The following is a 55,464-nucleotide window of genomic DNA, read 5'->3' as shown; positions in this document are numbered from 1 at the left end:
GACGGGCGCAGGGTGGGCGGACCGCCGGCGGCGGTGACGAGGCGGTCGCTGGCCGCCTCCAGCCGCTCCTCCAGGTCGCGCATCGCCTCGGCGCGCGGCTGTCCGGGCAGGATCGGCGGCAGGAACTCCACCACCACCGTGCCGGGACGCTTCAGGAAGCTGTGGCGCGGCCAGTAGAGGCCGGCATTCAGCGCCATCGGCACGATCGGAATGCCGAGGCTTTCATAGAGCACGCCGACGCCGATCCGGTAGGGCCGGTAGGTGCCCGGAGCCACGCGGGTGCCCTGGGGGAAGATCACGATGGGCCGGCCTTCGTCCCGCACCGGGCGGGAGTTGCGGATCAGCGACTTGATCGCCGCCCCGCCGGCTCCGCGGTCGACCGGGATCATCTTCGCCTTGGCGGCGTACCAGCCCCAGATCGGGATCCACATCAGCTCGCGCTTCAGGATGATCGCGGGGTCCTTCACCAGCAGGTGGAGCTTCATCGTCTCCCAAGCCGACTGGTGCTTGGCCGCCAGCAGGAAGGGACCGTCGGGCAGGTTCTCGCGTCCGCGCACCTCGTAGCGGATGCCGACGAGCGTGCGCTCCAGCCAGCCGACGCTGCGCAGATACCATTTCACCACCCCGACCATCTGCGGACGCGGCAGCAGCAGCATCCACAGCAGGGCGAAGCACATCAGCGCGGTCCAGAGGTGGAACGCGATGTTGAAGGCAAGGGACCGGATCCAGATCATGGCCGGCAACTTGTCAGGTCTTCGCCGACTTCTCAAGTATTCCGCGCGGCCGGAGAGAGGACAGGAGGGAGAGGGTGCCGTTTGCGGGGCAGGGTGGACTCCGCCCCCGGCCGGGTGCATTGTCCCCGGCGTGGAGGGGTGGGGTGCTAAGGGTTGGCCAGCCGTGGTGGAACCGTGATCCGTTTCGAGAATGTCGGCCTGCGCTACGGCACCGAGGCGGAGGTGCTGCGGGACATCAGCTTTACCCTTCAGCCGGGCTCCTTCCACTTCCTGACCGGCGCCAGCGGGGCGGGCAAATCGTCGCTGCTGAAGCTGATGTATCTGGCCCACCGGCCCTCGCGCGGGCTGGTCACCCTGTTCGGCCGCGACATGGCGCTGGTGACCCGCCGCGAATTGCCGGAGCTGCGCCGCCAGATCGGCGTGGTGTTCCAGGACTTCGCGCTGCTCGACCATCTGTCGGCGCTGGACAATGTGGCGCTGCCGCTGCGCATGGCCGGCACGCCGGAGACCGACGTGGTCGCCCATTGCAGCGAGATCCTGCGCTGGGTCGGGCTGGGCAACCACCTGCATGCCACGCCCTCGACCCTGTCGGGCGGGCAGAAGCAGCGGGTTGCCATCGCGCGGTCGGTGATCAACCGGCCGCGGCTGCTGCTGGCCGACGAGCCGACCGGCAACGTCGACGACGGCATCGGCATGCGGCTGCTTTACCTGTTCGAGGAACTCTACAAGCTGGGGACCACCGTGGTGATCGCCACCCACAACGAGGCGCTGATCCGCCGTTTCGACCATCCGCGCCTGCATCTCGACAATGGCCGGCTGATGGTGCTGCCGGCGCGCGGCCGCGTTCATGAAGCCCGTGCGAAGGACGCGCGGGCCAATGACCCCGGCCCCATCGACTCACGGGGGGAGTAGCGGCATGGCGCTTCGTCCCATGCGGCCCCGTTCCGACCTGCCGCTGGCGGTCGATCCTTCCTCGCGCTTTCTCGGCTGGATCACCGCGCTGATGGCATTCCTGGCGGCGCTGGCGCTGGCCGGCGCCATGCTGGTGTCGGACATGGCGCAACGCTGGGACAGCGGGCTGGCCGGCGGGCTGACCGTGCAGGTGGCGCCGATGCCGGGCGCCCCCGTCGCGCCGCTGGACGAGCGGGCGGAGGCGGCGCTGACCGTCCTGCGTTCCTTCCCCGGAATCCGTTCGGCCACCCTGCTGGGCGGCGGCGAGATCGCCCGGCTGCTGGAGCCCTGGCTGGGAGCCGGCGCGACGGACCCGCTGCTGCCGATGCCGCGGCTGATCGATGTCGTCGCTGGCGGTCCGGTCGATGTCGCCGCCCTGCGCCTGCGCCTGACCTCCGCCGCACCGGGGGCGACGCTGGACGACCACGCGGTGTGGCTGGCCGATCTGCGCTCCTTCGCTGGGGCGATCCGGCTGGCGGCGCTGGGCGTGGTGGTGTTGATCGGGGCGGCGGCGGTGATGACCGTGGTCTTCGCCGTGCGTACCGGCCTTGCCATCCACCGGCCGGTGGTGGAACTGCTGCACCTGATGGGCGCCACCGACCGCTATGTCTCCCGCCAGTTCGAACGGCATGTGGTGGGCCGGAGCCTGCGCGGCGGCGGGATCGGGCTGCTGCTGGCCGGCGGCACGATGTATGGACTGCACCGTGCCTCCCAGGGACTGCGGGCCAGCCTGCTGCCCGATCTGGCTCTTCAGCCCTGGCAATGGGCGGTCCTGCTGCTGGTGCCGGGAGCGCTGGCCCTGCTGGCGCTGGTCACCGCGCGCTGGACCGTGCTGCGCACGCTGGAGTCCATGCCGTGAGGTCAACTGCGACATGAGCCGGCGGCGGAGCAGCGGAGTGATGGCGCGGGCGATCGCGCATGTGATGACCGGCGTGCTGGTGCTGGCGGCGGTCTGGCTGGCCGGGCTGTTCTGGTATGCGGCCGATGTGCCGCGCTCCTCTCCCGGCGGCGCCGATGCCGAACGGCCGACCGACGCCATCGTCGTGCTGACCGGCGGCAGCCACCGGCTGGGCACCGGGCTGGAACTGCTGGCCGCCGGACGGGCGAAGAAACTGTTCGTCTCCGGCGTCTATGACGGGGTGGATGTGCAGGAACTGCTGAAGCTGTCCCGCCGCTCCCCGACCGAAATGGAATGCTGCATCACGCTGGGCTATTCCGCCGACAGCACCATCGGCAACGCCTATGAGACGGCGGACTGGATGCGCGACCAGGGATTCCGGTCGCTGCGGCTGGTGACCGCCAACTACCACATGCGCCGCAGCCTGCTGGAGCTGTCGATGGCGATGCCGGACGTGGAACTGGTTCCCTATCCCGTCGTCGCCCCCACCGTCCACCTCGACGACTGGTGGATGTGGCCCGGCACCGCCAACCTGCTGATCAACGAGTACAACAAGCTGCTGGTGGTGGGCCTGCGCTGGACGGTCCGCCGCGTGATTCGGGATTGATCCCCGCAGGTAGGGCGGCAACCCAAAAAGCGAATGAGAATGACTTGCAATTAGCCGCGAGCTAGAGTAGGGTCCTGCTCAGGGTTCACGCCCGGACATCGCCGACCGCAACGTCCGTTCAGCAAGAAAGACACGCCATGCACGACAGCGCCGTCTCCGCTCCCGCCTCCTTCGCCGCATCCCTGCCGGTGGTCGAATCCGGCCGCCTGATGTCGGGCAGCCGCGAGATCGTGATCCAGCACGCCGGGCAGAGCTACCGCCTGCGTGTGACCCGCGCCAACAAGCTGATTTTGACCAAATAAAAGACCTTTAAAGAACCTTCCGGGAAAAACGCCGCCGAGAATGGGCGCCGGCCACTCTGGTCCGGTGCCCATTTTCTTTTTTGTGATGACGTTTTACGCCCGGCCTTGTACCTCATAGCCGGCATCCTCGATGGCTTGGCGGATGACGGATTCGTCGGCGCTGCCTTCGATGGCGACCTGACCGGCCTTCAAGTCGACCAGGGCGCGTTCCACGGCGGGAAGCGCCTCCACGGCCTTGGTCACGGTCTGGGCACAATGGCCGCAGGTCATCCCAGAAACCTTCAACGTCAGCATGGGTCTTCTCCTCTGGCGGTGCGGTTGTGGACGTGATTGCGAAAGGCTGCGCCTTCCAGCCGCTGGAAGGTCAAGCGGGTTTCCGATGATCCGCTCAACCTCCCGCCTGTGGGATCGTTTCACGTCAGCCCGGCTGTCCACAAATCGAGATTAAGTCTCTTATTTGAGACTCGCGTTTCGGGGTTTGTCTTGAAGAGGAGACAAGCCTTCAGTCAGCATTTTTGTGTGCAGTGCAAAAAGTCAGAGGCATCAAAGGTTTCGCCTGCGACGATCGGGCTCCGTTCCCGGTGGCATGACCTTTGCTGATATTGACGCATGTACCCGTAGCCGGGTTCATCACGACAGGCAACGGCGGCTGAACCAGCCGTCCCGCCCGGAACCGACGTCCGTTAAGTCGGTCTTCCGACAAGAATAACCGAGGGAGCACCGTCCAAATGAGTTTCCTGATCTGCCTGGGAGCGCTCGCGTTCCTCATGCTGGTCGCCTACCGGGGCTTCAGCGTCATCCTCTTCGCGCCGGTGGCGGCGTTGGGAGCTGTGCTGTTGACCGATCCATCCGCCGTGCCGCCGATCTTCACCGGCCTGTTCATGGACAAGATGGTCGGCTTCGTGAAGCTGTACTTCCCGGTCTTCCTGCTGGGCGCTGTATTCGGCAAGGTGATCGAACTGTCCGGCTTCTCCAAGTCGATCGTCTCGGCCGTGATCAGGCTGGTCGGGCGCGAGCGTGCGGTGACCTCCATCGTCCTGGTCTGCCTGCTGCTGACCTACGGCGGCGTGTCGCTGTTCGTCGTGGTCTTCGCCGTCTATCCCTTCGCGGCGGAGATGTTCAGGCAGGGCGACATCCCCAAGCGCCTGATCCCCGGCGTGATCGCGCTCGGCGCCTTCACCGTCACCATGGACGCGCTGCCGGGCACGCCGCAGATCCAGAACATCATCCCCACCACCTTCTTCAAGACCGACGCCTATGCCGCCCCCTGGCTGGGCCTGATCGGCTCGGTCTTCATTCTGGTGCTGGGCCTGCTGTATCTGGAATGGCGGGTGCGTTCGGCCATCGCGCGCGGCGAAGGCTATGGCAGCGGTCACACCAACGAGCCGGAGCCGGTGGCGTCGGAGAAGCTGCCCAACCCGATCCTGGCGCTGTCACCGCTGGTCGCCGTCGGCGTGCTGAACAAGCTGTTCACCATGGCGATTCCCAGCGTGTACGGTGCCACCAGCGAAGTGGCGCTGACCCCCGGCGCCAAGCCGCTGGTGACGCAGGTCTCGTCCGTCGCCGGTATCTGGGCGGTGGAAGGGGCCCTGCTCTGCGGCATTCTGATGGTGCTGGCCTTCGCCTGGAAGCCGGTGTCCCAACGCTTCGCCGAGGGCACCAAGGCTGCCATCGGCGGGTCGCTGCTGGCCTCGATGAACACGGCGTCGGAATACGGCTTCGGTGCGGTCATTGCGGCGCTGCCGGGCTTCCTGGTGATCCGTGACGCCCTGGCCGCCATCCCGAACCCGCTGGTGAACGAGGCGGTGACCGTCACGGCGCTCGCCGGCATCACCGGATCGGCGTCGGGCGGCATGAGCATCGCGTTGGCGGCCATGGCCGACCAGTTCATCACCGCCGCCAACGCCGCCGGCATCCCCATGGAGGTTCTGCACCGCGTCGCCTCCATGGCCAGCGGCGGCATGGACACCTTGCCGCACAACGGCGCCGTCATCACCTTGCTGGGCGTCACTGGGCTGACGCACCGGCAGTCCTACGGCGACATCTTTGCCGTCACCTGCATCAAGACGCTGGCGGTCTTCTTCGTGATCGCCGTCTATTACCTGACCGGGATCGTCTGATCATGAAGAACAAGCTCATTTCCCTGGAGGACGCCGTCGCGCGTATTCCCGATGGCGCTTCCCTGCTGATCGGCGGCTTCATGGCTGTCGGCGGCCCCAACCGGCTGGTGGACGAACTGATCCGCCAGGGCAAGCACGACCTGACCATCATCGCCAACGACACCGCCCGGCCCAACAACGGCCTGGGCAAGCTGGTGGTGGAAAAGCTGGTGCGCCGCGTCGTCACCAGCCACATCGGGCTGAACCCAGAAACGCAGAAGCAGATGATCGCCGGCGACATCGAGGTGGAACTGGTGCCGCAGGGCACGCTGGCCGAGCGCATCCGCGCCGGCGGCGTCGGGCTGGGTGGCGTCCTGACCCCCACCGGTGTCGGCACTACGGTGGAGGAGGGCAAGCGCAAGGTCGAGATCGACGGCGTCACCTATCTGCTGGAAATGCCGATCAAGGCCGATTTCGCGCTGGTCGCCGCCAAGCAGGCCGATCTGTACGGCAACCTGACCTACGCGCTGACCGCTCGCAACTTCAACCCGCTGATGGCGATGGCCGGCGCCACCGTGATCGCCGAGGCCGAGGACATCCTGCCTGTCGGCTGCATCCCGCCCGACGCGGTGATGACGCCGTCGGTGCTGGTCGATTACATCGTCGCCGCAACGCCGCGCTGATCGGGGAGTAGAGAGCCATGGATGAAAAGACCCTGATCGCCAAGCGCGTCGCGCTGGAGTTGATGGACGGCGACCTCGTCAATCTGGGGATCGGCCTGCCGACCCTGGTCGCCCGCTACGTCCCTGCCGGACGCCATGTGTTCTTCCAGTCGGAGAACGGCATCGTCGGCATGTCCGGCCCGATCACCGGAGCGGAGAACCATGACCTTACCGATGCCGGCGGCTCGCCCATCTCGGCCCTGCCAGGGGCGGCGTCCTTCGACAGCGCCTTCTCCTTCGGCCTGATCCGCGGCGGCCATCTGGACGTCACCGTGCTGGGCGGCCTGCAGATCGACCGCGAGGGGCGTCTCGCCAACTGGATGGTGCCGGGCAAGATGGTGCCGGGCATGGGCGGAGCGATGGACCTCGTCACCGGTGCCCGCCGGGTGATCGTCGCCATGCAGCACAGCGCCAAGGGCGAGGCGAAGATCGTCGAGCGCTGCGCCCTGCCGCTGACTTCGGTCCGCCGCGTCGATCTGGTGGTGACCGACCTCGCCGTCATCGAGCCGACCGATGCCGGGCTCGTCTTGAAGGAAACCGCCCCCGGTGTCACGGTGGAGCAGGTGATCGCCAACACCGGGTGCGAACTGATCATTGCCCCGGGCCTCCGTTCCATGCCGATCGAAGGATAAAGAAGAATGACCAATCTGAAGGGGAAGGCTGCGCTCGTCACCGGGTCCACCAGCGGGATCGGCCTTGGGGTCGCACGGCAGTTGGCAGGACAGGGCGCCGACCTGATGCTGAATGGCTTCGGCGATGCCGGCTACATCGCCGAGCTGTGTCAGTCGCTGTCCAAGGAGTTCGGCGTGCGCGTCGCTCATAACGGCGCCGACATGTCGAAGCCCGAGGAAATCGAGGCGATGGTCGCCGCCACCGAGACGGCTTATGGCCGGTTGGACGTGCTGGTCAACAATGCCGGCATCCAGCATGTGGCGCCGGTTGACGCCTTCCCGGTTGAACGCTGGGACGCAGTGATTGCCATCAATCTGTCGGCCGTCTTCCACGGCACCCGCGCCGCCCTGCCGGGCATGAAGGCGCGCGGCTGGGGCCGGGTCATCAACATCGCCTCGGTCCATGGTCTGGTGGCGTCGGTCAACAAGTCGGCCTATGTCGCCGCCAAGCACGGCGTGATCGGCCTGACCAAGGTGACGGCGCTGGAACTGGCGGAGACCAATATCACCTGCAACGCCATCTGCCCGGGCTGGGTGCTCACTCCGCTGGTGCAGAAGCAGATCGATGCACTGGCCGCCGCGCGCAATCTGTCGGTGGAAGAGGCCGGACGCGAGCTGCTGAGCGAGAAGCAGCCGTCCAAGTCCTTCGTCACGCCGGAACAACTGGGCGAACTGGCGGTGTTCCTGTGCTCCGAAGCCGCCGGCAATATGCGCGGCGCGGCTCTGACCATGGATGGCGGCTGGACCGCCCAGTAAGGCGGTCTTGCCAGGATGGGGGTAGCCGCATTTCGGAGGCGGATCGAAAGGTCGGTCCCCGGGGCGGCTTCCCAGGTCTCAGGTGTCGCTGGTGACTGGAATCGTGTCGAAGGGGGTAGCGATGAAGGGACGCCCCTGGCCATGGCCGGCGCGCGCATGACCGCGTTCGGTCGCGGCCTGCCGGAAATAGCCGACCACGAACACGCGCAGGGCATTCGCCAGCGAGACGCCGGACCGGGATGACCAGCGGGCCTGCTGTTCCATGCGGTCACGGACGTCGTCGCACAACTCGTCCACCGTCAGGTCTTCGCGCCGACAGATCTCCTCCAGCCCTTCCCAATAGGATGGCTCCAGCCGGATCGAAACATCACGCCCAGACAATCTCAGCGTGCGGGAGGCTAGGGAGGCGACACCTAAAGATTGATCGATGCGAGATTTCCTGTTCCCATCGCTCGACATGTTCTTAAGCCCTCGTGCTGGCCGTGCGATTGCCCCCAACGCATGAACACTATAACGCGACCACAACCGGTTTTGGGAACAAAACTTTAGGCAGGTAAGGATTCCCCCTAGGGGGCCCGCTCGGGGTCCCCGGCCATGTCCTTGAGTAAAGCCAGGTCGTTAATGACGATAAAACCTTTGGCATATGTCACTGTGCCGGTGCGGCGCAGCGCACCAAGACACTTGTTCACCATTTCGCGGGTGACGCCTAGCATGTTTGCCAGTGCTTCCTGCGACAGGGGCAGGGTCAGCCGTCGGCCGGCAGGAGTATCCTGCCCGTAACTGTCCGACAGCAGCAGCAGCCGGCGGGCGAGCCGACGTGGAACATCGTGGAACACAGCGTCCTCAATGTTCTCCGACACCCAGCGCAGGCGGTCGCACAGGACGATCATCATGCGGGTGCACAGTCGCGGATGGCGCTCCAGGAAGGGGATGAAGTCGGAGCGGTCAATCCGGAACAGCTCGACCGACCGCAGGGCGACCGCAGCAGCCGTCCGCTCCCGGCCGTCGATCAGGCCGATCTCGCCCAGCACATCGCCGGCTTCCAGGATGTTCAGCAGCATGGTTTTGCCATCCGCCGAGGAGGTGCGGATGGCGATCTGTCCCTTCAATACGGCGAACAGGCTGTCGCCGGGATCACCCTTGTCGAAAATGATCTGGTCGGCATCGAAACGGGCCATGCGGCCCAGCGTCACCATCTCCGCCATCTGTCCGGCGTCGAGTTCTCCGAGCCGCCGGTTGCGCCTCAGCACCGCCGCGACATCCACAGGCGCGTTCATCCGTCCGTCCAGACACAGTTTCGCGCCGGGGTCGCGATGACCGCCACCCCGGCGCGACCAGTCTAGCCAAAACGCGCTTACATCGCGAGCGGTGCCGTATCGCGCATGGCGCGTTCCCACAGGATGGTGTGTTCGAAATGGAAACGGGCTTCGGTCGTCGCGTCGTCGCCCGTCGGACGGCCGAGCCGCCGCGCCATGGTGCGCAGCATCGCCTTGGCGTCCTCCCGTTTCTGGTCGAAGCGCCCCTGCGGCAGCCATCCGCGGAATGCAGCCAATTCGGAAGCTGACAGACCGATGTCGCCGCCCAGCCGCAGCATCCGGCCATAGCCGCGCTCGCGGTAGGGCAGCTCCTTGGCGATGGACTCCAAGCGCAGGGCGGTCCCGGCAGTCAGCACCCGGTCGGCGACCGCGTCAGACAGGGTTCGGCGGATGTTGACCATCGCCTCCGACAGGGAGGTGTAGCCCAATTCGGCCGGGCCGTGGATGACCGCCACCTCGTCGTCGTCCTCCAGTCGGCCATCGCGGAACGCCTCGAAGATGGCGCCGACGCCGATCATGCCGAAGGGATACAGCTCGGCTGCGCGCAGGGCCCCCATGCTGGAGGCGCCGAATACCGGTATGCCGGCGTGGATGGCGTAGAGGATTTCCTTGTGCCAGACCGACGGCACGCTTTCGAAAAAGCCGTCGACGATGCCGATGGCCGCCGGCTTTTCCGCGCATAGACGTAGAACATCACCTTGGGCGACCGGCGGCAAATAGGTGGCGTCCAACTCCAGGACCGCGTCCTCGCGCGGCAGGGTGGGGCCGAGAAAGACATAGACGCCGCTCATGCCGCCTTCTCCATGGCTTGGGCACCGAGCACACGCAGGCCGCGTTCGCCCAGCAGGTAATCGGGGGATTCGTCGGTACCCTCCAGCCCCGGCACGACAACGCGCACGACGGGGATGCCGAATTCCGGTTTGGTCAGGTCCACTGCCACCACCTCCTCGATGCCGACGGCGCGCAGCCGGTCGAGCTGCTGGGCGAGATCGGCCTCGATGGTGGGGGCGGCACTGGTCGGGCAGTCGCGGAAGGAGCGCCGGCCGCCACCCTCCACGATCATCGCCTTCCAGCGGGCATGGTGGGCTGGGTCGAGGTGACGCTCATACTCGGCACGGGGCATATCGTCGCGGGCGCCGGCGATGAAGGTCAGGCGGCTCTGCGCCGCCTCGGTCAGCGCACGGGACAGGGCGATCTCGCGCGCCACATGGCAGCCCATGCCGGTGGCCGGGCGAATGGAGTGCTGGGGCAACTCCTCGCGCTCGACGATGCGACAGAGGAAGGCGGGCAGCCCGATGTCGCTGGTGGTCTCCCAAACGCCGACGGTCACACCGGCCGCTTCGAAGCGGTCGATCAGTGAGCGGCAGACCGGATCGTCGATGCTGTGCAGGTCGATGCGGGTTGCCGCCTGGGCAACGGAGTCCTGAAGGCGCCACAGGGTGGTCGCGTCACGCTCAACGAGTTCGGTGACGGCGTGGCTGATCGCCTCGACTTTATGGTTGCCCGACGCCAAGCCATTGGAACCGGCCAGGAAGGCGCCATGGCCGGGGGCCATCGGCATGGTGAAATTCAGGTGGACCATCTCGAACGGCACCCATTTCGGGCTGCCGTTCAGCAGATCCTGACCTTCGATCCACAGGATGGGGCTGTGGGGATTGAAGCTTCCGGTCGACAGCCGGGGCAGGCGGTCGACGTCCACCACAGGGTGGATCCAGCGCAGCTCCTCGAAGCTGGCGAACTTCAGCGGCAGGGTGATGCGTTCGGCGTGGTAGCTCTCGATCGACTCCATGACCCCCGACGCCTTGGCGGAGGCGAGCGTCACCCCCTTGCCCTGCGAAACCGAGATGGAGCGCGAGTTGGGCCGCGTCACCATCACCACCGGAATGCCGACGGAATCCAGCCCGGTGACGTTGGCGACCCGCGTGATCCCCATGATCGGCAGAAACGGGGCGACCCGCGCCAGGGTCTGTTCGGGTGCCATGACCCGGTGGGTGCCGACCGTGTGGGCCTTCACCGCATCCAAACCCGTAGCTTTGACATCGAGCAGATCGAAGGGCATCGCACGTCACTGGCTTTGAGGTGAGCCGTCTTGGCGGAATGCTCGAATCTGAATTCGAGACACATCCTCGTTCCAAGGATCGGTGACGGCCAGTAATGATCTGCAACTGGCTGTCACGATCCGAATGGACTGTGCTTCAGAGGTTCGGGGTCACCATATTGCGAGCCGCTTCGTGATCGGCAACGTCGCGCCCCGAAAGCTCACCGGAACGAATGTGAGAACGGACACTGGCGGCGGTCGAGTCCGCAACCTCGGTAATGCCATTGGCAGAAATGGCATACAGGCGGCCATCGGCACCACGGATGATGGAGTTCTGAATGTTCTGGATCGTCATTGTGATGCTCCTGAGTGTTGCATGAACTTCGGTAGCGATTTGATGTGCAATACATCGCATTCGAAGCAAATTGGCGCTGTGAAAAACTTCACAGCGAAAGCCGGTCTCAAGGAATAGCCATAAACGGTCTTTTGCCGTCCGGTTGTTGGTGGTTGTTGGAGAGGCGATTATGCAACCCAAAAAGAGCTTATTGGTGCAGTCGTCGATGAATTCAAATCTGGAAGACTATATGCAGTGGCCGGTGATCGTTTCCCGGACCGTTCCCTTGAGCGATCGGCGTGCGAAGCTCCGGCTGGAGTCTATAATCTGGAATGGCCTCGAAGAAATCGCAGAGCAGCAGCGGCGACCACTTCGTGAGCTTTGTGATGAAGTTAACGGAAATCGCCCTTTCGGCGTTGCGCTAAACAGTGCGATACGGAGTTACGTACTCGATTATTTCCGCAGAGCAGAGCGTACCCCAAATAATATCTGATCAGTTTATCCTTTTGCACCGATCATGGTTCTAGATTTTCCAAATCTAGCCAGAACCACATTGCAGCGCTCGGTCACGCGAGCCAACCCCAGAGAACAGGCAAGAGCAGCGGCCTCTTGAAGCATCTGAAGTGCATCCCTGTTACCTGACACTAGCGCAGACTGGGCTTCCAGAGAGAGTGCGTCGGCAAAATAGCCAATGCGTCCGGACTGCTTTGCGGCAACGCGCACACGTTGCGCCTGCTGCTGCGCATTTTTGGCATAACCGAGTGCTAGCAGCGTTTCTGCGTGCCAGATATAAATTTGGCTCAGGGATGCCGGTACTTTATCACTTCCAGATGTTGCAAAACACCGCTCAAAAAATCCCATTCCCTCTTTTACATCACCAGTTTTTGCAATAGCATATCCTAGAGAGCCAAGGATAAACGGTTTGTGAAGGCGCACACTAACTACATTGCATAAATCCAATGCGTGAAGAAGGGGTGGGATGGCCTCTTCTATTCTATTGGAAAGAAGCAATATCCATCCTAAATACTCATGAGCATATATCTTTGAGAAGTTGTGATTTCCACTATCCGCTGCCTCAATGGCCAGCACGGCCAGAGCTTTTGCCTCTTCGGCCTGGCCGAGTTCAGCAAAATTTCGAGCCAAATTGGATAGAACCCCGACAGTGGCGATCACTGCAAGCCCAAACCGCTCTTGAGAGCGGAGGTTCGGTAACATTTCCTTGGCGGCCAGCAAAGCATCGCGGCTTTCAAAAAATTGCCCTTTGTCTGAAAGTATTCCACCTAAGCGGGCTAGTATTTGTAGGCGTGTTCTCCTGTCGTAAATATCCCTGCATGTGTTCAATCCTTCGTGACTGAAGGAGACAGCATTGTCGATGTCGCCATACGACCACTCAAATGCGGCCATAAGCGATGATGCGCGTGCATAACGGTTAGCATCGCAAAGGCGAAGCGCCAATTTCCTGGCTTCTTCAAGTCCTTCATCCATATATTTGACTGCGCGCGGTAAACGGGTGCGAGCGGTTGCTATGGACAGGTCAATGCGCCTTGTCTTATTGCGGACATCGTCTGTCATTCGATCAAGGGCGGCAAGAGCGCATTCATAATGACGGCTCGCATCCTCCAGGCGAGATCGCAGTTCCGCCCGCACGCCTGCTCGCCGGCCGAACAGGTGGGCGGCCGGCCAGTTCTCTGCCATGAAGGCGTGGTGGGCCAGCAGATCCAGGCGGTTGGGCAAGTCGTGGTCGCGGCGGTGGCGCAGCGCCTCCAAAACGCGGGCATGCAGCGCCCGGCGGTCAGACTTGGTCAGGGTGGCGTAGGCGACTTCCTGGATCAGCGCATGTTTGAAGGAATATTCCAGGTTGGGCAGCAGACGGGTGCGCAGCACGAAGCCGGCGCGTTCCAGATAGGCCAGAGAATCTGACAGGATCGGCGTGGACAGACTGGTCAGCGCCTGGAGCAGGCCGACATCGAAGGTCGTGCCGATCACCGCGGCATTCATCAGCAGCCGGCGCCGCTCCAGCGTCATCAGGTCCATGCGTTCGCCCAGCAGGGCGTGCAATGTGCGCGGCAGCTTGTGAACCACCAGCGGGTCGATCAGCCGATAGGCGCCCGGCATGCCCTCGATGGCATTCGACGCCTCAAGCGTGCGCAGCACCTCCTCCAGATAGAGCGGAACACCCTGACAGCGGCTGGCGACCTGGGCCTTTAATTCTACCAGCGACCAATCGTCGCCAAGCCAGTGCGCCAGGAAGCTCTGCACCTGATCCGGCGACAGCATTCCCAGATCGATGCGGCGCCCGCCCGGACGGCCACTCCAGCCCCGTTCCTCCGACTCCGGTCCCAGCGGGGGGGGCCGTCGGGTGGCGAGCAGCAGCAGGCGAGCCCCTGAACCCGGCAAGGCTTCCGCCAGCCGGTCCAGCAGCCGTACCATCACCGGGCGAGCCCAATGGGCATCCTCCACCAACACCAACAGCGGCCGGCCCACTGCGCCACTTGCGGTGCCGCTTGCCTCTCCGATCGCCGCCTCGTTCCTCGTGGCATTGCCGCCGGCGACACCAAGCGGCGCCGACAGTTCCAACGTTGCCCCCACCAGCCCCTCGATGCTCAGCGACAGGCGCTGCGCCGCGTCTAGGCCACTCCACAACGGATCCAGCCCTTGATGGCCAAACAACGTGCGCACGGCGTCGCCGGACAGTGAACCGGACCGGCGGTGTGCGGCCTCACAGACCCAACCGATGCCTTCCTCGCTGGCGCAGCCAGCCACTTGTTCGGCCAGGCTCAGCGCCACCGCCTCAAGATCGTCGGGATCCGCCAGTCGGCGGATCGGCATCTGTGGCCATTGCAGCAGGGTCCAGCGCCGGCTGCGCGGGTCGCGCAGGAACTCGCCGACGAGACGGGATTTGCCGATTCCGGCGTCCCCCTGCAGCAGAAGTTGGGCGGGCGCCCCAGCCTCCACCGAATCGGCTATGGCGAACAGGGTTGCCACCTCCTGCTCCCGTCCGACATAGGGGGCGTCGGTGGCGGACAGCAGGTCGGTTGCGGTGCGGCGGACGGCTCGCGCCCCGTCGAGCAGGAAGGCCGGCATCGGCTCCACCTCGTCGGACAGGCGCAGGCTTCCCATCGGGCGCACCGCCACACCGACCGGGATGAGGTCCAGCGTATCGCGGCTGAGCTGTGCTGTGTCGGAAGCCGCACGCTGTTGCAGCTTGGCGGCCATATGCACGCATTCGCCGACCGCGCGATAGTCGGTCCACAGGCCGTTGCTCATCACATGGGCGACGACGTCACCCGAACTGATGCCGATGCGGATGTGGAAGAGCGGGCGTCCCTGTTCGTCGCGGGTGGCACTCAGAATGTCCTGGGCGGCAAGACAGGCGCGCAGCGCATGGTCCTCCTTGGCGCCTGGGGCGCCGAAGGTCGCCAGAAAGCCGTCGCCCAGCATCTGGGTCACCGTGCCTTCAAAGCGCGGCACCGCCTCCGTCAAACGGTTCAGGATCGAAAGGAGCAGGTCGTCCGCGTCCTCCGGATCGCGGCCGGCCACCATGGCGGAGGAGCGGACGATGTCGACGAACATCGCCGTGACCACCTTGCGTTCGCGCGGCTTATCGCCCGGCAGGCGAGATGCCTCCTGCCAGGGACGGCCTTCGTCCGTCGCTGCGCCCAACATGGTGTCCGCCACGTCCGCCCCCCTCGCGGAATTCGCGTTGGCATATTAGAGCATGCATTTCGAATTTTGCGAACATCCGAGCGATGGGACACCCGAAGATTTTCGCGCAGGCGGAAGGCAACATATCTGTGTATGTAATTCTTGGCAAAAAGAAAGCGCCGCGACTTGCGCGGCGCCTTGATTGTTACTTGTGATGAACAGTTGTTGTGCCTGACTCGGGTTCCGTCGGCACTCCCCGGTTCAACAGCGCTCAGCGGCGGACGGCGATATTCTCCACCTGGGTCACGTCGCGCACGGCGCCGCGGTCGGCGCTGGTGGTCAGGGCGGCATAGGCGCGGAGCGCCGGGGAAACCACGCGGTCGCGGCTGACCGGCCTCCAGGCATTGATGCCCTTGGCGTTCATCGCGTCGCGGCGGCGCTGCATCTCCTGATCGTCGACGGCGAGGCGGATGATGCGGTTGGGGATGTCGATCTCGATGCGGTCGCCGTCCTCCACCAGACCGATGGCGCCGCCCTGTGCCGCCTCCGGCGAGACGTGGCCGATCGACAGGCCCGACGTGCCGCCGGAGAAGCGGCCGTCGGTGACCAGGGCGCAGGCCTTGCCCAGCCCCTTCGACTTCAGGTAGCTGGTCGGGTACAGCATTTCCTGCATGCCGGGGCCGCCGCGCGGACCCTCATAGCGGATCACGACCACCTCGCCCGCCTTGACCACGTCGCCCAGAATGCCGGCGACGGCGTCGTCCTGGCTCTCGAAGACACGGGCCGGGCCGGCGAAGACGAGATTGGAAGCGTCGACGCCCGCCGTCTTCACGATGCAGCCGTTCTCGGCGATGTTGCCGTACAGCACGGCGAGGCCGCCGTCCTGACTGAAGGCCTTTTCAGCCTTGCGGATCACGCCCCTCTCGCGGTCGAGGTCCAGTTCCGGCCAGCGGCGCTCCTGGCTGAAAGGCACGACGGTCGGGATGCCGCCGGGGGCGGCACGGTACAGGGTGTGGACGGACTGGTCCTGGGTGCGCATCACGTCCCAGCGGTCCAGCGCGTCGCCCAGCGTGGGAGCATGGACGGTCGGCGCCTCGCGGTTCAGCAGGCCGGCGCGGTCCAGCTCGCCCAGGATGCCAAAGATGCCGCCGGCGCGGTGCACGTCCTCGATATGGACGTCGGACACGGCGGGAGCGACCTTGCAGACGTTGGGGACGCGGCGCGACAACCGGTCGATGTCGGCCATGGTGAAATCGATGCCACCCTCCTGTGCCGCCGCCAGGATGTGCAGGACGGTGTTGGTGGAACCGCCCATGGCGATGTCCAGCGTCATCGCGTTCTCGAATGCTTCCTTGGTGGCGATGCCGCGCGGCAGGGCGGTGGCATCTTCCTCCTGGTACCAGCGGCGGCAGAGGTCGACCGCCATCCGGCCGGCTGCCAAGAACAGCTCCTTGCGGTCGGCGTGGGTCGCCAGGATGGTGCCGTTGCCGGGCAGCGACAGACCCAGCGCCTCGGTCAGGCAGTTCATCGAGTTGGCGGTGAACATGCCGGAGCAGGAGCCGCAGGTCGGGCAGGACCCGCGCTCCATCTCCGCCGCCTCCTCGTCGGAGACGGTCGGGTCGGCGGCGGCGACCATGGCGTCGATCAGGTCGACCGACTTCACCTTGCCGCGCCACTTGACCTTGCCGGCCTCCATCGGGCCGCCGGAGACGAAGACCGCCGGGATGTTCAGCCGCATTGCGGCCATCAGCATGCCGGGAGTGATCTTGTCGCAGTTGGAGATGCAGACCAGAGCATCGGCGCAATGGGCGTTTGCCATGTACTCCACCGCGTCGGCGATCAGCTCGCGCGAAGGCAGGCTGTACAGCATGCCGCCATGGCCCATGGCGATGCCGTCGTCCACTGCGATGGTGTTGAACTCCTTCGCCACGCCGCCAGCCTTCTCGATCTCGCGCGCCACCAACTGGCCCAGATCCTTCAGATGGACGTGGCCGGGGACGAACTGGGTGAAGGAGTTGGCGATGGCGATGATCGGCTTGCCGAAATCGCCATCCTTCATGCCGGTTGCCCGCCACAGGCCGCGCGCGCCCGCCATGTTGCGGCCGTGGGTGGAGGTGCGGGAACGGTAGTGCGGCATGGATCGGTCCTCAGCTGGTCGATTTGGGCGAGTTGGCGAAAGGAATGGAACGAAACGGGTGGGCACCTTAGCAATCTCCTGTCGCGCGCGCCAGAGGCGCGATCCTGTCTCGGACGTCGGAGGCGCGACGCCGGCGTGGCTCTGCCATGCACGCCGTGAGGATTGCCGATGATAAGCAGGCTTATTAGTTTCGAAGGACTGATAAGTAAGCTTATGATATGCCGATGTCCTCCACCGCCGATACCCGCTCCGTACCTCCCCATTCCATGAGCTTGGGCGTCGTCCTGGCCGACACGGCGCGCATGATACGCGTCCGTTTCGACCAGCGTGCCCGTCATCTCGGCCTGACCCGTGCGCAATGGTCGGTGATCGCCACGCTGGCAAGGAACGAGGGGATCAAGCAGGCGACGCTGGCCGACCTGCTGGAGATCGAGCCGATCACCCTCTGTCGGCAGATCGACCGGATGGAGGAGGGCGGCTGGATCGAACGCCATGCCGATCCGACCGACCGTCGCGCCCGGTTGCCGCACCTGACGCCGAAGGCGCATGCGGTGCTGGAGCAGGGCCGGGCTCTCGCCGCCGAAATCTATGCGGAGGCGTTGGCCGGCCTGCCGTCCGACGCCGAAGCCAAGCTGATCGAAATGTTGGCCCACATGCGCGCCAACCTGTCCGACCGCCGGACCGAGCCGCCCGAAAAGATCGTTGCCGAAAAGATCGCTGCCAAAGCCTGACGCACTCCGTCTTTTTCCTTCGGGACCCGATCGCAATGACCGCCGTGACCGACCGCGATACCGACACCCGTCCTGACGCCGTGAAGCCCGTCCGCCGGACGCGCTGGCGCCGCTGGCTGCTGATGGCCGCCCTGCCGCTGCTGGTGGCGGTCGGCGGCGGCTATGAGTATGTCGTGGGCGGACGCTATGTCTCGACCGACAACGCCTATGTCCAGCAGGACAAGGTGACGATCAGCCCGGACGTCTCCGGCCGCATCGTCGAGGTGGCGGTGCATGAGAACCAGCCGGTCCATCGTGGCGACCTGCTGTTCCGCATCGATGACGAGCCTTACCGGCTGGCCCTGCAACAGGCCGATGCCGCGCTGGCTTCGGCCCGGCTGAAGGTGGAGCAGCTGCGCGCCGACCTGGGCGAGGTGCAGGCCAAGCAGGCTGCGGCGGAAGAGAAGGTCTCCTTTGAGCAGCGCGAGTTCCAGCGCCAGCAGGATTTGCTGAAGACCGGCGTCGCTGCGCGCGCGACCTACGATTCCGTACGCCACGATTTGATGGCGGCGCAGCAGGATCTGAACACGGAAAAGCAGGCGGTGATCAGCGCCCGCGCTGCCCTTGGCGGCGATCCCGACATCCCGACCGACCGTCATCCGACGGTGCTGGAAGCGCTGGCGAAGAAAGCCTCTGCGCAGCGCGATCTCGACCACACGGTGGTGACCGCGCCGGCCGATGGCGTGGTCAGCCAGACCGACCGGCTGCTGGTCGGGCAGTATGCCTCGGTCGGGCTGTCGGCGGTCAGTCTAGTGATGAGCGGGTCGAGCTGGGTCGAGGCCAACTTCAAGGAAACCGACCTGACCCATATGGCGGTCGGCCAGACCGCGACCGTGGTGCTGGATGCCTATTCCGGCCGCACCCTGACCGCTCATGTCGAGAGCATCGGCGCCGGTACCGGATCGGAATTCTCGGTCCTGCCCGCCCAGAACGCCACCGGCAACTGGGTGAAGGTGGTGCAGCGCGTGCCGGTCCGCCTGCGCATCGACCAAGCAGGCGGCGACGCCGTGCCGCTACGCACCGGCCTCAGCGCCGAGGTGGAGGTCGACACCCACTACAGCCGCCCATTGCCGGGAGCCATCGGCAACGCGGTGGCGGCGATCCGGTAAGGCAACCACGCATCATATCATCCGCAGGCATTCCATGGCCGCCACCCAATCCTCCGCAGCCCCGCATGAGGTGAAGCATCGTGGCATGATCACCGTGTCGATCATGCTCGCCACCATCATGCAGGTGCTGGACACCACCATCGCCAACGTCGCCCTGCCCAGCATGCAGGGCAGCCTGGGGGCGGCGCAGGACACCATTACCTGGGTGCTGACCTCCTACATCGTCGCCGCTGCCATCGCCACGCCGGCCACCGGTTGGATGGCGGACCGGTTCGGGCGCAAGCGGTTGTTCCTGATCGCGGTGGCGGGATTCACCGCCGCGTCGGTACTCTGCGGGCTGGCCGGCAGCCTGACGCAGATGGTGGCCTTCCGGCTGGTGCAGGGCATCTTCGGCGCGGCGCTGGTGCCCTTGTCGCAGTCGGTGCTGCTGGATATAAACCCGAAGGAGCGGCACGGGCAGGCGATGGCGCTATGGGGGGCCGGCATCATGGTTGGTCCGATTGCCGGCCCGACGCTGGGCGGCTGGCTGACCGACAGCTTCAGCTGGCGCTGGGTCTTCTACATCAACCTGCCGGTCGGGCTGCTGGCCTTCGCCGGCATGGCGGTCTTCCTGCACGAGACCAAGGGCCGCCTCCGCAGCTTCGATTTCTTCGGCTTCGCCATGCTGGGGCTGGCGGTCGGTGCCTTCCAGATGCTGCTGGACCGCGGCGAGCAGCTGGACTGGTTCGGCGCGACCGAGATCTGGATCGAGACGGCGCTGGCCGCCTGCGCCTTCTGGGTCTTCGCCATCCACATCGCCACCGCCCGCGGCAATGCCAGGACCGAGCCCTTCATCGACCCGGCCCTGCTGCGCGACCGCAACTTCGTTACCGGGCTGATCCTGATCTTCGTGATCGGCGTGATCCTGCTGGCGACGATGGCGCTGCTGCCGCCGATGCTGCAGAACCTGCTGGGCTACCCGACGGTCACCACCGGGCTGGTGCTGGCGCCGCGCGGCGTCGGCACGATGATCTCGATGCTGGCGGTCGGCCGGCTGGTGCGCAGGGTGGACGCCCGGCTGCTGATCCTGGCCGGCGTGCTGCTGACCAGCTGGTCGCTGTGGTACATGACCGGCTTCACCATCGTGATGGACCGCGGACCGATCATCGTCAGCGGCGTGGTGCAGGGGCTGGGGTTGGGGCTGGTGTTCGTGCCGCTCAGCACCATCGCCTTCGCCACGCTGGAGCCCCGGCTGCGCACCGACGCCGCCAGCCTGTTCAGCCTCGTCCGCAACCTGGGCAGCAGTGTCGGCATCTCGGTGGTGATGACCCTGCTGTCGCAGAACACCCAGGTCAACCACGCCAGTCTGTCCGCACATCTGACACCCTTTTCCCAGGCGATGACGGAGCAGGTCACCGCGTCGCCGCAGGCGCTGGCGATGCTGAACGCCCAGGTCACCCAGCAGGCGGCGATGATCGCCTACATCGATGACTTCAAGCTGATGATGTATGTCGCCCTGCTGGTGATCCCGATGCTGCTGCTGCTCCGGCGGCCGAAGGCGGGAGCCCAGGCACCGGAGGAAGCGGCGGTGATGGAATAGGGATCTTTCAATAAGATAGGCCGATCAGGCGGCCATGCTCGACATTGCCCGGCAGCTTTCGGCGCAGCGGCGGCACATCTCGGCGCACTGCTTCATCATGGCGTCGTCGACCATGCGGTCGCACTGGTCGGCGCAGGCCGCACAGATCTCGGCACAGGCGCGGCAGGTCAGGTGATGGAAGCGGGAGCCGCGGATCATGAAATCCGCGCTGGTGCGGCAAATGTCGACGCAGTCCAGCATCAGGCGGATATGCCCGGCTTCCGCATGTGCACCGCCCTTGCCCAGGCAGTGTGCGACGGTTTCCAGACAGATCGTGTGGCAGTCGGTGCAGTTGCGGATGCAGTCGTCCATCGACGGCATGCTGGCCATGACGGTTCCTCCGGAGAAGATTGCAGGGATGACCTGACAACCGGCTCCGGGGCCGCCGGGTTCCAACAAGAAAGGCCGGGGATCAGCCGGCCGTGGCGCTCTTGCCGCCGTCCTTCTTGGAAGTGCGGGGAGATTTGGCGGGCGTCGTCTTGGCGGCGGTCTTTCCGGCCGCGGCCTTGGGGGTGGCTTTCGCAGGAGCCTTGACGGAGGCGGCCTCTTCAGCCGGAGCGGCGTCGGCCTTCGGGGCGGTGGCCGGCTTGGCCTTCGCAGGCTTGGCGGGGGCGGATTTGGCACTCTCCGCCGGGGCGCTCGCGACCTCCGACAGGGATTCGGCGGCGGCGCGGGTGCTCTTGCCGGCGGTCTTGGAGGTGGCCTTGGAGACAGGGGGCTTCTTGCGCGAGCCGGCGACCTTGCCGGTCGGCTCCAGCGCGCCGGCACCGCGGACTTCCGCTTCCGCCTGGGTCCAATGGTCGGAGTCGCGGCCGTGCGGACGGCCCTCGCTCTCCCACAACTCGTGGGCGCGGCGTCGGATACGCTCCTGGATATCGTCGGTATCGGCCATCGAGTTCCCCATTTGTCTGTCCGGCATTTGTCTGCCCAGCCGGCCTGCCATACCGTATTTTGTGGCAGCGGCCCGCCAGCGTTGCAAAGTCATTCGTGCGAGGCACCACGAAAGAGGCGGAGACTCCCGTCTCCGTCGTTCCATGAGGGCAACACCGCAGGATGGGACTGGTTCCCAACCACTGCATTCCGTGCCACAAGGCGCCCGTCGACCTGAACCGTGAGCCGTGCCAATCATGACGCCTGCACCCTCCGCCGCCCGTCCCTCCCTGCTCGACCGCGTCGCGGCGGCGCCCTGGTGGCTGCTGTGTGCGGGGCTTGCCGCGGCGATGGCTCTGTCGGTCCTGCTGGTCGGATTCCGGCTGCCTTACTGGGTGCATTCGGACCAGGATCTGGTGCTGGCCTATCACGGGCTGCTGTTCGGTGACGGCCTGCCGCAGGAGTATTTCGACCATCCCGGCTACGGCTATTTCCTGGTGATCGATGTCTGGTACCGGCTGCTGCATGCGGTCGGGTTGCTGCCGGTCGCCAGCCTGTCTGCTCTGCCGCCGGGCAGCGACGTGGCGGCGACCGAAGCCGTGTGGCAGTCGCTGGTCCAGGCCGGGCGGGCGTTGTCGATCCTGCTGACCGCCGCCTTCGCCGTCAGCTACGCCACGCTGCTGCGTGGGCTGGTGGGGGACCGGCGGGTGGCGCTGCTGGCTGGCATCCTGCTGGCCTTCGGCGTCGGGCTGACGGCGCAGGGGCGGCAGATGCGCACCGATCTGCTGTCGGCCGGCTTCGTCGTGCTGGGGCTGCTGCTGGTCCTGCGGGCGGTGCGGCCGGCATGGGGGCCAGGAGCGGGGCGTGGTTGCGGCGGCTGGTCGCTGCTGCAACTGGCGCTGGGCGGGCTGCTGGTCGGGCTGGCCATGGTAACCAAGGTGCAGGCGGTCTTCCTGGCGATGGGCCTGCCGGTGGCGGCGATCCTGTTCGGGCGGCGGGTGGAGCCGGATCGCGCGTCCGGCACCGGCTGGGGCCTGGCGGCGCTGGTCGGGCTGGCCGCCGCAGCGGCGGCGGTGCCGGCCTTCGGGCTGATCCAGGCCGGGCTGGCCGGCTGGGGGCGGGCGGTCTATCCCTATACTCCCGTCGGCAGTTGGCCGGGGGGCGGGCTGTCGGGCGGCGGCTATCAGAGCATCGTCGCCGGCTGGGTGCTGGTCGGCATCCTGGTCCATACGGTGGTGCACCGGGTGCCGGCGAGCCGCGCGGTGGCCGGGGCGGCGGCGGTGCTGCTGGGGCTGGCGGCCGGGCTGCTGGCGCTCGACCTCCGCTGGAACGAGCAGAACGCCATCGCCGTGGCGAACTTCGTCGAGCATATGTTCGTCTTCTCCTCCTGGCGGCATGGGGCGGCGCTGAACGGCCAGGGGAGCGTGGTGGGGCAGGGGACGCTTGGCCTGCTGCTGGCCGGCATCGGCCGCACCCTGGCGATCCGCACCATCGTCCTGCATCCCGACAACATCCCGCAGACCATCATCGTGGAGTGGTTCGCCATCGCCGGAGCGGTGGCGCTGTGGCGGCGGGGCGAGCGGCTGGCCGCGATGCAGGCGCTGTTCCTGCTGCTGGTCGCCTGGGGGCTGGAGGCGCTGTTCTCGCTGCGCGGCTTCCAGCGCGCCTATGCCGCCTACACCGACCCGCTGGCGATCCTGTCCGCCGCCTGGGTGCTGGCGCGGATGCCGGGGCTGCTGGACCGGACACGCCCAAGGCGCTGGATCCTGGGCGGCGTGGCGCTGGTGGTGGTCGCGGCCCATGCCTGGCCGATCATCGAGACCCGGAAGCTGCCGAACCCGGTCACCCATTGCGAGTGGATCCCGATCTACATGCCCAAGGTGGCGCCGTTTCCCTTCTGTCGTTAGGAGCCTCCCAGGGCGCGCGCCCGGTCCAGCGCCTCGACCACGCCGGCGCTGTCGATGTCGTTGAAGTCGGGGCGGTGGTGGATCAGCACGCGCGGGCCGGTGCTGTGGATCGGGTTGGAGGCGTCGGAGAACACCACCACGGTCGGGCAGCCGACGGCGGCAATCAGGTGGGTCGGGCCGGTGTCGTTGCCGACCGCCCCCCAGGCCCGGCGGGCCAGACCGCCCAGTTCCGGCACGCTGGTGCGGTCGGTCAGGTCGACCGCCTGCGGGCAGTAGTCGGCGATGCCGCGGGCGAGGTCGCTCTCGATGCCGGTGCCGATCACCGCCGGCACGATGCCGCGCTCGGCCAGCGCCGCCGCCACCTCGGCATAGCGGCGGACCGGCCAGCGCTTGTCCGGCCGCCCGGGGGAGGAGCCGGGGACCAGCAGGGCGAAGCGCTCCGGCAGGCCGAACCTGGAAATGTCGGCATCGAGCCAGGACAGGTCCGGCGTCTTGTCCGGCACGATGCCGAAGGGGGCGAGCTGGCGGACGTAGCGGTCGCGCACCGGCACCTTGCGCCGTCCCTCGTAGCGGTCGGGATGCGAGGCGCCGCGGGCGGTGCCCGACCATTCCGGCCAGGGGCCGGGGAACAGCAGCCGGTGGTACAGGTCGGTGCGGGTCTGCGCCTGGAGATCGTAGACCCGGTCGAAGCGGTGGGCGCGCAAGGCCCGGCGGATCGCCAGATAGGCCGACAGCGAGCGCTCGCGCGGGTCCTCCAGCACCTCGTCGAACAGGCCGCTCATCCGGGCGAGCGGGGCCAGCGAGGGCAGGGTCAGCAGGGTGATCCGGTCGCCGGCATGATGGCGGCGGATGGCGGCGAAGGTCGTCTGGGCCAGGAAGAAGTCGCCGAAGGCGCCCAGCTTGATGACCAGGATGCGGAGCGGACGCTTGCTCATCGTGCCTTGTCCCCGATGCGGGCCCCGATGCGGGCCCCGATACGGGTTGCCAGCCGCAGCATCAGCGCGGCGGACAGGAAGCCTGCCATCCACCAGGGTTGCCAGATGCCGTAGGCGGTGCTGCCCATCGCCATCGCCGTGGCGAACAGCGCCAGCGCGAAAGGCTGGTCGCGCCGCTCCAGCCGGGCGGTGGCGGCCAGCAGCATCAGCAGGACGGCCAGCGCCAGCGCGGCACCCACCGCGCCGGTCTCCAGCCAGACCTGGAGGAAGGCGTTGTGCGGGTGCAGCGGCAGCAGGCTGTCGCCGATCGGCGAGAACTCCGACACCGCTCCTTCCGGTGGCAGGGAGCGCGAGGCATCGATGCCCTGGCCGAACGCGGGGGTGCGCAGCGCGCGCTCCGCCGCATGGCCCCAGATCTCCACCCGGTGCTGGGCGGAACGGAAGAGCAGGCCGGAATGGTCGAGGTCGAGCGGGCCGGAGAACAGCAGGACGGCGGGCAGCACCAGCAGGAAGGCGGCGGTCACAGCGGCGGCGAACAGCCGGCGGGTCCACTGGGCGGATGCACGGGCGGCGGCCAGCGTGGCGAGCCCGGCGGCGATGCCGAGCATGGCCGACCGGCTGGTCAGCGGCAGGCAGGCCAGCGCATAGCCGACCGGCACCAGCAGGGCAAGGGCCTTGCGGCCGAAGCGGTCCACCGCCAGGGCGGCCGGCCAGACCAGCAGGCAGAGCAGCGCCGCCGTCCGCTTCGGCACATTGCCGTTCAGCAGGTTGGGCAGCTGGTCGTCGGGGACGGCGTTCCACCAGCGGTTCAGCGGGAAGTCCAGCGCCGCCTCCGCCGCGAACAGCAGCCCGCCGGCCAGCCCGCCGGCCAGGAACAGCCCGGCCAGCCGCCGCGCCTCCGCCGCCGGCAGCCCGGCGATCCAGGCACCGCCGGCCAAGGCGCCGAGGGCGATGTAGCCGATCTCCAGCACCGTCGCCAGCGCACGGTCCGACGGGCTCCACAGGCAGGAGGCCAGGGCCAGCAGCAGGAAGGCGCCCACCGCGGCGACCGGCGGGGTCAGGTGCAGGATGCGCCCGAAGGCACCTCGCCGGGCCAGACCCGCCAGCGACAGCAGTAGCACGAGGATGGCCCAGACCGGCAGCCCGCGCGGGGCCAGCGCGGCCAGCGGCCCCAGCACCAGGGCGGCGGCCCCGGCCACGCCCCGCAAAGCGGCATCGGCCCCACGGCCGGCGGGAGCCGGGGGGGCACCGGGAGCGGTGGGTGGGGAGGCGGGGCGCGACGCGGTGGCGTCCAGGGAGTCGACGGGCATGAACTCGACGCGGATCAGCGGAAACCGGCGGGGACTTAACCGCACTCCCGCCTCGAAAGCAACGGCGCGCGGGCGGAAGGCGGTGGGGGCTCCGCTGAACATTTGAAACGCCGTGGAACAGGGTTGCGGGGCCTGTTCCATTGTTTCATCCGGCGGCGGAGAGATGGCGGGGTGGGGCCGGACTGGACGTTTGAAACAGCGTGGAACAGGATTCCGGGTGGTGTTCCACTGTTTCATCGGGAGTTAAGCCATTGATGGGGAATGCGGATTGGGTGAACGGTATTGGGCAGTGCATGGCAGTTCTCTCCTGGCGATGGGCGGGATGATATTCCTATCACGACTGCGGGAGCTTGGGGAAAGGGTCGGTGAAAATCGCGGTCGACCCCCTCTCCCCAGGGAAAGGGGCGGGGTGAGGGGGATGCACCGGGTGGATTTGATGGGGAGTTGGGAGTGCGCGATGCTTGAAGATCCTAGCCACGCGTCCCCCTCACCCTAACCCTCTCCCCGGGGGGGAGAGGGGACTTTGGCCGTGTCGTTGGATAATCTCTGGCGCGCCGCGGATTGCCTTGTGGCGACGCCGACGGTTACGCTTTCTATCAGGACATCGCTGAAGGGGGGCGGAGATGGAGCGCAGCGAGGCACAGGGGACCGACGGCTATCGGGTCCGCGTGATGAGCCGGGCCGAACTGGATCTGGCCGTGGACTGGGCGCGGTTGGAGGGATGGAACCCCGGCCTGCATGATGCCGGCGCCTTCCATGCCGTCGATCCGGCGGGCTTCCTGGTCGGGCTGCTGGACGGGCAGCCGGTGGCCTCGCTGTCGGTCGTGCGTTATCCGGAAAATTTCGGTTTCCTCGGCTTCTACATCGTGCGGCCGGAGGCGCGCGGGCGGGGCTATGGCTGGCGGCTGTGGCAGGAGGGGCTGCGCCATCTGGAGGGCTGCACCGTCGGTCTCGACGGCGTGGTCGCCCAGCAGGACAACTACCGCAAATCCGGCTTCACCCTGTCCCACCGCAACATCCGCTTCGGCGGCAGCCTGCCGGATGACGAGATGAGTGGAACCGCTCTGGTGGATGCGCGGACAGTGCCGTTCGATCGGCTGACCGCGCTGGACGCCGAGCTGTTCCCGGCACCGCGCCCAGGGTTTCTCGCCAATTGGATCGCTCTGCCGGGCGCCACGGCGCTGGCAGCGGTAAAGGATGGCGCGGTGGCCGGATTCGGGGTGATCCGGCCGTGCCACAGCGGCTTCAAGATCGGTCCGCTCTATGCGGCCGATGGGGGCATTGCGCGGGATCTGGTGCTGGCGCTGGGGCGGGCGGCCGGCGCCGGGCCGGTGTTCCTCGACGTGCCGGAGCCGAACGCGGCGGGGGTGCGGCTGGCGGAGGAACTGGGGCTGACGCCGCAGTTCGAGACGGCGCGGATGTATCTGGGGCCGGCGCCGGCGACCGATCCGGGGCGGCTGTTCGGGGTTACGAGCTTCGAGTTGGGGTGAGGGAGGGGCTTCGGGCACGCATTAGGTATTGCTGCCCTCACGCTGCGTTCAGTGTCGGGATTTCATCCAACTCTTTTGCCAATTCCCGGCCATAACGATCGAGATCATAGCGGGCTTGCAGGTTCAGCCATAGTTCCGGGCCATTTCCGCAAAGCTTGCCGAGGCGCAGGGCCATGGCTGGCGTCACTGGAGCTTCTTCCGAGAGTATGCGGTGGAGCATCTGCCGTGACACGCGGAGATGGCTAGCGAAACTGCTTACCGAAATACCCAGCGATGGGAGAATGTCTTCGCGCAATAGGGCGCCGGGATGAAGCGGAGGGAGGCCGCGTTTGAGAGGAGTGTCGGTCATCAGTGATAATCCTCCAGGTCGATCGCAATGGCATCCGGTGCTTCCCACGCGAAAGTGATGCGGTAATTCGCCGTGACCCGCACCGACCAGCGCTCCTCGCCCTCCAAGCCATGAAAATGAAAGCCTGGAAGGTTCAGATCGTCCGGCTTGCTTGCGGCATCGAGCGCCAGAAGGATGCGGCCAAGCCGGGCAATGTTCGCGACACCCTGAATGGGAAGCTTGTCGGACTTGCCGGTCTCAAAATAGCGTTTGAGCGCCTTGTTCCGGATGCTGCGAATCGTGCCTGTAAACTAATGATTTACAAGGCTGCCGTCAAGCATCCTGCAAATCGTTCGTTTACGCGTCGGAACCCAGACCGGATGCTCCGGGTCTCTCCCCTCACGCCAGCAGGTCGTCGTGCCGGTTGCGGCGGATCCACAGGGCGGCGTAGCTGCACAGGGGGACGATCTTCAGACCCTCGGCGCGGGCGGCTTCCACCACGCCGTCCATCAGGCGGCCGGCAGCGCCGGTGCCGCGCAGCGAGGGCGGGGCCTCGACATAGGAAATCACCAGGGTCTGGCCGTTGCGGCGGTAGTTGGCGAACACCGTCTGGGTGCCGACCGCCAGTTCGAACCGGTTCATCGCGCGGTTGTCGGTGACCGCCTGTGCCATGCTGGGGGCTCCGTCTGTCGTGGACACTCACCCTTCAACAGGTGGGATGCGGCGGACGCGATGGCAGTCCCCCTTTTTCGCGGAGCCGACCCTACTCCCAATTTTTACTCCCCTGGCCAGCCGCAGGCGGACAGCGCGTCGCGCATATGCTCCGGCGCCGGGGCGACGGCGCTCACGGGCGCGTATTCGAAGGCCATGCGGAAGGCGACGGAGCGGGCCAGCAGATGCAGGTTGCCGGGCGGGCGGCGCTCGGGACCATAGAAGGGCTCGCCCACCAGCGGGCAGCCGATGGCGGCGCAATGGACGCGGATCTGGTGGGTGCGGCCGGTGCGCGGGCGAAGCTCCAGCCAAGCGCGACCATTGCCGCTGCCGAGGACCCGGTATTCGGTGACCGCCGGCTGGCCGGCCGGGTCGGGCAGGATGGTCCAGGAGGACCGCGCCGCCCCCGGTTCGATCTTTTTGAGCAGGGGCAGGTCGATGATGCCGGACTCCGTCTGCGGGATGCCGTCGGCGACCGCCCAATAGGTCTTCTCGACATGGCCGGCGGCGAACATCTGGCCGAATCGCTTCAGAGCCCAAGGCGTGCTGCCCAGGATCAGGCAGCCGGCGGTGTCGCGGTCCAGCCGGTGGGCGAGCTTCGGCGGCTCTCCGCCGGGGTCCGACAGGTGGGGCAGGTAAAGCTCCAGATGGTCGGTGATGCGGCCGGCCTTGTGGACCGCCAGACCGGCCGGCTTGTCGATGACGAAGCACAGCTCGTCCCGGTGCAGGACGCGGGCGCGCAATTGGTCCCCAGTGAGTGTTACCGGGGGGAGCGAGTCCGCTGCGGGCAAGTTCGGGGTAAGCGGGTCGTGTTGGTGCGAGTCGGGGATCATGGCCGGCACCATGGCCACGGGCGCCCTGTTTGCGCAAGTATTCGCAATGAAACGTCATACGGAAAGTCCGCTGACGGAGCGATCCTGGCAGAAAGGCAGCGGCAAGGTGTCGCGCCGGTGATTTCCGCCGCTTTTCCAGGCGTTACTGCCTATGAGAAAGGTGGCGGGCTGCTTCGGACCTAACGGATAAAGATCGGCTTGATTGAGGAGTTTCGGCCGGTTTTCATTTGATTTCGGCCTCTGGGACTAGCCTTTTGCCCGGTCTCGGAAGGTTTGTTGCGCGGTGGCGGAAGGCGTGGCAGAAAGCCGGGACCACGGCCCATGCCTCCGCAGGTTCCGCTTGCGGCGGGGCGGTGCCGTGGGACCATGGATTTTGACTTCGCCTCAACCACAAGAGACGTCCAATGCGGAAACCCGTGCGCAAGGTGGTGTTCCCGGTCGCCGGTCTCGGCACGCGCTTCCTGCCGGCCACCAAGGCCATCCCGAAAGAGATGCTGCCCCTGGTCGACCGCCCCCTGCTGCAGCACGCCGTCGAAGAGGCGCGCGCCGCCGGCATCGAGGATTTCGTTTTCGTCACCGGCCGTTCCAAGCGCGCCATCGAAGACCATTTCGACGCCGACACCGAACTGAACCGCACGCTCGAAGAGCGCGGCAAGATGGACGCGCTGGAGGAGGTCCGCCACAGCGAGATCGCCCCCGGCCGCTGCTTCTACACCCGCCAGCAGGTTCCGCTGGGCCTCGGCCACGCCGTGTGGTGCGCCCGCGCCCTGATCGGCAACGACCCGTTCGCCATCGTGCTGCCCGACGACTTCGTCCAGGGCAAGACCCCCTGCCTGAAGCAGATGGTCGAGGCGTACGAGGAGGTCGGCGGCAACATCGTCGCCGTCGTCGACGTGCCGCGCGAACGCACCAGCAGCTACGGCATCCTGGATGTCGAGAAGGACGACGGCCGTCTGGCCACCGTCCGCGGCCTCGTCGAGAAGCCGAAGCCGGAGGAGGCGCCGTCGACCCTGTCGATCATCGGCCGCTACATCCTGCAGCCGGAAATCTTCGACCATCTGGAAAAGCAGCAGCGCGGCGCCGGCAACGAAATCCAGCTGACCGACGCCATGGCCAAGCTGATCGGCAACCAGCCGTTCCACGGCCTGCGCTTCGAAGGCACCCGCTACGACTGCGGCGACAAGGTCGGCTTCATCGAGGCGACGCTCGCCCACGCGCTGAACCGGCCGGACATGGCCGACAAGGTGCGCGCCATGCTGCGCAAATATTGCTGACCGACGGGCAGCACGCATGACGCGGTGCCCGCCCCCGTCCCCTGATCCGGACGGCGGCGGGCACATGCGTTTGGACTGTGCCTTGGATAAAGAGCCGGCGGTTTTGAAAAGGCCGGCCATGAGGAACGCCCCATGGTGGAGACCCACCAGGGCATCCCAGAGACAGACAGCATTCCTTTTTGAGGACATGAGGGGGACGCGATGCGCATTGCGATGATCGGCACGGGCTATGTCGGCCTGGTCTCCGGCGCCTGCTTTTCGGAATTCGGCGTGCACGTCACTTGCGTTGACAAGGACGCCGGCAAGATCGAGCGGTTGAGGAACGGCGAGATTCCGATCTTTGAGCCCGGCCTGGACGACCTCGTCGCCCGCAACGTCGCCGCCGGCCGCCTGTCCTTCACCATGGACCTGAAGGAGGCGATGCAGGGCGTCGACGCCGTGTTCATCGCGGTCGGCACCCCGTCGCGCCGCGGCGACGGCCATGCCGACCTGTCCTACGTCTATGGCGCCGCCGAGGAGATCGCCCAGCATCTCGACCACTACACGGTGGTGGTGACCAAGTCGACCGTGCCGGTCGGGACCGGCCGCGAGGTCGAGGCGATCATCCGCCGCGTCCGCCCCGACGCCGAGTTCGACGTCGCCTCCAACCCGGAATTCCTGCGCGAAGGCTCGGCCATCGGCGACTTCATGCGGCCCGACCGCGTCGTCATCGGCGCCACCTCCGACCGTGCCGGCGAGGTGATGCGCCGGCTCTACCGGCCGCTCTACCTGATCGAGACGCCGATCGTGGTGACCTCGCTGGAGACGGCGGAGCTGACCAAATACGCCGCCAACACCTTCCTGGCCGCCAAGATCACCTTCATCAACGAGATCGCCGACCTCTGCGAGAAGGTGGGCGCCAACGTCCATGACGTCGCCCGCGGCATCGGTCTGGACGGCCGCATCGGCAAGAAGTTCCTGCACCCCGGTCCGGGCTATGGCGGGTCCTGCTTCCCGAAGGACACGCTGGCGCTGGTCCGCACCGCCCAGCAGGTCGGCAGCCCGCTGCGCATCATCGAGACGGTGGTGGACATCAACGACAAGCGCAAGAAGCAGATGGCCGAGCGCATCATCGCCGCCTGCGGCGGGACGGTGGACGGCAAGACCGTCGCGGTGCTGGGCGTCGCCTTCAAGCCGAACACCGACGACATGCGCGACAGCCCGTCGCTGGACATCGTCCCGGCCTTGCAGGCGGCGGGAGCCCATGTGCGCGCCTTCGATCCGGCGGCGATGCACGAGGCCGAAAAGCTGCTTCCCGGCGTGGAATGGGCCAAGGACGCCTACGGCACCTTGGAAGGGGCCGATTGCGTCGCTATTCTCACGGAGTGGAACGAATTCCGCGCGCTCGACCTGCGTCGGGTCAAGTCGATGCTGAAGCGGCCGGTGATGATCGACCTGCGCAACATCTACAACCCCGAGGACATGGCGAAGGCCGGCTTCACCTATACCTCCATCGGCCGGCCGTCGCCGGCCGGCGGGATGGACCGCGGCTAAGGTCCAAAGACGGCGTCCAACAGAGGACTAACGAGACTATGAGCGAAGCCCATACCTTCCACCCCACGGTGCTGCGCGAGTACGACATCCGCGGCATCGTCGGCAAGACGCTGACCCCCGCCGACGCCCGCGCGGTCGGCCGCTCCTTCGGCACCGTGGTGGTGCGCAAGGGCGGCAAGACGGTCTGCGTCGGCTATGACGGCCGTCTGTCCTCGCCGGAACTGGAGGAGGCGCTGGTCGAGGGGCTGGTTTCCACCGGCCTGCACGTCCTGCGCATCGGGCTCGGCCCCACGCCGATGCTGTATTTCGCCACCCGCGACCGCGAGGCGGCGGCCGGTATCATGATCACCGGCTCGCACAACCCGCCGGACTACAACGGCATCAAGATGATGCTGGGCAAGGGGCCGGTCTATGGCCAGCAGATCCTGGAACTCGGCACCATGGCGGCCAAGGCCGACTGGGAGCAGGGCCAGGGCTCGTCGGAGAAGATCGACGTCCAGGACGAATACGTCACCCGCCTGCTGAAGGACTATGACGGCACCCGCGACCTGAAGATCGCCTGGGACGCCGGCAACGGCGCGTCGGGCGAGATCCTGCGCCGCCTGACCGCCAAGCTGCCGGGCAAGCATGTCCTGCTGTTCGACGACATCGACGGCAATTTCCCCAACCACCATCCGGACCCGACGGTCGAGGCCAACCTCGTCGACCTGAAGAAGGCGGTGGCGGAGCATGGCTGCGACATCGGCATCGGTTTCGACGGTGACGGCGACCGCATCGGCGCCATCGACCACAAGGGCCGCGTGGTGTGGGGTGACCAGCTGGTGGCGCTCTATGCCGCCGACGTGCTGAAGAGCCATCCGGGCGCCACCATCATCGCCGACGTCAAGGCCAGCCAGGCCCTGTTCGACGAGATCGCCAAGCATGGCGGCAACCCGCTGATGTGGAAGACCGGCCACTCGCTCTTGAAGGCCAAGATGGCCGAGACCGGCTCGCCGCTGGCCGGCGAGATGTCGGGCCACATCTTCTTCGCCGACAAGTGGTACGGCTTCGACGACGCGCTCTATTGCGGCGTGCGGCTGGTCGGGCTGGTCAGCAAGCTGGACACCACGCTGGCGGCCCTGCGCGACGGGCTGCCGGACATGGTCAACACGCCGGAGACCCGTTTCCAGATCGACGAGGAACGCAAGTTCGCCGTGGTCGAGGAGGTCAAGGGCCGGGTCAAGGCGTCGGGCGCCAAGGTCAACGACATCGACGGCGTCCGCGTGACGACCGACGACGGCTGGTGGCTGCTGCGCGCGTCCAACACCCAGGACGTGCTGGTGGCCCGCGCCGAGTCCTACAGCCCGGAAGGGCTGGAGCGGCTGAAGGGCGCGCTGATCGAGCAGCTGGTGGCCTCCGGGCTGAGCGCTCCGTCCTTCGAGGGCGGCGGGTCGGCGCACTGACGGGTCGGCGTACTGATCTGTGCGAATGGGAAAGGCGCCGTCGAAGGACGGCGCCTTTCTCCGTTTTATCTGAAACTCGCCAGATGGCGTCTGAACCTTGCCAGGCTCCAGGCGAAGAACAGAGCGCCGATTCCGGCCGTCGCCGCGAACCTGGGCCACACCACGTCGAAGCCGGCGCCGCGGAACAGGATCGCCTGGGCGAAGGCGACGAAATGGGTGGAGGGTGACAGCTGCATTGCCATCTGCAGCCACTCCGGCTCGCTTTCCAGCGGGGTGAAGCCGCCGGACAGCATGTTCATCGGCAGCACGATCAGGATGAACAGCAGGCCCAGCTGCGGCATCGAGCGCGCCACCGTGCCGAGGAAGATGCCGAGCGCGGTCGCGAAGAACAGGTAGAGCGCCGTGCCCGCCAGGAACAGTGGGACCGAGCCGGCCAGCGGCACCGACAACAGGCCGCGCAGCACGGCATAGAGCGCCACCAGCGTCAGCACCAGAATCACCGCACCGTTCGCCAGCACCTTGGCGGCCATGATCTCGGCCGGGCGGACCGGCATCACCAGCAGATGTTCCAGCGTGCCGTGTTCGCGCTCGCGGATCAGGGCGGCGCCGGCCAGCAGCACCGCCAGCATGGTGACGTTGCTGACCACCGCCATGGTGCCGGTGAACCACTTCGTATCCAGCGCCTCATTGTAAGCGACGCGGACTTGCAGGCTGACCGGGGCGGCGCTGCCATCGGCCTCGTGGCGGACGAAGCGGCCGACCTCGTCGTCGACGATGCCCTGGATGGTGCCGGCGCCGATGCCGGCCTGCATCATCGCGGTGGCGTCGATCAGCAGCTGGATCGCCGGGCTGCGGCCGGCCAGCACGTCGGCCTGGAAATCGGGCGGGATGTCGAGGACGAAGGTGTAGCGGGCGGAATCCATCGCCGGATCGACCTCGGCATGGCCGATCATCGCCGGGGTCTGGAACTCCGGCCCGTGGAAGCTGGAGGCCAGCCGCTGCGACAGGGTCGAACGGTCCTCGTCGACGATGGCGATGGCGGCGTTGCGCAGCTCGTGCGAGATGCCGGTGGCCTGGCTGTAGACGGAAAAAGTGAAGGAGTAGACGACGAAGCCCAGCATGAAGGCGTCGCGCAGCAGGCTGATCCACTCCTTGCGCGCCAGGGTCAGGCTGTTGCGGAGGAAGCGCTGCATGGCTCAGCGCTCCTGTTTCGGCAGGAAGGCGACGCCGAGCGCCAGGAAGACCGGGATGAAGGCGGCGGTCGCCAGGATGAAGGGGATGAGTTCGGGCAGGGCGAGGCCCTTGGTGAAGGCGCCGACCGAGAGTTTCAGGAAATGGGTGGTCGGGAACAGCGTGCCGAACAGCCACGCCCCGCCTTCCAGGGTGGAGACCGGTTGCAGCATGCCGGAGAACTGGGTGGCCGGCAGCATGGTGAGGATGGCGGTGCCGAACACCGCCGCCGTCTGGGTCGCGGTGAAGACGGAGATCAGCAGTCCCAAGGCCGTGGTCGCCACCACATAGACCAGCCCGCCGAGCAGCAACCCCAACAGGCTGCCCTTCACCGGCACGCCGAACAGGGTGACGGCCATCACGACCATCAGCAACAGGTTGAAGGCGGCGAGCGCGATATAGGGCAGTTGCTTGCCCAGCAGGAATTCCAGCCGGGTCACCGGGGTGACGTAGAGATTGGTGATCGAGCCGAGTTCCTTCTCCCGCACCACGCCGAGGGCGGCGAGGATGGCAGGGATGAAGACCAGCAGCAGGCCGATGGTGGCGGGGACCATGGCATCCAGGCTGCGGAAGGCTTGGTTGTACCGGTAACGCATCTCCAGGGTGGCGGGGGAAGCGGGCAGGGTGATGCCGGAGGCGGTGGCGGCATCCTGGATGAAGCGCTGGTGCAGGCCGGAGACATAGCCCTGGATGGTCTCCGCCCGGAAAGGCATGGCGCCGTCGATGCGCACCGCCACCTCCGGGATGCGGCCACGGCGGAGGTCGCGGCCGAAGCCTTCGGGGATTTCGATGGTCAGCGACGCCTTGCCGCGTTGCAGGCGGAGTGCCAGATCGCGGGCGTCGATGGCTGGCGGGGTGGCACGGAAGCTGCGGGAGCCGTCGAACTGCTCGACATAGGCGCGGCTTTCCGGCGAGCGGTCGTGGTCGAGCACGGCAAAGGTCAGGTTCTCCACATCCATGGTGATGCCGAAGCCGAAGACCAGCATGAGCAGCACCGTGCCGAGCAGGGCGACGGTGAGGCGGACGGGATCGCGGCGGAGTTCGAGGGTTTCGCGCCATGCGTAGGCGAGCAGGCGGCGGCGGGAGAGGGGGAGATTCCCGGTGCTGGATCCCCTCTCCCCCCCGGGGGGGAGAGGGTTAGGGTGAGGGGGGAGCGTGGCGAGGATTCTCGGGGCAGTCACGCGGTGCGTCCCCCTCACCCCGACCTTCTCCCCGCTTTCAGCGGACCTTTGGTCCGCCTGTCGCGTCAGCGCAAGCTTCGTTTGCGCGAGAGCGGGGGGGAGAGGGAGATTCTCCGCCTGTTCCATGAACCCGATGAAGGCGTCGTCCAGGCTGTCGGCCTGCTGCTGGCGGCGCAGTTCGTCGGGCGGGCCGGCGGCGATGACGCGGCCGGCGTTCATGAAGGCCACACGGTCGCAGCGCGCCGCCTCGTTCATGAAGTGGGTGGAGACGAAGATCGTCACCCCCTGGTCGCGCGACAGGGCTATCAGGTCGCGCCAGAACTGGTCGCGCGCCACCGGATCGACGCCGGAGGTCGGCTCGTCGAGGATCAGCAGCTCCGGCCCGTGCAGGATGGCAACGGCCAGCGACAGCCGTTGCCGTACGCCGAGCGGCAGGCGGTCGGCAACCGCGTCGACGTAGGGCGACAGGCCGAAACGCTCGACCAGCGCCGCCAGCCGGGTATCGGCGTCGGCAAGGTCGAACAGCCGGGCGTGCAGGTCGAGGTTCTGGCGAACCGTCAGCTCGCCATAGAGCGAGAAGGCCTGCGCCATGTAGCCGACGCGGCGGCGGCTTTCCAGGTCGCCGGCGTCCACCGGCCGGCCGAACAGCCGCGCCTCGCCGGCGCTGGCGGGCAGCAGGCCGGTCAGCATCTTCATCGTTGTGGTCTTGCCGCAGCCGTTGGAGCCGAGGAAACCGAAGATCTCGCCCCGACCGATGCGGAAGCTGATGTCCGACACCGCGGTGAAATCGCCGAAGCGGCGGGTCAGGCCGATGGCCTCGATGGCGGGTTCGGCGCCGTCCGGCTCTGGCCGGCGGGGCGGGACGGTCAAGCGCTGATGGCCGTGCCGGGCCTCCTCCGGCAGCAGGGCGACGAAGGCCTCCTCCAGATCGGCGGCGCCGGTGCGCGCCTTCACCGCGGCGGCGGTGTCGTGGGCCAGCAGGCGGCCGGCGTTCATCATGACGACTTGGTCGAAACGCTCCGCCTCGTCCATGTAGGAGGTGGCGACCAGAACGGTCATGCCGGGGCGGCCGGCGCGGATGCGGGCAATCAGGTCCCAGAACTGCCGGCGGGAGAGCGGATCGACGCCGGTCGTCGGTTCGTCGAGGATCAGCAGGTCGGGGTCGTGCAGCAGGGCGCAGCACAGGCCGAGCTTCTGCTTCATGCCGCCCGACAGCTTGCCGGCCGGGCGGTCGGGGAAGGGGGCGAGGCCGGTGGACTCCAGCAGGTCGGCGATGCGGCGCCGGCGCTCGGCGGCGTCGAGGCCGAAGAGGCGACCGAAGAACTGGAGGTTTTCAGCGACGCTGAGGTCTGCATAGAGGTTGCGGCCGAGACCCTGCGGCATATAGGCGATGCGCGGTTGGAGCGCGGCGCGGCCATGCCGGTCGGCGACGTCGGTGCCGAGAACGCGGACGCTGCCCTGCTGGATGCGTTTGGCGGTGGAGATCAGGCCGAGCAGGGTCGATTTGCCGACGCCGTCGGGGCCGATGACGGCGACGCTGACACCGGCGGCGATGTCGAGCGAGGCGTTCTCCAGCGCCACCGTCCCGCCATAGCGGTGCCGCACGCCCGACAGCGAGACGGCGGGGGCGGGAGTCATGATAATGCCCTCTCCCGCCCCGGGAGAGGGAGGGGACCCGCCGAAGGCGGGGAGGGTGAGGGGTGTTCCAAGCATCCCGAACCGCATGGCCCCGAACCACGTGGCGCCGTGCCCAACCCCTCACCCTTCCCACCGCTTTGCGGCGGGCCCCTTCCCTCTCCCGGGGCGGGAGAGGGAGGCATTCTGGCAAAATCACGCGGTGCATCCCCCTCACCCCGGCCCTCTCCCCGGGGGGGAGAGGGAGTATTCCCGGGGGAAGAAGTCGTCTCCCGCGTCAGTTTCGATTCCAACCAGTCGGGCCACACCGCCTTGTCGTCCAGCTTCACATAGGCCATGCCGGTCAGGCCGGTCTTCACCCGCTCGACGTAGCGGGTCACCAGTGCCTCCGGCACGCGGGCCTTGACGCGGAACATCATGCGGTCGCGTTCGGACTTGGTCTCCACCTGCTTGGGCGTGAACTGGGCGCGCGGGGCGACGAAGGTGACGGCGGCGGGGATCGCGGTGTCGGGCACAGCGTCCAGCAGGATGCGGGCTTCGGCGCCCAGCGCCAGATTTCCCGCCATGTCGGTCGGCAGGAAGAAGGTCATGTACACATTCGACAGGTCGAGCAGCGTCGCCGCCTTGCCACCGGCCGCCAGCACCTCGCCGGGTTCGGACAGGCGGTAGAGCACGCGCGACTTGCGCGGTGCCTTCAGCACGCCGTCGGCGACCAGATCGGTCAGGCGGTCGACGTCGCCGGCCGCGGCGGCGATCGCCTCTTCGGCGCTGGCGAGGTGGCTCTTGGCGGCTTCCAGAGCGGCATCGGCGGTGCGGCGGCTGTTGCGGGCCTGATCGACGCGCTGTTCGGCGACATGGCCCTTGCCGAACAGGATCAGCGCCCGCTCCATCTCCTTGGCGGCGAAATCGGCCTCGCTGACGCGCTGGGCGACCAGGGCGTTCGCTTCCTCCCGGCTGCTGCGGGTCTGGCGCAGCTGGGCCTCGGCGGAGCGGAGCTGGGCCTCCAGGTCGCGGGTGTCCAGCGTGGCGATGACGGCGCCGGCTTCCACCAGATCGCCCTCCTGCACCGGAATGGTCAGGACGCGGGCGGCATATTTGGTGGCGATGTCGATCTCGTTCGCCTCGATCCGGCCATTGCCGGAGGCGAAGCCGGCAGGCAGGCGGTTGCCCTGCATCGCCCGCCAGCCATAGGCGGCCCCGGCGCCGAGCAGCGCCAGCAGGGCGACGGCGATGAGAAGGCGCTTGATGCTCATGGCTGGGTTCCTTTCCCGGCTTTCTCGTTATCGTCCAGTGCGTCTATGACCCCGGCCAGGATGCGTTCGCGCGCCGCGTCGTCGGGGGCGGCGTCCAGCGTGCGACGGAGCGCCAGCAGCGCCTCGGCATAGTGGTTGTGCCAGTCGAGGCCGGCGGCGAGGTCGGCCGGGGCGAGGCGCGGATGGCGGTCGGCCGGAGCCAGCGGGCGCGGGGCGGCGAGGTCGACGCGGTCGTCCAGCGCCGGCTGGGCGATGCGCTCCGCCGACCAGCCCTTGTCGAGCAGCGCCTGCCGGATGGCGGCGCGGGCGGGTTCCTCGCCATGGACCAGGAACAGGCCATGGCCGACGCCATGGCGGGCCGCCACCCAGTCCAGTAGGGCGCTGCGGTCGGCATGGCCGGAATAGACGTCGATGGAGCGGACCTTCGCCCTGATGGCGATCTCCTCGCCGTGGATGCGGACGCGGGATGCCCCCTCCTGCAACAGGCGGCCGAGCGTGCCGGGGGCCTGATAGCCGACCAGCAGCACGGTGTCCTGCGGGCGCCACAGGCGGTTCTTCAGGTGATGGCGGATGCGGCCGGCATCGCACATGCCGCTGGCCGCCATGATGATGGCGCCGCCGGCGATGCTGTTGAGGCGCTGGCTGTCCGGCACGCCGCGGACATGGTGGAAATTGGCGCGGGTGAAGGGATCGCCGTCGGTCTCCAGATCGGCGAGATGGCGGCGGAAGACGCCGGTCACAGCGTCGGCCAGGGGGGAGTCGAGGAAGACATCCACCGCCGGCAGCTGGCCGCTGTCGAACAGGCGGTCGAGGTCGTAGAGCAGTTCCTGCGTCCGCTCCACCGCGAAGACCGGGATCAGCAGGACGCCGCCGGCCGCCAGAGCCGCGGACACCTCGGCGCGCAGCACCGCCTGCCGGCCGGCCTCATCCAGGTCGGTGCGGTCGCGGTCGCCGTAGGTGGTCTCCAGCACCATCCAGTCCGGCCGCTCCGGACCGTCGGCATCGGCGTGGAAGCTCTTGCCGCCGGGGCCGAGGTCGCCGGAGAACAGGATGCGGGTGGGGTCACCGGTCCCATTAGAGACTTCGACTTCGATGGAGGCGGAGCCCAGGATATGGCCGGCCTGCCAGAAGCGGGCGCGCAGGCCCGGCAGGATCTCGGTCCAGCGGTCGTATTCGACGTGACGCAGCCGGCGCAGGCTGCGGATGGCGTCGTCCTGGGTATAGATCGCCTGGACCGGCGGTCGGCCGCGCTGGCGGTTGCGGCGGTTGAGGCGCTCGACCTCGCCCTCCTGGATGTAGCCGCTGTCGGGCAGCATGTATTCCAGCAGGTCCACCGTGCCGCCGGTGGCGTAGATGCGACCGCGGAAGCCGAGGCGCGTCAGCTTGGGCAGCAGTCCGGAATGGTCAATGTGGGCGTGGGTCAGCAGGACGGCCTTGATCGCGGCCGGATCGAAGGGGAAGGGGCGGTAGTTCAGTTCCCGGATCGTCTTGGTGCCCTGGAACATGCCGCAATCGATCAGCACGTCGCCTTCGGGCGTGGAGAGGCGGAAGCAGGAACCGGTCACCGTTCCGGCGGCGCCATGGAAGGTCAGCGACAGGGACATTGGTCGGCTCCTTCTTGAATATCCCCTCTCCCCCCGGGGAGAGGGTCAGGGTGAGGGGGAACCGCTTCGTGGATCTCTTCGGCTACGCCGAACCCCCTCATCCCGACCTTCTCCCCAGGGGGGAGAAGGAGACTGGTTCTTGCTCACCTCACCTCACCTCACCTCACGCCACCGCCACCCCGCTGTTTTCCGCCGCAAAGGCCTGGGCGAAGGTGAAGTCGGCGTTGGTGCTGGCGTGGATGCGGTAGAGCGGCTCGCCCCGGCGCACGCGCTCGCCCACCTTGCGCAGCAGGTCGATGCCGGCGCCCTTGTCGGTGGGGGCACCGGCCAGCCGGGCGATGCGGGCGAGGCGGTAGCAGTCGAGCGACGACACCACCCCGTCGGCCGGTGACGCGACCTCCGCCACCAGGGAGCCGAGAGCCGCGACGGCGGGCGGCGGCCCCTGCATCGCGATGATGTGTTCCATGGCGGCCAGCGCGGCACCCGACTCCAGCAGGTCGCGCGCCCGGCGGTTGCCGCTGCCGCCGCGGACGGCGGGGTCGAATTCCAGGATGCGGCCGGCCAGCAGCAGGGCGCGTTCCTTGAGGTCGGCGGGGCCGGCGGGGGCGTTGCGCAGCACCGCCATCACGTCGCGCGCCTCCAGCACCGGGCCGATACCGCGCCCGACCGGCTGCGAACCATCGGTGATCGCCACCTCCAGCGTCAGGCCGAGCCGGTCGCCGACATGCTCGAACAGCTTGCGCAGGCGCACCGCTTCGCTCGCGGTGCGGATCTTGGCGCTGGGGCCGACGGGGATGTCGATCAGAAGATGGGTGGAGCCGGCCGCCACCTTCTTCGACAGGATGGAGGCGACCAGCTGTTCGCGGGTGTCGATGGCGAGCGGCCGTTCGACCGAGATCAGGATGTCGTCGGCCGGCGACAGCCGGACATGGCCGCCCCAGACCAGACAACCCTTCGCCTCGCGCACCAGGGCCTGCATGCGCTCCACCGGCACGTCGACATTCGCCAGCACCTCCATGGTGTCGGCGGTGCCGGCGGGCGAGGTGATGGCGCGCGACGAGGTCTTGGGGATCGGCAGGCCATGGGCGGCGACGATCGGCACCACGATCATTGAGGTGCGGTTGCCGGGGATGCCGCCGATGCAGTGCTTGTCGGCGATGGTGCCGCCGCTGACGCCATTAAGGCCCTCCCACTGGAGGCGGGTGCCGGCGGCGATCATCGCGCGGGTCAGGCCCAGCACCTCCGCCGTCGTCATGAAGCTGGCGCAGGCGATCAGGAAGGCGGCGATCTCGATCTTGGAATAGCGCTGGTCGGTGACGTCGCGGATGATGGCGGCCAATTGGTCGTCGGTCAGGGCCGCACCGCCGACCTTGGCGCGCACCAGCTCGAAGCTTTCCGGCGGGGTGGGCGGGACGAGATGGACGGCGGAGCCCTCGGCCAGACCGAGCTGGCCGAAGGCGGGATCGGACAGGCCGATCTCGTCGGGGGCGACGATGGCGGGGTCGTCGACGATGTTCAGCACCGCCAGCAGGGAGCGGCCGTCGTTCCGCACCTCCACCCGGCCCAGCCCGAGGAAATCCTCGACATGGTAGCGGGTGCAGCGGCGGTTGAGGAAGGCGACGTTCTCCCGGACGGTGTCGATCGCCAGATGTCGAAGCGTCAGCATGCGGACAGTCTACGCCCGGCCCGGCCGGTCAGCGTCGCCGAGCCTGCGCGTCAGCCATGCCCGTGCTTACGCCTTGCGGTTGATCCGGATCATTGGCCGGGCGGAGGGGATGTGCTCCCTCACGTGCTTTCCCGCGCGATGAAGGTCAGGCCGAGGTCGAGGCGGCGTTGTGGCGGGTCCTTGCCGTCCATCAGGTCGAGCAGCATCGCCGCGGCATGGCGGCCGATGGCGTAGCGTGGGGTGGCGATGGTGGTCAGGGTCGGCGTGGTCCAGGCCGAGGCCGGCAGGTCGTTGAAGCCGGCGATGGCGAGCTGCTGCGGCACGCGGATGCCGCGGCGCTGGCACTGGAACAGGGCGCCCTGGGCAAGGTCGTCGTTGCAGAAGAAGACGGCGTCGCAGTCGCTGTTCTCCGCCATCAGCCGGTCGATCATCGCCGCACCGAGCTGGATCGAGGACCGGTCGGGCAGGCGCCAGACGCGCTTTTCGTCATAGAGCCCGGCCTCCTCCAGCGCGTGGCGGTAGCCGTCGAGGCGGGACAGGGTGCGGGGGTCGAGCTGCACGGCGACGAAGCCGATGCGGCGGTAGCCGCGCGCCAGCAGGTGGGTGGTCATCAGCCGGCCGCCCTCCTCCTGCGAACAGCCGACGCTGAGGCTGTCGGGGTCGTCCAGCAACTCCATCATGTGGACGGTCGGGCTGGACAGCGCCGACAGGTAGGTGCGGGCGACGGCGGTGTGGTCGGTGCCGGTCAGCAGCAGCCCGTCGGGCTGGAACTGGAGGTAGGTGCGGATCAGCCGCTCCTCCTCCTCCGGGGAATAATGGGTGACGCCGATCAGGGCGCGGTAGCCGCGCGGCAGAAGCATGTCGTGGATGCCGGCCAGCGTCTCGACGAAGACCATGTTGGTCATCGACGGAATCAGCACCGCCACCGTCATCGAGCGCGCCGACGCCAGGGCGCTGGCCGCCTGATTCGGCACGTAGCCCATCGACTGCGCGATGTCGAGGATGCGCTGGCGAAGCTGCGGCGCCACCAGCTCCGGCCGCTTGAAGGCGCGCGACACGGTGATGGCGCTGATGCCCACGCGTTCCGCCACGTCCGCCATCGTCGCGCGGCCGGTGCGCGAGGAGCGCGGCTTGCGCGTCTTGACCGCCGAAGGTGCAGCCCGATCATCGCCATGCGTCGTCACAGGGTAGGTGTCCTTCCGATTCCGGCCCCCGCGGCCGGGAAGCGCGCGGGAGGGCCGGGTGGTAGTGTGTAGCACGGCCGGCCGGAGCCGCCAGTTCCGCAGAGCCCTTATCCGCGGAGCCGTTGTCCGCAGGCCCTGTGTCCTCTGCCTGCCGCGCCCGCGGGCAAGTTTGTCAGTCTCTCAAACAAATCTCTTTACGGGCATCGAGGTTAGCGCTAACAGTAGCGGCATCCCGTCTCGACGTCATCCGTACATACCGGCTCCCGTGGCTGCGGACACCGGCTGATCGTAACCGAGGCGACTGATATATGACAGCGCTAACATAAGCCCTTGCATGGCCCGCCGCGATCCGTCGCGGACGTGGCCCTGCACCGGAAAGCGGGAACACAGGCTCATGAACGGTCCCCCCATCGCGCCGCCACTTCCTGAAACCGCCATTCGAGCGTCTACCCTGCCGCCGGTCGTCGTGGTGATGGGGGTGGCCGGTTGCGGCAAGTCCAGTGTCGGCCAGACCCTGGCGCTGGCGCTGGGCCTTGGCTTCATCGAGGGCGATGCCCACCACCCGCCCGCCAACATCGCCAAGATGTCGTCCGGCATTCCGCTGAACGACGGGGACCGCGACGGCTGGCTGGGCACGCTGGCCGGTTTCATCGCCGAGGCGGACCGCGACGGGCGCGGGCTGGTGGTCGCCTGTTCGGCGCTGAAGCGGCGCTACCGCGACCGGTTGCGCGGCGGCTGCAAACGGGTGATCTTTCTGCATCTGCACGGCGACAAGGCGCTGATCGTGTCGCGCATGGGGGCGCGGACCGCTCATTTCATGCCGACGGCCCTGATCGACAGCCAGTTCGCCGACCTTGAGACGCCGGGCGCCGACGAGGCGGTCCTGTCCTATGAGGTGACGATGCCGGCCGCGGCGATCGTCGCCGACGCCTGTGCCCGCCTGACCGGCGGCGAAGCCGATAAAACAAGCTCTTATAATGGCGGCTCCGCCGCCGGGCCAAATGTTGGCGGTGAAGCCGCCGGGAGGAACGCATGAGGAGCGTGGCGGATCTGCTGGAGCGGATCACCGAATGGATCATGGCGGCGATGCTGGCGATCATGGTCGGTCTCGTCTTCAGCAACGTCGTCCTGCGGTACATCTTCAGCAGCGGCATCGTCGCGGCTGAGGAGATCGCGCGGCTGATGTTCGTCTGGCTGGTGTTCCTGGGCGCCACCGTGGCGCTGCGCCACCAGCGCCATCTCGGGCTGGAGATCCTGCAAAGCCGGCTGCCGTTCAAGGTGCGCCGGGCCTGCGCGGTGATCTCGCACCTGATGATCCTCTACGCGCTCTATCTGTTCGTGCAGGGCAGCTGGATTCAGCTGCTGATCGGCATGGAGACCTTCTCCACCGTCCTGCGCTTCCCGATGGCGATCTACGCCGCGGCCGGCTTCTTCCCGGCCATCGCCATGACGCTGATCGTGCTGGCGAACCTGTGGCGGATCGTCACCAACCAGCCCGGCGCCCGCATCCCCGGCGACCCGGACACGATGATGGACCATCCGGAATCGCACGGTCCCGCCGTGGCGCCGCCTGCGCCCGGCAGCCATCCCGGCGCCGCCCCCGCCGCCGTCAAGCACTGAGCCAAGCCCGGAAGACCTTTTGCGGACGGAGACGCCGCCATGACGCTCACCATTTTCCTGGGCTCGCTGTTCGGCTTCATGCTGCTCGGCATGCCCATCGCCTTCGCGCTGATGCTGACCGGCGTCGCGCTGATGGTCCATCTCGACTTCTTCGACGCCCAGCTGGTCGCCCAGAACATGCTGAACGGCGCCGACAACTATCCGCTGATGGCGGTGCCCTTCTTCATCCTGGCCGGCGAGCTGATGAATGCCGGCGGCATCTCGCAACGCATCATCAACCTGGCGGTCAGCCTGGTCGGCCACATCAAGGGCGGGCTTGGATACGTCACCATCGGCGCGTCGGTGATGCTGGCCAGCCTGTCGGGATCCGCCATCGCCGACACGGCCGCACTCGCCACGCTGCTGATCCCGATGATGCGCGACCACGGTTATCCGGTGCCGCGCGCGGCGGGCCTGATCGCGTCGGGCGGCATCATCGCCCCGATCATCCCGCCCAGCATGCCCTTCATCATCTTCGGCGTGACCACCAACACCTCGATCAGCGCGCTGTTCATGGGCGGCATCGTCCCCGGCCTGCTGATGGGGCTGGGCCTGATCGGCGCCTGGGTCTTCGTCGTCCGCGACATGACGGTGAAGCTGCAGCCGAAGGCGAGCGGGCGGGAGCGGGTGAAGGCGCTGACCGACGGCGTCTGGGCGCTGGCCCTGCCGGTCATCATCATCGGCGGCCTGCGCGGCGGCATCTTCACGCCGACCGAGGCCGCGGTGGTCGCCGCCGTCTATTCGCTGCTGGTGGCGCTGTTCGTCTACCGGCAGGTGACGCTGCCGCAGCTGGTGCCGCTGCTGGTCCAGGCGGCGCGCACCACCAGCACGGTGATGTTCCTGTGCGCCGCGGCGCTGGTGTCGTCCTACATGGTGACGCTGGCCGACCTGCCGCAGCAGATGACCGAGCTGCTGGCCCCGCTGATGAGCCATCCGAAGATGCTGATGCTGGCCATCGCCCTGCTTCTGCTGGCCGTCGGCACGGTGATGGACCTGACGCCGACCATCCTGGTGCTGGGTCCGGTGCTGACCCCGCTGGCGATCAAGGCCGGCATCGACCCGACCTATTTCGGCGTGATGTTCGTGCTGATCGGCACGCTGGGGCTGATCCATCCGCCGGTCTGCACGGTGCTGAACGTGGTGTGCGGCGTCGCCCGCATCTCGCTGGAAAGCGCCACCAAGGGCATCTGGCCCTTCCTGTTGACCTACATCGTGCTGGTGGGGCTGCTGATCGCCGTGCCGGAGATCATCACCGTGCCGCTGCACATCTTCCACTGACGCCTGACAAAACCAACCAAACACCAGACGGTTAAGGGAGACCGACACCATGTTCCGCAAACTGCTTCTCGCCACCGGCATCGCCGCCGCCCTGCTGGCCCCGGTCGCCGCTTCCGCCCAGGACGTCAAGTCCCGCATCATCCGCTTCGGCTACGGCCTGTCGGAGAGCAGCAACCAGGGCCGCGCCGTCAAGTTCTTCTCCGAAGAAGTCTCCAAGCGCAGCGGCGGCAAGCTGAAGGTGAAGGGCTTCGGCGACAGCAGCCTGGGCAGCGACATGCAGATGCAGAACACCCTGATCGGCGGCGCGCAGGAGATGATGGTGGGCTCCACCGCCACCCTGGTCGGCGTGGTCAAGGATTTCGGCGTCTATGACCTGCCCTTCCTGTTCAACAACGAGAAGGAGGCCGATGCCGTCCTGGATGGCCCGTTCGGCGAGAAGCTGATGAAGTCGCTGAGCGACAAGGGGCTGGTCGGGCTGGTCTATTGGGAGAACGGCTTCCGCAACCTGACCAACAGCAAGCGGCCGATCACCAAGGTCGAGGACATGGGCGGCATCAAGCTGCGCGTGATGCAGAACCCGGTCTACATCGACATGTTCAACCGCTTCGGCGCCAACGCGGTGCCGTTGGCCTTCTCCGAACTGTTCACGGCGATGGAGACCGGCACGGTCGACGGCCAGGAGAACCCGGTCACCACCATCCAGTCGTCCAAGTTCTATGAAGTGCAGAAGTACCTGACGATTTCCCGCCACGTGTACAGCCCGTGGATCATGATGGCCAGCAAGCGCTGGTGGGATGGCCTGTCGGCGGACGAGAAGAAGATCCTGCAGGAGGCCGCCGTCGCCTCGCGCGACTTCGAGCGCAAGGACAGCCGCGAGGCCTCGGCACAGAGCGTGGCCTATCTGAAGGAAAAGGGCATGCAGATCAACGAGCTGAGCCCGGCCGAGCTGGAGCGCATGCGCGAGATGGTCAAGCCGGCCTTCGACAAGTACGCCGCCGACGGCGGTGCCGAGGTGCTGAAGGACCTGCAGGCTGCCATCGCCGCCGCCCGCAAGTAACCGCGGCGGCGCAGGCCGGAGTGATGCAAGGGGGTGGGCCGGGGGGTGGGCCGGGCAGCCGGTCCGCCCCCTTTGTTTTTATGATCTTCCAGTGAGGGTTGTATGTATCGGAACGATTCGCAAATTTGTCCTTAAGTATGGTTTGCGGATGCGGGTATGAGTGCTTGGTCGGGTTTTGAGAAGCGCTCTCATTAACTGTTGGCTTGGCAGATATATTAGATTTCAATTTACTCGAATTTAACAGAACCGCGAGACAATCGGTCCGGGTGTCGTCCCGTCATTCGGGCATGTCGCGGGGTGTTTCGATGTTCAAGAAACTGCCTTTGGTGACCAAGCTGGTGCTTGCGATCGGCTTTGTTCTCCTGGTTGGATTGGGTTTGGGCACGGTGGTGATTTCTGCCAAGAGTGGGGCGGATACCGACGCGCTGTCCTTCGAGGTCGGAGAGGAACTGGGCAAGTTTCACGCCGCCACCGTCGAACGGCGGCTGAACGAGGCGATGAACATCAGCCGCCATGTGAGCACCACCCTGCTCGCCCTGAAGCGCCAGGGAATTGTCGATCGCGACAAGGTGAGCGCGTGGCTGAAAAGCCTGCTGATCGCCGATCCCAAGCTGCTGGGTGTCTGGGTGGGCATGGAGCCGAACGCCCTCGACGGCCGGGACAAGGACTTCGTAAACGCCCCCACCGGAGACTCCACCGGGCGGTTCATACCCTACTGGAACAGGGTCGGCGACAAGATCAATTATCAGCCGCTGTCCCATTATGAAAGCTCCGGCCCCGACGGCTTTTACTATACCGAAGCCAAACGCACGAAGCGTGAAGTCATCGTCGAGCCTTATTCCTATCTCGTCGCCGGTAAAAATGTTCTGATGGTGTCGCTTGTCGTTCCGATCATGGAAGACGGCAAGGTCATCGGCGTTGCCGGCGTGGACATCGCCAACGACGAAATCTGGAACGAGCTGAAATCGGCGAAGCCATTCGGAACGGGCTCCGTCTTCCTGATCTCCAACGGCGGCGCGTGGGCGGCCTACAGCAACCCCGACCATCTGGGCAAGCCGATCCTGGAGACCAACGCCCGGCTGAAGGACGCCATGCCCGCCATCCGCGAGGGCCGGACCTTCGCCCATTTCTCGGTGTCGGCCAGCCTGAAGACCGAGGTGAAGCAGCTGTTCAAGCCGGTCGTCATCGACGGCACGGGGACGCCCTGGTCGATCCTGGTCAACCTGCCGATCAATCAGGTCGAGGTGCCGAAGCAGGAATTGCGCACCTTCATCGCGGTGGGGGCGGTCCTGCTGACCCTCGGGCTTCTGCTGGCGCTGTGGCTGACCAGCCGCATGGTGGTCGGGCAGCCGCTGCGCCGGATCGTCGCCACCATCCAGGCGTTGACCGCCGGGCGGCGCGACGTGGAGGTGGCCGACCGCGACCGCGCCGACGAGATCGGCGCCATCAACCAGGCGCTCCAGCTGTTCAAGGAGAATGCCGGCCGCGTCGCCGAGATGGAGGAGCAGCGCCGCCTGGACGAGCAGCGCGCCGCCGAACAGCGCAGGCAGGAACTGGCCCGGCTGGCGGACCGCTTCGAAGGCTCGGTCGGCGACGTGGTCGCCAATGTGGCCCGGCAGGCCGAGGCGATCCGCACCGATTCGGAAGGGCTGTCGGCCATCGCCGAGCAGACCAACGCCCAGGCCGCGGCGGTCGCCAGCGCCGCCGACGTCGCCAGCGGCAACGTGCAGACGGTGGCCGCCGCGGCGGAGGAGCTGTCCCACTCCATCGAGGAGATCAACCAGCGCATCGCCGCCTCCTCCCGCATGGCCAACGACGCGGTGGGGGAGGTCGAGAAGACCAACGGCACCGTCGCCGGTCTGGCCGAAGCGGCGCAGAAGATCGGCGAGGTGGTGAACCTGATCCAGTCGATCGCCGGCCAGACCAACCTGCTGGCGCTGAACGCCACCATCGAGGCGGCGCGGGCGGGGGAGGCTGGCAAGGGCTTCGCCGTGGTGGCGCAGGAGGTGAAGAACCTCGCCAGCCAGACCGCCAAGGCGACGGAGGAGATCGCCGCCCAGATCGCCGAGATCCAGGCGGTCAGCGGCAACGCCGTCGGCGCCATCCAGGCCATCGGCCGCACCATCCTGGGCATCAGCGAGACGGTCACCGCCGTCGCCGCCGCCGCGGAGGAGCAGGGGGCGGCGACCCGCGAGATCAGCCGCAACGTCCAGCAGGCCGCCGCCGGCACCCGCGAAGTGTCGACCAACATCGACGGCGTCACCCGCGCCGCCGGCGAGACCGGCAGCATGGCCTCCCAGGCCCGCGCGGCGGCCGACACGCTGTCGCACCAGTCGGCGCAGCTGCGCAGCGAAGTGCAGCGCTTCGTGGCGACGATCCGGGAGGGCTGAGAGGGTGGGGGAGCCGTCGGCCGACGGCTCCCCCGCCGGTTTCAACAGTCGAAGAACACCGTCTCGGCTTCGCCCTGGACATGGATGTCGAAGCGGTAGACCACCCCGCCCGGCACCTCGGCACGCTGTGCGATCAGGGTGTCGCGGCGGTCGGCGGGGACGCTCGCCAGAACCGGGTCGGCCTCGTTCGCCGCGGCCTCGTCGGAGAAATGCAGGCGGGTGAAGGCGTGGCTCAGCATGCCGCGGGCGAACACCGTCACCGCGATGTGCGGGGCGTGGCCGGGATCGCAGGCGCCGGGCTTCACCGTGTCGAAGAAGTAATAGCCGGCGTCGTTGGTGCCGCAGCGGCCGAAGCCGGCGGCACCGGGGGCGTGCCTGCCGTCGGCGCCGGCCTGCCAGATCTCCACCACGCAGTCGCGGATCGGGGCACCCTCGCCGTCATAGACCACGCCTTCGATGCGGATGTGCTCGCCAGGGGTGTCGCGGCTGGCCAGCCGGTTGGTCGCCAGCGGGCGACGGCCGTAGAGTTCCGGCGTCCAGGCATAGGCGAAATAGGGGCCGACGGTCTGGGACGGGGTCTGTTTCAACGTTTGGCTCATGACGGTCAGCCCTCCATCGGCGTGGCTTGGCGTCCGCGCAGGACGATGTCGAACTCATAGCCGAGCGCCCACACCGGCTCGGTCACGTCGATGGAGAAGCGGGAGATCAGCAGCTCGCGGGCCCCCTCCGGCACCCCGTTGTAGATGGGGTCGAGCGGCAGCAGCGGATCGCCGGGGAAATACATCTGGGTGACCAGCCGGGTCAGGAAGGACGGCCCGAACAGTGAGAAATGGATGTGCGCCGGCCGCCAGGCATTGTGGTGGTTGCCCCAGGGATAGGCGCCGGGCTTGATCGTGGTGAAGCGGTAGCGGCCCTCGGCATCGGTGATGCATCGGCCGGCGCCGAAGAAGTTGGGGTCGAGCGGCGCGTCGTGCTGGTCCCAGCGGTGGACGTAGCGGCCGCAGGCATTGGCCTGCCAGATCTCCAGCAGCGTGTGCGGCACCGGCCGGCCGCTCTCGTCCAGCACGCGGCCGGTGACGATGATGCGCTCGCCGATCGGCTCGCCGTTGACGCGGCCGTTCTTCGTCAGGTCGCCGTCCAGCGCATCGACGCTGTCATGGCCGAACACCGGGCCGGTGCGGACCGACAGTCCCTGCTTCATCGGGATCAGCGGCTTGCGCGGCGAGCGCAGCACCGTCGATTTGTAGAGCGGCGACAGGTAGGGCGGGTGTTGCGCCCAATCGCGGGGGCCGAAATCGCCCTCCGGCTCGGGAACGGCTGTGTCCATCTCGGGAGTCCTCCTTGGCGGCGGTCAGTTCTGCTGACGCTGTTGGGATCTGTGGTCGTCCAATACGCGGTCAATGAAATGGGCCGCTGCGCCGGTGTAGCGCAGCGGATCGAACAGGCGGTCGAGCGCCTCGGCACCCAGCGCCTGCATCACCTCGGCATCCTCGGCCAGCACGTCGCGCAGCGGGCGGGCGGCTTTGGCGGCGTGGCGGCTGGCCTCGGCGACGCGGGAATGGGCGGCCATGCGGCCCATGCGGTCGCCCAGCGCCATGGTCACCGCCTCCGCCAGGATCAGGCCGCGGGTCAGGTCGAGGTTGGCACGCATGCGTTCCGCATCGACGGTCAGGCCGGCGACGGTCTCGCGGGCATGGCGGGCGGCGCCGGCGACGAGGCGGCAGAGGTCGGGCAGCGCCTGCCACTCGGCATGCCAGCCGCCGAGGCCGCGCTCATGCTCCTGCACCTGCGCCGCCAGCAGCCCGCCGACCAGGGCCGGGGCTCGGATGGCGGTGGAGAGCAGGACGGCGCAGGACACCGGGTTGCGCTTGTGCGGCATGGTGGAGGAACCGCCGCGGCCGGGGGCGGCGGGCTCGAAGGCTTCGGCGACCTCCATCTGCATCATCAGCGAGATGTCGCGGCCGAGCGTGCCGAGCGTGCCGGCGAGGATGCCGAGGGCAGAGGCCAGTTCGGTGACGCGGTCGCGGCTGGCGTGCCAGGGCAGGGCGGGCAGGGGGAGGTCCAGCTCCTTCGCCAGGGCCTCCGCCACCGCCGGGCCGGCGTCGCCCAGTGCCGCCAGCGTGCCGGCGGCGCCGCCGAATTGCAGGGCGATGCGCTTGCTGGCGGCGGCGATGCGCTGGCGGTCGCGGCCCAGCGCGTCGAGCCAGCCGGCGGCCTTCAGCCCGAAGGTGGTCGGCAGGGCGTGTTGCAGCCAAGTCCGGGCGACCATCGGGGTGGCACGGTGGCGGTCGGCAAGCTCGGCCAGACCACCGGCGAGCGCCGCCAGATCGGCGTCGAGCCCGTCGAGGAAGCGGCGCAGTTGCAGCATCAGGCCGCTGTCCATGGCGTCCTGGCTGGTGGCGCCCCAATGGACGTAGCGGGAGGACTCCTCGTCGGCGGCCTTCACCGTACGGGTCAGGTGCTTGACCATCGGGATGGCGGTGTTGCCGGCCAGCGCCGCCTCCGCCCCCAACGCGTCGAGGTCGTAGAGGTCGGCCTTGCAGGCCGCCTCGATGGCCGGGACGGCATGGGTGGGGATGACGCCGACCGCCGCCTCCGCCCGCGCCAGGGCCGCCTCGAACTCCAGCATGGCTTGCAGCCTTGCCGTCGGCGAGAAGGCATCGGCCGCCGCGTCGCTGGTGAAGAGCGGGTCGAGCAGCGGGTCGGCGTGGTGGAGGACGGTCATGCTGTTCACCCCAACTTGTCAGCCCTTTCGGGCGTCCTCTTCGTCCATCTCGGCATAGACGGCGCGGGCCAGCGCGATGGCGTGGTTGGCGGCCGGGACGCCGGCATAGACGGCGGCCTGCATCAGGATTTCCTTCACCTCGTCGCGGGTGACGCCGGTGTTGCGGGTGGCGCGGATGTGCAGCTTCAGCTCGCCGTCCTTGCCGAGTGCGGCCAGCATGCCGATGGTCAGCATGCTGCGCGTCCGGATGTCGAGGCCCGGCCGGGTCCAGATCTGGCCCCAGGCGGTCTTGGTGATGAACTCCTGGAAATCGGCGTCGAAGTCGGTGGCCCGCTCCAGCGAGCGGTCGACATGGGCGTCGCCGAGGACCGAACGGCGCACCACCATGCCGCGGTCGTACAGATCCTTATCGTCCATTACAGAGTCCTCAGGAAGCTGTCGATCAGGGCGGCCAGCTCGGTCGGCTTCTCGACGCCGGGGATGTGGGCGGCGCCGGGCAGCAGCTCGAACCGGGCGCCGGGGATGCCGGCGGCCAGCTCGCGCGCGACCTCGGGCGGGGTCGCCACGTCCTCCGCGCCGCAGATCACCAGGGTGGGCGCGGTAATGGCGGCGTTGGCGGCGCGCAGGTCGGCGTCGCGGATCGCCATGGAACAGCCGACATAGCCGTCCTCGGTGGTGCGGGCGACCATGGCGGTGTAGCCGCGGATCTGGTCGGGGCGGCTTTCGCGGAATCCTTGCGTGAACCAGCGCGCCATCACCCCGTCGGCGATGGCGCCCATGCCGCGGGCGCGGATGGCGGCGATGCGGTCGGCCCAGATCGAGGGCGGGCCGATCATGCCGGCGGTGTCGCACAGGATCAGGCCATGCACGCGGGCCGGCGCCTTGACGGCGAGGCGCTGCGCCATCATGCCGCCGATCGACAGGCCGCAGACATGGGCCCGCGCGATGCCCAGCGAGTCGAGCAGGCCGGCGGCGTCGTCGGCGAGCAGGTCCATGCTGTAGCCGGCCTCCTCCGTGACCGGCGTCACCTGGGTCAGGCCGTGGCCGCGCATGTCGTAGCGCAGCACGCGGTAGCGTTGCGACAGGTGCGGCACCACGGCATCCCAGATCTGGAAGCTGGTACCGATGGAGTTGGCGAACAGCAGCACCGGCGCCCCGGCCGGGCCGGTCAGGTCATAGTGCTGGGTGATGCCGGCGGCTTCGATGAAGGGCATTGGGTCTGCCTTCGCTTGTTGTTGGGCTGGCGCGGTTGGCTTCCGACGCTACACCCGCTCGATCATCACCGCGATGCCCTGACCGACGCCGATGCACATGGTGCAGAGCGCGGTCCGGCCGCCGGACTGTTCGAGCTGGTAGAGCGCGGTGGTCGCCAGACGGGCGCCGCTCATGCCCAGCGGGTGGCCGAGCGCGATGCCGCCGCCGTTCGGGTTCACATGCGCGGCGTCATCCGGCAGGCCAAGCTCGCGCAGGACGGCCAGCGCCTGGGCGGCGAAGGCCTCGTTCAGTTCGACCAGATCGATGTCGGCGATGGTCCGGCCGAGCCGTTCCAGCAGCTTGCGGGTGGCGGGCACCGGGCCGATGCCCATCACGCGGGGCGGGACGCCGGCGGTGGCGCCGCCGACAATGCGGGCGCGCGGGGTCAGACCGAACCGCTTCACCGCCGCTTCCGACGCGATCAGCAGCGCGGCGGCACCGTCATTGACGCCCGAGGCATTGCCGGCGGTGATCGTGCCGCCGGGGCGGACGATCGGCTTCAGCGCCGACAGCGCCTCCAGCGTGGTGGCGCGGGGATGCTCGTCGGTGGTCACCACCGTCTCGCCCTTGCGGGTCCTGATGGTGATGGGGACGATCTCGCGGGCGAGGCTGCCGTCAGCGATGGCGCGGGCGGCGCGTTCCTGGCTGCGCAGGGCGAAGGCGTCCTGATCGGCTCGGGAGACCTTCCAGTCGTCGGCGACGTTTTCCGCCGTCTCCGGCATCGAATCGACGCCGTAGGCCGCCTTCATCGCCGGGTTGACGAAGCGCCAGCCGATGGTGGTGTCGAAGATCTCGGCCTGACGGGAGAAGGGGGCGTCGGCCTTGCCCATGACGAAGGGGGCGCGGCTCATGCTTTCCACGCCGCCGGCGATCATCAGCTCGGCCTCGCCCGCCTTGACGGCGCGGGCGGCGGTGGCGACGGCGTCGAGGCCGGAGCCGCAGAGCCGGTTCATCGTCGTGCCCGGCACCGCGTCGGGCAGGCCCGCCAGCAGGGCCGACATGCGGGCGACGTTGCGGTTGTCCTCGCCGGCCTGATTGGCGCAGCCATAGATGACGTCGTCCACCGCGGCCCAGTCGACCGAGGGATTCCGCTGCATCAGCGCGCGGATCGGCACGGCGCCGAGATCGTCGGCGCGCACCGACGACAGGGATCCTGCATAGCGGCCGATGGGGGTGCGGATGGCGTCGCAGATGTAGGCTTCGGTCATGATGTCATCCTTCCCCGCCGCCGGCCTGCCCATGGGCGGCGGCGGTGCGGGCCTGGAGGTCGCGCAGGGCGGCGAGCGCGCCGGCGTCCGGGATTTCGGTGGTCTTCAGATCGGGCGAGATCTTCAGGTCCCAGCCGGTGGCCGCCTTCACCTGCTCCACCGTCACGCCGGGATGGATGCTGGTCAGGGTCAGCTCCTTGGTCACCGGGTCGGGGGTGAGGATGCCGAGGTCGGTGATCACCGCGGTCGGCCCGGCGCCGGGGATGCCGGCCTTTGCCCGCGCGTCGCCGCCGTCGAGATATCCCGCGGAGGTGACGAAGGGCAGCTTGGCGACGAAGGCCTTCGGGCTCTGCTTCAGGACGATGAAGACCTCCTTGGCCTGGGAGGCGATCTCCGGCGCGCCGCCGGCACCGGGCAGCCGCACCTTGGGCGCGTCATAGGGGCCGATGATCGTGGTGTTGATGTTGGCGAAGCGGTCGACCTGGGCGGCGCCGAGGAAGCCGACGTCGATCCGCCCGCCCTGCAGCCAGTAGCGGAAGATCTCCGGCGTGCTGACCACGGTGTCGGCGGTCAGCGCGAGGTCGCCGTCGCCGATCGACAGCGGCAGCACCGTCGGCTTGGCGCCGATCGGACCGGATTCATAGATCAGCACCACCTCGGGTGCATGGGTCAGCCGGGCGAGGTTGGCGGCGGTGGAGGGCAGGCCGATGCCGACGAAACAGACGGTACCGTCCTTCAGCAGGCGGCTGGCCGCCACCGTCATGATCTCGGTCGCGGTGAAATCAAGAGTTTCGGCGCTC

Annotated in this window: 53 protein-coding genes (2 of these 53 running past the window's edge); 23 read left to right on the top strand and 30 right to left on the bottom strand. The window is 67.6% G+C overall.

Features of this window, described 5'->3' with window-relative positions:
* Positions 1-734, bottom strand: partial view of a lysophospholipid acyltransferase family protein gene (locus J2848_RS11920; RefSeq protein ID WP_149231210.1) — the 5' portion only. 49 nt of this gene lie to the left of the window's left edge; only the first 734 of its 783 coding nucleotides appear in the window; it begins with the start codon at positions 732-734; its stop codon lies off the left edge, out of view.
* Between the two features lie 174 nt (positions 735-908).
* On the opposite strand from J2848_RS11920, the gene ftsE reads away from it, so the two are divergent.
* The 4 genes from ftsE to hemP all read left to right on the top strand — a co-directional run bounded on the left by ftsE (position 909) and on the right by hemP (position 3,492).
* Positions 909-1,646 carry a cell division ATP-binding protein FtsE gene (ftsE, locus tag J2848_RS11915; protein WP_149231209.1) on the top strand — a complete coding sequence of 246 codons (738 nt, stop codon included), beginning with the start codon at positions 909-911 and terminating at the stop codon, positions 1,644-1,646.
* Positions 1,647-1,650: 4 nt separating this feature from the next.
* The gene (locus tag J2848_RS11910; protein WP_149231208.1) at positions 1,651-2,544 is read left to right on the top strand and encodes a cell division protein FtsX; all 894 of its coding nucleotides are present in this window, start codon (positions 1,651-1,653) and stop codon (positions 2,542-2,544) included.
* Between the two features lie 40 nt (positions 2,545-2,584).
* The gene (locus tag J2848_RS11905) at positions 2,585-3,190 is read left to right on the top strand and encodes a YdcF family protein (RefSeq protein ID WP_246193823.1); all 606 of its coding nucleotides are present in this window, start codon (positions 2,585-2,587) and stop codon (positions 3,188-3,190) included.
* 137 nt (positions 3,191-3,327) lie between these two features.
* Positions 3,328-3,492, top strand: coding sequence for a hemin uptake protein HemP (hemP, locus tag J2848_RS11900; protein WP_149231206.1), 165 nt, complete (start codon positions 3,328-3,330; stop codon positions 3,490-3,492).
* Between the two features lie 93 nt (positions 3,493-3,585).
* Here hemP and J2848_RS11895 read toward each other — a convergent pair whose 3' ends face one another.
* Entirely contained in the window at positions 3,586-3,786 is a 201-nt protein-coding gene (locus J2848_RS11895) for a heavy-metal-associated domain-containing protein (RefSeq protein WP_149231205.1), read from the bottom strand.
* Between the two features lie 434 nt (positions 3,787-4,220).
* On the opposite strand from J2848_RS11895, the gene J2848_RS11890 reads away from it, so the two are divergent.
* The 4 genes from J2848_RS11890 to J2848_RS11875 are packed head-to-tail and all read left to right on the top strand — an operon-like array spanning position 4,221 to position 7,740.
* Positions 4,221-5,612 (top strand): GntP family permease, encoded by a 1,392-nt coding sequence (locus tag J2848_RS11890; RefSeq protein ID WP_149231204.1) that lies wholly within the window; start codon positions 4,221-4,223, stop codon positions 5,610-5,612.
* 2 nt (positions 5,613-5,614) lie between these two features.
* Positions 5,615-6,274, top strand: a complete 660-nt coding sequence (locus J2848_RS11885; RefSeq protein ID WP_149231203.1) for a CoA transferase subunit A — start codon at positions 5,615-5,617, stop codon at positions 6,272-6,274.
* A 17-nt stretch (positions 6,275-6,291) separates the two neighbouring features.
* On the top strand, positions 6,292-6,945 hold the full coding sequence (locus J2848_RS11880; RefSeq protein ID WP_149231202.1) for a 3-oxoacid CoA-transferase subunit B: 654 nt from the start codon (positions 6,292-6,294) through the stop codon (positions 6,943-6,945).
* Positions 6,946-6,951: 6 nt separating this feature from the next.
* Entirely contained in the window at positions 6,952-7,740 is a 789-nt protein-coding gene (locus J2848_RS11875) for a 3-hydroxybutyrate dehydrogenase (RefSeq protein ID WP_149231201.1), read from the top strand.
* 78 nt (positions 7,741-7,818) lie between these two features.
* On the opposite strand, the gene J2848_RS11870 is transcribed toward J2848_RS11875, so the two are convergent.
* The 5 genes from J2848_RS11870 to J2848_RS11850 form a co-directional block, all read right to left on the bottom strand.
* Entirely contained in the window at positions 7,819-8,199 is a 381-nt protein-coding gene (locus J2848_RS11870; protein ID WP_149231200.1) for a ribbon-helix-helix domain-containing protein, read from the bottom strand.
* 107 nt (positions 8,200-8,306) lie between these two features.
* Positions 8,307-9,005 carry a Crp/Fnr family transcriptional regulator gene (locus tag J2848_RS11865; protein WP_211103092.1) on the bottom strand — a complete coding sequence of 233 codons (699 nt, stop codon included), beginning with the start codon at positions 9,003-9,005 and terminating at the stop codon, positions 8,307-8,309.
* Positions 9,006-9,094: 89 nt separating this feature from the next.
* Positions 9,095-9,847, bottom strand: coding sequence for a TfuA-like protein (locus J2848_RS11860; RefSeq protein ID WP_149231198.1), 753 nt, complete (start codon positions 9,845-9,847; stop codon positions 9,095-9,097).
* Positions 9,844-11,115, bottom strand: coding sequence for a YcaO-like family protein (locus tag J2848_RS11855; RefSeq protein ID WP_149231197.1), 1,272 nt, complete (start codon positions 11,113-11,115; stop codon positions 9,844-9,846). Before J2848_RS11855 ends, J2848_RS11860 begins: the two co-directional genes overlap by 4 nt.
* 136 nt (positions 11,116-11,251) lie before the next feature.
* Positions 11,252-11,449 (bottom strand): hypothetical protein, encoded by a 198-nt coding sequence (locus tag J2848_RS11850; protein WP_149231196.1) that lies wholly within the window; start codon positions 11,447-11,449, stop codon positions 11,252-11,254.
* Positions 11,450-11,618: 169 nt separating this feature from the next.
* On the opposite strand from J2848_RS11850, the gene J2848_RS11845 reads away from it, so the two are divergent.
* Positions 11,619-11,921 carry a ribbon-helix-helix domain-containing protein gene (locus tag J2848_RS11845; RefSeq protein WP_342787935.1) on the top strand — a complete coding sequence of 101 codons (303 nt, stop codon included), beginning with the start codon at positions 11,619-11,621 and terminating at the stop codon, positions 11,919-11,921.
* Positions 11,922-11,926: 5 nt separating this feature from the next.
* Here J2848_RS11845 and J2848_RS11840 read toward each other — a convergent pair whose 3' ends face one another.
* Positions 11,927-15,106: an ATP-binding protein gene (locus tag J2848_RS11840; RefSeq protein ID WP_149231195.1), complete on the bottom strand. Its 3,180-nt coding sequence runs from the start codon at positions 15,104-15,106 to the stop codon at positions 11,927-11,929.
* 238 nt (positions 15,107-15,344) lie between these two features.
* Complete coding sequence (gene ilvD, locus J2848_RS11835; RefSeq protein ID WP_149231194.1) at positions 15,345-17,210, bottom strand: dihydroxy-acid dehydratase; 1,866 nt, start codon at positions 17,208-17,210, stop codon at positions 15,345-15,347.
* Positions 17,211-17,434: 224 nt separating this feature from the next.
* Between ilvD and J2848_RS11830 the strand changes: the two genes are divergently transcribed.
* The 3 genes from J2848_RS11830 to J2848_RS11820 are packed head-to-tail and all read left to right on the top strand — an operon-like array spanning position 17,435 to position 20,668.
* A complete protein-coding gene (locus J2848_RS11830; RefSeq protein ID WP_246193821.1) occupies positions 17,435-17,941 on the top strand; it encodes a MarR family winged helix-turn-helix transcriptional regulator in 507 nt (168 codons plus the stop codon).
* A gap of 35 nt (positions 17,942-17,976) precedes the next feature.
* Positions 17,977-19,089, top strand: coding sequence for an HlyD family secretion protein (locus J2848_RS11825; RefSeq protein WP_149231192.1), 1,113 nt, complete (start codon positions 17,977-17,979; stop codon positions 19,087-19,089).
* Between the two features lie 34 nt (positions 19,090-19,123).
* The gene (locus J2848_RS11820; RefSeq protein WP_149231191.1) at positions 19,124-20,668 is read left to right on the top strand and encodes a DHA2 family efflux MFS transporter permease subunit; all 1,545 of its coding nucleotides are present in this window, start codon (positions 19,124-19,126) and stop codon (positions 20,666-20,668) included.
* A 24-nt stretch (positions 20,669-20,692) separates the two neighbouring features.
* Here the strand turns inward: J2848_RS11820 and J2848_RS11815 are convergent, their stop codons facing one another.
* Complete coding sequence (locus tag J2848_RS11815; RefSeq protein WP_149231190.1) at positions 20,693-21,037, bottom strand: four-helix bundle copper-binding protein; 345 nt, start codon at positions 21,035-21,037, stop codon at positions 20,693-20,695.
* 82 nt (positions 21,038-21,119) lie between these two features.
* Positions 21,120-21,599: a DUF2934 domain-containing protein gene (locus J2848_RS11810; protein ID WP_149231189.1), complete on the bottom strand. Its 480-nt coding sequence runs from the start codon at positions 21,597-21,599 to the stop codon at positions 21,120-21,122.
* A gap of 235 nt (positions 21,600-21,834) precedes the next feature.
* Here J2848_RS11810 and J2848_RS11805 point away from each other — a divergent pair, with 235 nt between their 5' ends.
* Positions 21,835-23,484, top strand: a complete 1,650-nt coding sequence (locus J2848_RS11805; protein WP_149231188.1) for a hypothetical protein — start codon at positions 21,835-21,837, stop codon at positions 23,482-23,484.
* On the opposite strand, the gene J2848_RS11800 is transcribed toward J2848_RS11805, so the two are convergent.
* Entirely contained in the window at positions 23,481-24,419 is a 939-nt protein-coding gene (locus tag J2848_RS11800) for a glycosyltransferase family 9 protein (RefSeq protein ID WP_149231187.1), read from the bottom strand. The two genes, J2848_RS11805 and J2848_RS11800, sit on opposite strands and share 4 nt — an antisense overlap.
* A complete protein-coding gene (locus tag J2848_RS11795) occupies positions 24,416-25,729 on the bottom strand; it encodes an O-antigen ligase family protein (RefSeq protein ID WP_246193820.1) in 1,314 nt (437 codons plus the stop codon). The genes J2848_RS11800 and J2848_RS11795 overlap by 4 nt, the downstream gene beginning before the upstream one ends.
* A 623-nt stretch (positions 25,730-26,352) precedes the next feature.
* Between J2848_RS11795 and J2848_RS11790 the strand changes: the two genes are divergently transcribed.
* A complete protein-coding gene (locus J2848_RS11790; protein ID WP_149231186.1) occupies positions 26,353-27,219 on the top strand; it encodes a GNAT family N-acetyltransferase in 867 nt (288 codons plus the stop codon).
* Positions 27,220-27,256: 37 nt separating this feature from the next.
* On the opposite strand, the gene J2848_RS11785 is transcribed toward J2848_RS11790, so the two are convergent.
* The 4 genes from J2848_RS11785 to J2848_RS11770 all read right to left on the bottom strand — a co-directional run bounded on the left by J2848_RS11785 (position 27,257) and on the right by J2848_RS11770 (position 29,001).
* The gene (locus tag J2848_RS11785; RefSeq protein ID WP_149231185.1) at positions 27,257-27,568 is read right to left on the bottom strand and encodes a HigA family addiction module antitoxin; all 312 of its coding nucleotides are present in this window, start codon (positions 27,566-27,568) and stop codon (positions 27,257-27,259) included.
* Positions 27,568-27,837 (bottom strand): type II toxin-antitoxin system RelE/ParE family toxin, encoded by a 270-nt coding sequence (locus J2848_RS11780; protein WP_281288562.1) that lies wholly within the window; start codon positions 27,835-27,837, stop codon positions 27,568-27,570. Before J2848_RS11780 ends, J2848_RS11785 begins: the two co-directional genes overlap by 1 nt.
* A gap of 109 nt (positions 27,838-27,946) precedes the next feature.
* On the bottom strand, positions 27,947-28,219 hold the full coding sequence (locus J2848_RS11775) for a GNAT family N-acetyltransferase (RefSeq protein WP_149231184.1): 273 nt from the start codon (positions 28,217-28,219) through the stop codon (positions 27,947-27,949).
* Positions 28,220-28,323: 104 nt separating this feature from the next.
* Positions 28,324-29,001 carry an RluA family pseudouridine synthase gene (locus J2848_RS11770; protein ID WP_246193819.1) on the bottom strand — a complete coding sequence of 226 codons (678 nt, stop codon included), beginning with the start codon at positions 28,999-29,001 and terminating at the stop codon, positions 28,324-28,326.
* Positions 29,002-29,089: 88 nt separating this feature from the next.
* Between J2848_RS11770 and J2848_RS35885 the strand changes: the two genes are divergently transcribed.
* From J2848_RS35885 to pgmG, 4 genes are all read left to right on the top strand, one after another.
* Positions 29,090-29,212 (top strand): hypothetical protein, encoded by a 123-nt coding sequence (locus J2848_RS35885; protein ID WP_281288559.1) that lies wholly within the window; start codon positions 29,090-29,092, stop codon positions 29,210-29,212.
* Between the two features lie 283 nt (positions 29,213-29,495).
* Positions 29,496-30,365: a UTP--glucose-1-phosphate uridylyltransferase GalU gene (gene galU / locus J2848_RS11765; RefSeq protein WP_149231182.1), complete on the top strand. Its 870-nt coding sequence runs from the start codon at positions 29,496-29,498 to the stop codon at positions 30,363-30,365.
* Positions 30,366-30,566: 201 nt separating this feature from the next.
* Positions 30,567-31,898 (top strand): UDP-glucose dehydrogenase family protein, encoded by a 1,332-nt coding sequence (locus tag J2848_RS11760; protein ID WP_149231181.1) that lies wholly within the window; start codon positions 30,567-30,569, stop codon positions 31,896-31,898.
* Between the two features lie 38 nt (positions 31,899-31,936).
* On the top strand, positions 31,937-33,340 hold the full coding sequence (gene pgmG, locus J2848_RS11755; protein WP_149231180.1) for a phosphoglucomutase/phosphomannomutase PgmG: 1,404 nt from the start codon (positions 31,937-31,939) through the stop codon (positions 33,338-33,340).
* 65 nt (positions 33,341-33,405) lie between these two features.
* Here the strand turns inward: pgmG and J2848_RS11750 are convergent, their stop codons facing one another.
* The 6 genes from J2848_RS11750 to gntR all read right to left on the bottom strand — a co-directional run bounded on the left by J2848_RS11750 (position 33,406) and on the right by gntR (position 43,093).
* Positions 33,406-34,533 (bottom strand): ABC transporter permease, encoded by a 1,128-nt coding sequence (locus tag J2848_RS11750; protein ID WP_149231179.1) that lies wholly within the window; start codon positions 34,531-34,533, stop codon positions 33,406-33,408.
* Between the two features lie 3 nt (positions 34,534-34,536).
* Positions 34,537-37,389, bottom strand: coding sequence for a ribosome-associated ATPase/putative transporter RbbA (gene rbbA / locus J2848_RS11745; protein WP_149231178.1), 2,853 nt, complete (start codon positions 37,387-37,389; stop codon positions 34,537-34,539).
* Positions 37,386-38,639, bottom strand: coding sequence for an HlyD family secretion protein (locus J2848_RS11740; RefSeq protein ID WP_246193818.1), 1,254 nt, complete (start codon positions 38,637-38,639; stop codon positions 37,386-37,388). The genes rbbA and J2848_RS11740 overlap by 4 nt, the downstream gene beginning before the upstream one ends.
* Positions 38,636-40,243: an MBL fold metallo-hydrolase gene (locus tag J2848_RS11735; protein WP_149231177.1), complete on the bottom strand. Its 1,608-nt coding sequence runs from the start codon at positions 40,241-40,243 to the stop codon at positions 38,636-38,638. The genes J2848_RS11740 and J2848_RS11735 overlap by 4 nt, the downstream gene beginning before the upstream one ends.
* Before the next feature lie 163 nt (positions 40,244-40,406).
* Positions 40,407-41,909, bottom strand: a complete 1,503-nt coding sequence (locus J2848_RS11730) for a thymidine phosphorylase family protein (RefSeq protein ID WP_149231175.1) — start codon at positions 41,907-41,909, stop codon at positions 40,407-40,409.
* A 119-nt stretch (positions 41,910-42,028) separates the two neighbouring features.
* Positions 42,029-43,093 (bottom strand): HTH-type transcriptional regulator GntR, encoded by a 1,065-nt coding sequence (gene gntR / locus J2848_RS11725; protein WP_246193817.1) that lies wholly within the window; start codon positions 43,091-43,093, stop codon positions 42,029-42,031.
* A gap of 394 nt (positions 43,094-43,487) precedes the next feature.
* Between gntR and J2848_RS11720 the strand changes: the two genes are divergently transcribed.
* From J2848_RS11720 to J2848_RS11700, 5 genes are all read left to right on the top strand, one after another.
* The gene (locus J2848_RS11720) at positions 43,488-44,129 is read left to right on the top strand and encodes a gluconokinase (RefSeq protein WP_149231174.1); all 642 of its coding nucleotides are present in this window, start codon (positions 43,488-43,490) and stop codon (positions 44,127-44,129) included.
* Complete coding sequence (locus J2848_RS11715; protein ID WP_149231173.1) at positions 44,126-44,713, top strand: TRAP transporter small permease; 588 nt, start codon at positions 44,126-44,128, stop codon at positions 44,711-44,713. Before J2848_RS11720 ends, J2848_RS11715 begins: the two co-directional genes overlap by 4 nt.
* 39 nt (positions 44,714-44,752) lie before the next feature.
* Complete coding sequence (locus J2848_RS11710) at positions 44,753-46,030, top strand: TRAP transporter large permease (protein WP_149231172.1); 1,278 nt, start codon at positions 44,753-44,755, stop codon at positions 46,028-46,030.
* Positions 46,031-46,079: 49 nt separating this feature from the next.
* Entirely contained in the window at positions 46,080-47,087 is a 1,008-nt protein-coding gene (locus tag J2848_RS11705; protein ID WP_149231171.1) for a TRAP transporter substrate-binding protein, read from the top strand.
* Between the two features lie 305 nt (positions 47,088-47,392).
* Positions 47,393-49,477, top strand: coding sequence for a methyl-accepting chemotaxis protein (locus J2848_RS11700; RefSeq protein WP_149231170.1), 2,085 nt, complete (start codon positions 47,393-47,395; stop codon positions 49,475-49,477).
* 41 nt (positions 49,478-49,518) lie between these two features.
* Here the strand turns inward: J2848_RS11700 and pcaG are convergent, their stop codons facing one another.
* The 7 genes in view from pcaG to J2848_RS11665 are tightly spaced (at most 48 nt apart) and all read right to left on the bottom strand, a layout consistent with a single transcriptional unit that may run on beyond the window.
* Complete coding sequence (gene pcaG, locus J2848_RS11695; protein ID WP_149231169.1) at positions 49,519-50,076, bottom strand: protocatechuate 3,4-dioxygenase subunit alpha; 558 nt, start codon at positions 50,074-50,076, stop codon at positions 49,519-49,521.
* Positions 50,077-50,081: 5 nt separating this feature from the next.
* Entirely contained in the window at positions 50,082-50,804 is a 723-nt protein-coding gene (gene pcaH, locus J2848_RS11690; protein WP_149231168.1) for a protocatechuate 3,4-dioxygenase subunit beta, read from the bottom strand.
* 24 nt (positions 50,805-50,828) lie between these two features.
* On the bottom strand, positions 50,829-52,202 hold the full coding sequence (locus J2848_RS11685) for a 3-carboxy-cis,cis-muconate cycloisomerase (protein WP_149231167.1): 1,374 nt from the start codon (positions 52,200-52,202) through the stop codon (positions 50,829-50,831).
* Between the two features lie 18 nt (positions 52,203-52,220).
* A complete protein-coding gene (gene pcaC / locus J2848_RS11680) occupies positions 52,221-52,619 on the bottom strand; it encodes a 4-carboxymuconolactone decarboxylase (RefSeq protein WP_149231166.1) in 399 nt (132 codons plus the stop codon).
* Positions 52,619-53,416 (bottom strand): 3-oxoadipate enol-lactonase, encoded by a 798-nt coding sequence (pcaD, locus tag J2848_RS11675; RefSeq protein ID WP_149231165.1) that lies wholly within the window; start codon positions 53,414-53,416, stop codon positions 52,619-52,621. Before pcaD ends, pcaC begins: the two co-directional genes overlap by 1 nt.
* 48 nt (positions 53,417-53,464) lie before the next feature.
* A complete protein-coding gene (gene pcaF / locus J2848_RS11670) occupies positions 53,465-54,664 on the bottom strand; it encodes a 3-oxoadipyl-CoA thiolase (protein ID WP_149231164.1) in 1,200 nt (399 codons plus the stop codon).
* 4 nt (positions 54,665-54,668) lie between these two features.
* Positions 54,669-55,464 carry the 3' portion of a CoA-transferase subunit beta gene (locus tag J2848_RS11665; protein ID WP_149231163.1) on the bottom strand. 2 nt of this gene lie beyond the right edge of the window, so only the last 796 of its 798 coding nucleotides appear in the window; its start codon straddles the right edge of the window (only 1 of its three bases is visible, at position 55,464); the stop codon is at positions 54,669-54,671.

Source organism: Azospirillum lipoferum (assembly GCF_024170005.1).
GTDB lineage: Bacteria > Pseudomonadota > Alphaproteobacteria > Azospirillales > Azospirillaceae > Azospirillum > Azospirillum lipoferum.
Note: the sequence above shows the minus strand (reverse complement) of the source record. Positions and strands in the feature narration are given on the sequence as shown.

What these genes read in the sequence shown, in the direction of transcription:
- J2848_RS11885 (WP_149231203.1), top strand. Translation starts at nt 5,615, where the DNA reads ATGAAGAACAAGCTCATTTCCCTGGAGGACGCCGTCGCGCGTATTCCC.
- pgmG (WP_149231180.1), top strand. Translation starts at nt 31,937, where the DNA reads ATGAGCGAAGCCCATACCTTCCACCCCACGGTGCTGCGCGAGTACGAC.
- pcaH (WP_149231168.1), bottom strand. Translation starts at nt 50,804, where the DNA reads ATGGACACAGCCGTTCCCGAGCCGGAGGGCGATTTCGGCCCCCGCGAT.
- J2848_RS11815 (WP_149231190.1), bottom strand. Translation starts at nt 21,037, where the DNA reads ATGGCCAGCATGCCGTCGATGGACGACTGCATCCGCAACTGCACCGAC.
- J2848_RS11775 (WP_149231184.1), bottom strand. Translation starts at nt 28,219, where the DNA reads ATGGCACAGGCGGTCACCGACAACCGCGCGATGAACCGGTTCGAACTG.
- J2848_RS11860 (WP_149231198.1), bottom strand. Translation starts at nt 9,847, where the DNA reads ATGAGCGGCGTCTATGTCTTTCTCGGCCCCACCCTGCCGCGCGAGGAC.
- pcaF (WP_149231164.1), bottom strand. Translation starts at nt 54,664, where the DNA reads ATGACCGAAGCCTACATCTGCGACGCCATCCGCACCCCCATCGGCCGC.
- J2848_RS11830 (WP_246193821.1), top strand. Translation starts at nt 17,435, where the DNA reads ATGTCCTCCACCGCCGATACCCGCTCCGTACCTCCCCATTCCATGAGC.
- J2848_RS11845 (WP_342787935.1), top strand. Translation starts at nt 11,619, where the DNA reads ATGCAACCCAAAAAGAGCTTATTGGTGCAGTCGTCGATGAATTCAAAT.
- J2848_RS11720 (WP_149231174.1), top strand. Translation starts at nt 43,488, where the DNA reads ATGAACGGTCCCCCCATCGCGCCGCCACTTCCTGAAACCGCCATTCGA.
- J2848_RS11875 (WP_149231201.1), top strand. Translation starts at nt 6,952, where the DNA reads ATGACCAATCTGAAGGGGAAGGCTGCGCTCGTCACCGGGTCCACCAGC.
- pcaG (WP_149231169.1), bottom strand. Translation starts at nt 50,076, where the DNA reads ATGAGCCAAACGTTGAAACAGACCCCGTCCCAGACCGTCGGCCCCTAT.
- rbbA (WP_149231178.1), bottom strand. Translation starts at nt 37,389, where the DNA reads ATGACTCCCGCCCCCGCCGTCTCGCTGTCGGGCGTGCGGCACCGCTAT.
- J2848_RS35885 (WP_281288559.1), top strand. Translation starts at nt 29,090, where the DNA reads ATGGCCGGCACCATGGCCACGGGCGCCCTGTTTGCGCAAGTATTCGCA.
- J2848_RS11855 (WP_149231197.1), bottom strand. Translation starts at nt 11,115, where the DNA reads ATGCCCTTCGATCTGCTCGATGTCAAAGCTACGGGTTTGGATGCGGTG.
- J2848_RS11905 (WP_246193823.1), top strand. Translation starts at nt 2,585, where the DNA reads ATGGCGCGGGCGATCGCGCATGTGATGACCGGCGTGCTGGTGCTGGCG.
- galU (WP_149231182.1), top strand. Translation starts at nt 29,496, where the DNA reads ATGCGGAAACCCGTGCGCAAGGTGGTGTTCCCGGTCGCCGGTCTCGGC.
- pcaD (WP_149231165.1), bottom strand. Translation starts at nt 53,416, where the DNA reads ATGCCCTTCATCGAAGCCGCCGGCATCACCCAGCACTATGACCTGACC.
- J2848_RS11910 (WP_149231208.1), top strand. Translation starts at nt 1,651, where the DNA reads ATGGCGCTTCGTCCCATGCGGCCCCGTTCCGACCTGCCGCTGGCGGTC.
- J2848_RS11700 (WP_149231170.1), top strand. Translation starts at nt 47,393, where the DNA reads ATGTTCAAGAAACTGCCTTTGGTGACCAAGCTGGTGCTTGCGATCGGC.
- J2848_RS11705 (WP_149231171.1), top strand. Translation starts at nt 46,080, where the DNA reads ATGTTCCGCAAACTGCTTCTCGCCACCGGCATCGCCGCCGCCCTGCTG.
- J2848_RS11795 (WP_246193820.1), bottom strand. Translation starts at nt 25,729, where the DNA reads ATGCCCGTCGACTCCCTGGACGCCACCGCGTCGCGCCCCGCCTCCCCA.
- J2848_RS11820 (WP_149231191.1), top strand. Translation starts at nt 19,124, where the DNA reads ATGGCCGCCACCCAATCCTCCGCAGCCCCGCATGAGGTGAAGCATCGT.
- J2848_RS11685 (WP_149231167.1), bottom strand. Translation starts at nt 52,202, where the DNA reads ATGACCGTCCTCCACCACGCCGACCCGCTGCTCGACCCGCTCTTCACC.
- J2848_RS11750 (WP_149231179.1), bottom strand. Translation starts at nt 34,533, where the DNA reads ATGCAGCGCTTCCTCCGCAACAGCCTGACCCTGGCGCGCAAGGAGTGG.
- J2848_RS11895 (WP_149231205.1), bottom strand. Translation starts at nt 3,786, where the DNA reads ATGCTGACGTTGAAGGTTTCTGGGATGACCTGCGGCCATTGTGCCCAG.
- J2848_RS11800 (WP_149231187.1), bottom strand. Translation starts at nt 24,419, where the DNA reads ATGAGCAAGCGTCCGCTCCGCATCCTGGTCATCAAGCTGGGCGCCTTC.
- J2848_RS11710 (WP_149231172.1), top strand. Translation starts at nt 44,753, where the DNA reads ATGACGCTCACCATTTTCCTGGGCTCGCTGTTCGGCTTCATGCTGCTC.
- J2848_RS11735 (WP_149231177.1), bottom strand. Translation starts at nt 40,243, where the DNA reads ATGTCCCTGTCGCTGACCTTCCATGGCGCCGCCGGAACGGTGACCGGT.
- pcaC (WP_149231166.1), bottom strand. Translation starts at nt 52,619, where the DNA reads ATGGACGATAAGGATCTGTACGACCGCGGCATGGTGGTGCGCCGTTCG.
- J2848_RS11740 (WP_246193818.1), bottom strand. Translation starts at nt 38,639, where the DNA reads ATGAGCATCAAGCGCCTTCTCATCGCCGTCGCCCTGCTGGCGCTGCTC.
- J2848_RS11850 (WP_149231196.1), bottom strand. Translation starts at nt 11,449, where the DNA reads ATGACGATCCAGAACATTCAGAACTCCATCATCCGTGGTGCCGATGGC.
- J2848_RS11730 (WP_149231175.1), bottom strand. Translation starts at nt 41,909, where the DNA reads ATGCTGACGCTTCGACATCTGGCGATCGACACCGTCCGGGAGAACGTC.
- J2848_RS11760 (WP_149231181.1), top strand. Translation starts at nt 30,567, where the DNA reads ATGCGCATTGCGATGATCGGCACGGGCTATGTCGGCCTGGTCTCCGGC.
- J2848_RS11870 (WP_149231200.1), bottom strand. Translation starts at nt 8,199, where the DNA reads ATGTCGAGCGATGGGAACAGGAAATCTCGCATCGATCAATCTTTAGGT.
- J2848_RS11805 (WP_149231188.1), top strand. Translation starts at nt 21,835, where the DNA reads ATGACGCCTGCACCCTCCGCCGCCCGTCCCTCCCTGCTCGACCGCGTC.
- J2848_RS11715 (WP_149231173.1), top strand. Translation starts at nt 44,126, where the DNA reads ATGAGGAGCGTGGCGGATCTGCTGGAGCGGATCACCGAATGGATCATG.
- J2848_RS11825 (WP_149231192.1), top strand. Translation starts at nt 17,977, where the DNA reads ATGACCGCCGTGACCGACCGCGATACCGACACCCGTCCTGACGCCGTG.
- J2848_RS11785 (WP_149231185.1), bottom strand. Translation starts at nt 27,568, where the DNA reads ATGACCGACACTCCTCTCAAACGCGGCCTCCCTCCGCTTCATCCCGGC.
- hemP (WP_149231206.1), top strand. Translation starts at nt 3,328, where the DNA reads ATGCACGACAGCGCCGTCTCCGCTCCCGCCTCCTTCGCCGCATCCCTG.
- J2848_RS11880 (WP_149231202.1), top strand. Translation starts at nt 6,292, where the DNA reads ATGGATGAAAAGACCCTGATCGCCAAGCGCGTCGCGCTGGAGTTGATG.
- ilvD (WP_149231194.1), bottom strand. Translation starts at nt 17,210, where the DNA reads ATGCCGCACTACCGTTCCCGCACCTCCACCCACGGCCGCAACATGGCG.
- J2848_RS11810 (WP_149231189.1), bottom strand. Translation starts at nt 21,599, where the DNA reads ATGGCCGATACCGACGATATCCAGGAGCGTATCCGACGCCGCGCCCAC.
- J2848_RS11890 (WP_149231204.1), top strand. Translation starts at nt 4,221, where the DNA reads ATGAGTTTCCTGATCTGCCTGGGAGCGCTCGCGTTCCTCATGCTGGTC.
- J2848_RS11790 (WP_149231186.1), top strand. Translation starts at nt 26,353, where the DNA reads ATGGAGCGCAGCGAGGCACAGGGGACCGACGGCTATCGGGTCCGCGTG.